The organism is Rahnella sp. BCC 1045 (genome assembly GCF_019049615.1).
Taxonomy (GTDB): domain Bacteria; phylum Pseudomonadota; class Gammaproteobacteria; order Enterobacterales; family Enterobacteriaceae; genus Rahnella; species Rahnella contaminans.
On sequence record NZ_JAFMOZ010000118.1, the window covers coordinates 1 to 55802 of the forward strand.

Sequence of the window (55802 nt, forward strand, 5' to 3'; positions counted from 1 at the left end):
CCTGCCTTTATCCACATAATCCCAATACACCTCTCTTTTAAGTCCAGTAAACATTTAAAGCCTTAAGAACAAAATTTGGACGACTTACCTCGTTTTTTACGGTATTTTGTTTAGCATACAAAACCAGTGGGTTTAATCTGTTAAACCGGCTGTGGCTCCCGGCCTTCAGGCGCATTGCCTGACAGAATGAGATGAAGAGTATGAGCGAAACCTTGGATTTGAATGCGACGGTCTATCCTTTCCCGCCTAAACCCGCAGTTCTGAATGCAGACGAAAAGACCTTCTATAAAGAGAAGATTAAGAAACTGCTGAAAGAACGCGACGCCGTTATGGTCGCGCATTATTACACTGACCCTGAAATTCAGGCGCTGGCAGAAGAAACCGGCGGTATCGTCGCGGATTCACTGGAGATGGCCCGTTTCGGCAGCCAGCATCCGGCGTCAACGCTGTTGGTGGCGGGTGTCCGGTTTATGGGGGAAACGGCCAAAATCCTCAGCCCTGAAAAAACGGTTCTGATGCCGACACTCAACGCGGAGTGCTCTCTGGACTTAGGTTGCCCGGAACAGGAATTCTCGGATTTCTGCGACAGCCACCCCGATCGCACCGTTGTGGTCTACGCTAATACCTCGGCGGCAGTAAAAGCCCGGGCGGACTGGGTCGTCACTTCAAGCATTGCGGTAGAACTGATTGAATATCTCGATAGTTTGGGTGAAAAAATCATCTGGGCTCCGGATCGTCATCTCGGAAATTACGTGCGTAAGCAGACCGGGGCGGATGTACTCTGCTGGCAGGGCGCCTGTATCGTCCATGACGAGTTTAAAACCCAGGCGCTGACCCGGATGAAAGGTTTGTACCCGGATGCGGCCATACTGGTACATCCTGAGTCCCCTCAGGCGATCGTCGACATGGCGGATGCCGTCGGTTCCACCAGCCAGCTGATTCAGGCCGCAAAAACGTTGCCGCAAAAACAGCTTATTGTGGCAACGGATCGCGGTATTTTTTACAAAATGCAGCAGGCGTGTCCGGATAAAGAATTGTTCGAAGCGCCGACAGCTGGTGAAGGCGCCAGTTGCCGTACCTGCGCACATTGCCCATGGATGGCGATGAACGGCCTGAAAGCTATTGCTGAAGGGCTGGAGCATGGTGGAGCAGCACATGCGATCGAAGTCGATGAAGCGCTGCGTGTGAAATCACTGATACCGCTGAACCGGATGCTGGATTTCGCGGCTCAGCTGAAATTACGGGCGCAAATCAAAGCGCTTTAAGCCGAAGGCATTTTCAGAACAATTAAGGGAAGGACGTGATGATGGATTTCTTCAGTACCAGCAATATTCTGGTTCATATTCCTCTTGGAAAAGGCGGATATGACCTGTCATGGATCGAAGCCGTTGGCACCATTTTTGGTCTGCTTTGCATCTGGTATGCCAGCAAAGAAAAGCTGATCAACTATGCGTTCGGTCTGATCAACGTCACTTTGTTTGCGATCATCTTCTTCCAGATCCAGCTTTACGCCAGCCTGTTGCTGCAGATCTTTTTCTTTGCTGCCAACATTTATGGCTGGTATGCGTGGAGCCGTCAGACAGCCGATCAGCAAGCCGAGTTGCAAATTCGCTGGTTGCCTCGTGGCAAAGCGCTCATCTGGGGCGCAGTGTGTGTCGCGGGAATTCTGCTGATGACGTTTAACATCGACCGCGTATTTGCCGCGCTCACACTGGTGGCGGTGAATGTGATGCAGGCGCTGGGGCTTAATGTCAGTATGCCAGAGCTTCAGCCCGATGCGTTCCCGTTCTGGGATTCATCCATGATGGTGTTGTCGATTGTCGCGATGCTGCTGATGACGCGCAAATATGTCGAAAACTGGCTGCTGTGGGTAGTGATTGATGTCATCAGCGTAGCGATTTTTGCCTATCAGGGCGTTTATGCCATGGCGCTGGAATATGTTCTGCTGACGCTGATTGCGCTGAACGGTTCGTGGCTATGGATCAAAAGCGCGAAGCAAAACGGCTCGCAGCCACTGCAAACGGCCTGAATCCGCTTCAACAAAACGCCTCCATCGCGGAGGCGTTTTGCTTGCTGCAATCTATGAACAATCAGTGATGATGGTGTGCGTGGCTGTGACCATGATGGTCGTGTCCGGCGCTGGTCGCCGGAGTTTCATTTATCCCGCAATCTGGCGTTTCACAGCGACCGTATTCCATCTGAATCGTCGCATGTCCAATACGGCATTTCTCCAGCAAATGATGCTGAATGCGATCTAACAACGCATCGTGATCGTGCGGCGGGACGACCTGCACATGCAGCGTCATCAGGCGCTGCTCACCAATCTGCCAGACGTGAACGTGATGAACATTACGAACTTCAGGAATGCTCATCGACAAGTCACGGCGCAATTTATCGATATCAATTTCTTCCGGCGTCCCTTCCAGCAGCTCATGAAAACTTTCACGTAACAGCCGCCAGGCATTGTTCAGCACCAGACATGAAACCAGCACCGACAGAATCGGGTCGATGGGTGTCCAGCCGGTATACATGATGATCAGCGCCGCCGCCACCGCACCTATTGAGCCCAGCAAATCGCCCAGCACGTGCAGCGCCGCAGCGCGTACGTTGATGTTGGCTTTTTCCTGCCCCTGATGCAGCAACCAGAATGCCAGAATATTGGCAAACAGCCCGGCAATAGCGATCACCAGCATCGTGGTGCCCATCACCGGCTGCGGATTGAAGAAACGGGCGATGGCCTCCCATACGATCAGTACCACAATCACTAACAGCGCGGCGGCATTCACGAAAGCCGCCATGGTCGTCAGGCGCAGATAGCCAAAAGTATGGCGTGAGTTCGGTTTACGTTTCGCAAAACGCACTGCCATTAATGCCACCAGTAACGCAGCAGCATCCGTCAGCATATGGCCGGCGTCTGCCAGCAAAGCCAGAGAGCCAGAAATCAGCCCGCCAATGACTTCCGCAACCATAAAAACCACGGTCACAAGGAAAGCCAGCAACAGACGTCGGCTATTTTTATCCTGCGGTAACAGGGAAGAAGACATAGTTATATTCGCAAAAAGTATGAACAGAGAGGAAACAATAGCGTAATCATGGCATGTTGCAAGACAGGGAGCAGAAAGGAAAAAGAGGAACGAATGTTCCTCCTTTATGTACTTTTAAAATTAGTTACCGGTGGCTTTAGACTGATTGGTGCCAGGAACCTGATCCGGGCAACGACCGTCCTTACACATGGCTTTTTTGTGGTCGACTGTTTTTTTGCTCATATCTTTATGTGCTTTGGTGGTCGACGTGTGTTTCTTTTTGTGAACTTCATTCACGGGCTTATCTGTTTCATTGATTTTGCTGTTATCGACCCCGTTAGGTGCGATTTTCTGCACTGAACCCGGGCTGTCAGATTGATTAGCAGAACCATTGTTTGAACCGGTATCAGCGCCTTCTGCAAAAGCTGCACCTGAAGCCAGGGCCATTGTTGCGGACAGTAAAATAATGGCGAGTTTCTTCATAACCTTTATCTCCATTTTCGGGTTGTTGTTCGCTGTGGGTAATGTGTCTCCATTGAGATAAAAGCTTAGCTAATGAATTTATGTCTTAAATCAAAATGAGACTATTCGTAAGTGTAAAAGTAGATTTACACCGACACCCAATCCGGCTAGATTGAACGCGGTCAGCGTTTCGCTTTGTCTCTTATGAACACCCAATGGAACAGTTATGAATTATCAAAACGACGATTTACGTATCAAAGAAATTAAGGAACTTTTGCCACCTGTAGCGTTGCTGGAAAAGTTTCCCGCCACTGACAAAGCGGCAAAGACGGTGTCTCATGCGCGCAATGCGATTCATAAGATACTGAAAGGAAACGACGATCGTCTTCTGGTAGTCATCGGCCCTTGCTCAATTAACGATCCTAAAGCCGCTAAAGAGTACGCAGCACGTCTGCTGAAAATGCGCGAAGAATTGCAGGGTGAACTGGAAGTGGTCATGCGCGTTTACTTCGAAAAACCGCGTACGACTGTTGGCTGGAAAGGGCTGATCAACGACCCGCATATGAACAACAGCTACCAGATAAATGATGGTTTGCGCATTGCCCGCAAATTGTTACTGGATATTAACGACACCGGTCTGCCTGCGGCGGGTGAATTCCTGGACATGATCACGCCACAATATCTGGCGGATTTGATGAGCTGGGGCGCGATTGGCGCACGTACTACAGAATCTCAGGTTCACCGTGAGCTTTCCTCCGGTTTATCCTGCCCCGTAGGTTTCAAAAACGGCACCGACGGCACCATCAAAGTGGCGATCGACGCGATTAACGCAGCCGGTGCGCCGCACTGTTTCCTGTCTGTGACCAAATGGGGCCACTCCGCAATCGTCAACACCAGCGGAAATAACGACTGCCACATCATTCTGCGCGGCGGCAAAAAACCAAACTACAGCGCGCAGGACGTGCTGGAAGTGAAAGACGGCCTGAAAAAAGGCGGCCTGCCAGCCCGCATCATGATCGACTTCAGCCACGCCAACAGCAGCAAACAATTCAAAAAACAGATGGAAGTCTGTGAAGACGTTTGCGGTCAGGTTGCCGGTGGCGAACAGGCGATTATGGGCGTGATGGTTGAAAGCCATCTGGTCGAAGGCAATCAGAGTCTCGACAGCGGCGAGCCACTGGTTTACGGCCAGAGCGTGACCGATGCGTGCATTGGCTGGGAAGATACCGAAGTGTTGCTGCGTAGCCTTGCGAACGCAGTCAAAGCGCGTCGCGGTTAATCCGTCACAGCAATTCTGAGCTGAGCCCCGTTAAGGCGGGGCTTTTTTATGGCTGTAAGAACGCTGTCATCGTGTGATGCCAAAAGAGAATATCTATGCTGATTTATAACGTTTTTGGCCGGTATCTGGGGGTTAAAAAGACGCCGGAGGGCTGGCAGGTTTTTCGTGCCGAGATGACCGAGAGAAAATTCTCGCGCCTCTACGACATCATCATTCCTGACGATATGACTGAAGCGGAAATCCCCGGCTGGCTGGGCGATATTTTTCACGAGTCAGCGACGGAATTGCATCCTGACGTCTGGCGTATCGAGTAATACTGGTTTTGCGCCGGGTCAGACCCATTAAAAAAGGCATGCTTTCGCATGCCTTTTTTGCATTTCTGATGAGCTCAGAAACCGCTAATTACTTCGCTTTACCCTGGTTTGCCACGGCCGCGGCTTTCGCTGCGATTTCATCGGCATTGCCCAGATAATAACGTTTGATTGGTTTGAAGTTTTCGTCGAATTCGTAAACCAGTGGAACACCGGTAGGGATGTTCAGTTCCAGGATTTCGTCTTCGCTCAGGTTATCCAGATATTTAACCAGCGCACGCAGGGAGTTACCGTGCGCAGCAATAATCACACGCTCGCCGCTTTCGATGCGAGGTTTGATGACATCAGTCCAGTAAGGAATAACGCGGTCGATGGTCAGCGCCAGGCTTTCTGTGGTTGGCAGCTCTTCAGGTTTCAGTTTGGCATAACGCGGGTCATGGCCAGGGAAGCGCTCATCAGCACGATCCAGTTCTGGTGGAGTCACAGCAAAACCACGACGCCATTGTTTAACTTGCTCGTCGCCGTACTTCTGTGCTGTTTCAGCTTTGTCCAGACCCTGCAACGCGCCGTAATGACGTTCGTTCAGTTTCCAGGATTTCTCAACCGGCAGCCATGGCTGGTTCAGTTCGTCCAAAACGCTCCACAGAGTATGGATGGCACGTTTCAGCACAGAGGTGTAAGCGAAGTCAAATTGGAAGCCTTCGTCTTTCAGCAGCTGACCCGCAGCTTTTGCTTCAGTACGGCCCTTGTCGGACAGTTCAACATCATGCCAACCAGTAAAACGGTTTTCTTTGTTCCACTCACTTTCACCGTGTCTTACCAGCACCAGCTTGGTTACAGCCATAGCTAAACTCCTCAGTTAACTGAATTTTCAATGATAACAGTTATCATTATAGGGTCTGGGCATCCCGATCGGCAATCTGAATGTATTCAGGAAACCTATGCGTGACGCCCGTTTGTCTTAAACATAACGAATTTGCTGTGGCGATGTAAAACAAAACGCGCAGACGGTCACCCGGACAGCGCGTTTTGTGCAAAAGGACAGCGGATTAGCTGGCTTTTTTCAGGCAGGTACTCATGAAGGTTTTGCGGGCATCGCCTTTAAGTTCTTGTTTCGCAGCTTCAGCATTACAGGTTTTCATCTTTTTCTGCTGAGGGTTCATTTTATCGTCTGTTTTGGCCTCGGCTTTCAGGCAGTTGCTCATGAATTTTTTGCGCTCATCGCCCTTAAGCGATTGTGTGGTGGCCTGCTGATTACAGTCGGTCATTTTCTGGCGCTGCTCAGTCTGAGCGGGGGAAGGCACTTTTACGGGATCCGCGGCCAGAGCAGAACCCGCCGCACACAAGGTCGCCAGCAGGGATAACACAACGGGTAAACGCATAACGAACTCCTTTTTGAACGTCCTTTTCGCAGGACACTCTCTAAGCGTAGATGCGGGAGGCGGCTTTAGCTGAAAAAGTGCTGACGCAGATGCGTCATCAGTCACAAATTTGCAGAAGGGAAAGCGTGAAGGGCAGGTTGGGATGAGCCTGCCCCGGGAAGATTACAGCGCGAAGAACTGATAAGTGGTGGCGGATTTGTACGTCTGACCCGGTTTAATCCAGCAGCTTGGCTGCGGCCAGGTCGCGTGGTTCGGGCTGTCCGGCAGGAATTCACTTTCCAGCGCAACGCCGCTGTAGCTGGCATATTCGCCGCCTCTGCGGTTTGGCGTGCCACCGAGGAAGTTGCCGCTGTACAGCTGCACTGCCGGTGCCGACGTGAACATCGTCATTTTGACTTTGCCATCGGCTGACCACAAATGCGCAGCCGGATTGCTGCCGGTATTGCACGAGCGGTTGAGCAGATACGCATGGTCATAACCTTTCACCCGTTGCTGATCGCGATCCTTGAGGAAATCTTTCGCCAGCGTTTTTGCGGCGTTGAAATCCATACCGGTATGTTCAACCGGCGTCGGATCGGCGCACGGAATACCGTCGCTGTCGACCGGCAGGAAACGGTCAGCAAACAGTTGCAGCTTTTGCTGGCGCGCGTCGGTGCCTTCGCCGTCGAGATTGAAATAAGCGTGATTGGTCAGATTGACCGGGCACAGCTTATCCACCGTCGCTTCATAGCGGATTTCCAGACGGTTATCATCGGTCAGCTGATAATGCACTTTCGCCGTCATATTGCCCGGATAACCCTGATCGCCGTCGGCTGAAAACAGCCCGAACGTCAGCTTCTGCGCGTTTTGCTCAAGAATTTTCCAGCGACGCGCATGAAAACCTTCCGGGCCGCCGTGCAGCTGATGTACGCCCTGATTGGCGACGACCAGATGTGGTTTGCCTTCAATCTCAAACTGCGAGCGGGCGATGCGGTTGGCGTAGCGCCCGACGGTCGCGCCAAGATAGGCGCTCTGATTCATATAGTCGTGCGGTGTCTGGCAGCCGAGGAGCAGTTCGCGGGTCGAGCCGTCAGCCAGCGGGAAAGTGAAGGATAACCAGGTCGCGCCCCAGTCCATGAATGTGGCGGTTGCGCCCGCCGCATTCTGTAGCGTCACCTGTTCAAACGGCTGGCCATCGGGTGCCAGCTGTGTGTTTTCAGGTTTTAACATATGCCAGCCCCCTGGGAAGCGGTGCAAACGTAGAAGGTTTCTTTCAGGCCGCTGTAGGCGTGATATTGCTGCTCAACGGCGTGACGGACTTTGTCTACCATCTCTGTCGGAACGAGTGCCACGATGCAGCCGCCGAAGCCGCCGCCGGTCATGCGCACGCCGCCTTTATCGCCAATCACTTCTTTGACGATCTCCACCAGTTTGTCAATTTGCGGAACGGTGATTTCAAAATCATCGCGCATGGAGGCGTGAGATTCCGCCATCAGTTCGCCCATGCGTTTCAGGTCGCCGCTGGCCAGTGCGTCAGCCGCTGCCAGAGTACGATCGTTTTCAGTGATCACGTGACGTGCACGGCGTGCAACCACCGGATCCAGTTCATCCTGAATGGAGAAGAACAGGGCAGGGTCTACGTCGCGCAAGGCTTTCACACCGAAGAAGCGGGCGGCTACTTCGCACTGCTCGCGACGGGCGTTGTATTCGCTGTCAACCAGACCGCGTTTCACGTTGGAGTTGATGATCACCACGGCTGCGTTTTCCGGCATAGACACGGCGCGGGTTTCCAGTGAGCGGCAGTCGATCAGCAGGGAATGGTTTTCTTTGCCGAGAGCAGAAATCAGCTGATCCATAATCCCGCAGTTGCAACCGACGAACTGGTTCTCTGCTTCCTGACCGTTCAGTGCCAGCGCCACGCCGTCCAGCGGCAAATCATAAAGAGATTTCAGCGCCTGGCCGACGGCGACTTCCAGAGATGCAGAAGAACTCAGCCCTGCGCCCTGAGGCACGTTGCCGCTGATCACCATGTCTGCGCCGGAGAAATCTTTATTACGCAGCATCAGATGTTTCACCACGCCACGCACGTAGTTGGCCCACGGATGCGCGTCGCTGTGCAGGATCGGTTCGTCGAGAGAGAAGGTATCTTCCTCGTTCTCGTAATCGGCGGCGATCACGCGGATCACACGGTCGTTGCGCTGTGCGCAGGCGATCACCGTTTCATAATCGATGGCGCAAGGCAAAACGAAACCGTCGTTGTAATCGGTATGTTCGCCAATCAGGTTAACGCGACCCGGCGCTTTGATGGTGATCGTGGCAGGGTAGCCGAATTTGTCGGCAAAGATTTCCAGGGTTTTGGTTTTCAGTTTCATTGTTTTTCTCCGGCCTCACGATAATGAACATCACTCACCGCCCGCAGACGCTCTGCGGCTTGTTCGGCTGTCAGGTCGCGTTGGGTTTCAGCCAGCATTTCGTAGCCGACCATGAATTTGCGAACCGTGGCTGAACGCAGCAACGGCGGGTAGAAATGGGCATGCAGCTGCCAGTGTTCGTTGTCGCCTTCGGTAAACGGCGCGCCGTGCCAGCCCATGGAATACGGGAAAGAGCACTGGAAAAGATTGTCATAGCGGCTGGTCAGTTTTTTCAGCGCCAGCGCTAAATCACTGCGCTGGGCATCGGTAAGCCCGGTGATGCGCTTAACGTGAACTTTTGGCAGCAGCAGTGTTTCGAACGGCCACGCCGCCCAGTAAGGCACCACGGCCAGCCAGTGTTCGGTTTCCACCACCGTGCGGCTGCCGTCTGCCAGCTCGCGCTGCACGTAATCCACCAGCATCGGCGAACCTTGCTCGTCGAGATAAGTGCGTTGCAGACGGTCTTCACGCTCGGCTTCATTAGGCAGGAAACTGTTCGCCCAAATCTGGCCATGCGGATGCGGGTTAGAGCATCCCATCGCCGCGCCTTTATTCTCAAAAACCTGCACCCACGGGTAGGTTTTCCCTAAATCCGCGCTTTGCTCCTGCCAGGTTCTGACGATTTCCGTCAGGGCTTCTACGGAAAGCTGCGGCAGCGTTTTGCTGTGATCCGGCGAGAAACAGATAACCCGGCTGGTGCCGCGTGCGCTCTGGACCCGCATCAGCGGGTCATCGTTTTCCGGCGCAAACGGCGTGTCCGGCATCAGCGCCGCGTAATCGTTGGTGAACACGAAAGTGCCGGTGTATTTCGGGTTCACATCGCCCGTTACGCGGGTATTGCCCGGGCAGAGGAAACAGTCCGGATCGTGCGAAGGCAGAACCTCCTGCGAAACGGCTTCCTGCTGGCCCTGCCACGGGCGTTTGGCCCGGTGCGGGCTCACTAAAATCCACTGATCGGTCAGCGGATTGTAGCGGCGATGTGGATGATCAATCGGGTTAAACGTCGTCATAAACTTTCCTTGGTCTGCCTTAATCCGGGTAGCCCTGCGGGTTTTTCGATTGCCACAGCCAGGTGTCATTGGCCATGTCTTCCAGCGTGCGTGTCACTTTCCAGTTGAGTTCTTTCTCGGCTTTAGTCGGGTCAGCCCAGTAGGCTGGCAGGTCGCCCTCACGGCGTGGTGCAAACTTGTAGTTCACCGGTTTGCCACAGGCTTTGCTGAAGGCCTCAATCACTTCCAGCACGCTCTGGCCGAAGCCTGCGCCGAGGTTGTAAATGTGTACGCCCGCTTTGTTGTGCAGGGTTTTCATTGCGGCGATATGGCCGTCGGCCAGATCGACTACGTGGATGTAATCGCGAACGCCGGTGCCGTCAGGCGTCGGATAATCGTTGCCGAATACCGCCACAGATTCGCGGCGACCCACGGCCACTTGGGCAATAAACGGCATCAGGTTATTGGGCACGCCCTGCGGATCTTCACCCATCAGGCCAGACGGATGCGCGCCAACCGGGTTGAAATAGCGCAGCAGGGTAATGCTCCACTCCGGTTCAGCACGTTGCACGTCTTCGAGAATTTGTTCGACCATCAGCTTGCTGCGGCCATAAGGGCTGGAAGGGTTGCCGGTCGGGAAATCTTCGACATACGGGGTTTTCGGCTGATCGCCATACACCGTCGCGGACGAGCTGAAAATCAGGTTTTTAACGCCCGCAGCGCGCATTGCTTCAACCAGCACCAGCGTGCCGGAAACGTTGTTATCGTAATACGCCAGCGGTTTGGCGACGGACTCCCCGACGGCTTTCCAGCCCGCGAAATGAATCACGGAATGAATGTGGTGTTCGCTGAAGATCTTATCGAGGAGTACGCGGTCGCGGATATCACCTTCATAGAACAGCGGCGTTTTGCCGGTGAGCGTATTGATGCGCTCCAGAACGCTGACTTTACTGTTGTGAAGATTATCCAGAATGATTGGCGTATAGCCCGCATCAATCAGTTGCACGCATGTATGGCTACCAATGTAACCGCTACCACCTGTGACTAAGACGTACATAATCGCTCCTCAATGAATATCATGATGCAACGATAACACGCTGCAAGGCTGAAAAAGGTGATCCATCCCCAATAAAATGGAATCGCTTACACAAACAGTTTATCACCTTTCAATGCCGCTATACAGGTGCTGTGCGCCGTACAGAAAGCCTGCGGGAGCGTGCCGGAAGCCAGATGTATAGCTAAGTGTAATCGCTTACATTCCGGGGTGTGATTTATCCGCGGCAGGCTTTTACTTCATTTTTCAGACTCCAGCCGGAGGGAACGCCGACATTTTATCCAGCAACCAGTTCCGCAGGATCCCGATATCGTCGCGTGCGCTTTTCTCTTTTGTGGTCACCAGATAATAGTTTGCACCCGGGAGATGGTGCGGGAAGGGGACGGTGAGGATGCCTTTTTCAATGAAATCCCGCGCCAGCAAACTGCTGACAATCGCCACGCCCTGGCCGGCAATGGCCGCCTGAATGGCGTGAGTTTCGTCGGTAAAACGCAACCCGTTGTCGATGTTGAGGTCTTTTGGACCGAAATGCGCACGCCAGTTTTCCCAGTCGGGTGAAGGGCGGGGAATGTGACGATTTTCCACATGAAACAGCGTTACGTCCTTCAGGTCTGCCGGGGTTTTCAGCGCCAGCGTCGGGCTGGAGACCAGTATAAACGTGTCGTGATACAGCAGTGTGGAATCCAGCGACTCATCGGCAGATTCGCTGTAACGGATCGCCACATCCACGGTATTACGCGTTAAATCCACCAGCTCAATGCCGGTGTGCAGCCGCAAATCCATGGCCGGTGCCACCTGTTTTAAATCCGCCAGCCGCGGAACCAGCCAGTGCGTCAGAAAATTCGAGGTGGTCGTCAGCGTCAGCGCAGGGGGTAATCCGGCGTGATGAATTTCTTCCACGGCAGCCTGTAAACCGGCAAAAGCCTGGCGCGTGGCCTGCCGCAAAATTTGCCCGGCGGCGGTCAGTTTCACCTCGCGGGCGCTGCGCTCAAAAACGGCGGTGCCCAGCGCCTCTTCCAGAACACGGATCTGGTGACTGATCGCCGTAGCCGTGACGCCGATTTCTTCGGCAGCGCGTTTAAAGCTGGCCTGCTGCGCCACCGCGTCGAACGCTTTCAGTGAACCCAGGGGCGGTAAACGGATTTTCTTCATGATGAGTTATTTTCATCCGTGGCTGAAATCTATGACTTTGAGTCTCCTAAAATAGGCGGTGTAAGCTCCTTTATCAACACGATGAGGATGAATAACGTTCATCCTGATATCGCAAGGTTTCGGTTAAGGAGTTCTGTATGTCTGCCATTAATTTCCGGGTGCCCGCGCTGGCCTGTTCGCTCGGCGCTTTGTTTATTATGTCACTGACCATGACGCTGCTGGGTGTGGCGCATCAGGGGCTGGACACGCCGCTAACGCACAGCTTTGCGGGCGCGGCGGCTATATTTTTCACGTTGTTTATGATCAGCGAGCGTTATAACCCGCAGCCGCTTTTGCCGCAGACCTTGCGGGCTTGCACCGAATTGCAGATAAGCCTCTGGACCAGCATTTTATTTGCCGGCCTTTGCGTACCGGCTTTCTTCCTGCTGGCCTGGCTGCTGAAAAACAGTTACGGGTTTGGTCTGCTGCAAATCCTCCTGAGCATTGCCCTGATCTTGCTGATGGTCCGGGCGGGCCATGTGCTGGGTGAAAAGGTTCAGGCTGAATTCACCCGCGATAAACGCCTGCTTCTGGGCTTTACGCTGGTCGCCGCCGGAACAGGGATGATTGCTGTGATGCCGGAAGGCTGCGCGTTCTGGCTGGCGCCGCTGCCCGCGATGATCCTCAGCGGTCTGGGGCTCGGGATGGTGAATCACGCCAGAAATATCAGGTTGCAGGTGATTGCGGCGCAGGGACGATGGCTCAACGGCGTGGCACTCATCGCCAGCACCGTGGTTTCACTGGCGTTGCTGACAATGATTGTGACGATTTATCCGGGCTACGCGGGACTGGAAAACGGGTTCACACTGTTGGGGATTTTTGCCCTGGCGGGCATGGTGGTGGCGCTGATGGCCGAGGCGTAAAAACCGCCCTCCATGGAGCGGAAGGCGGGTGAAAAATCAGAGCGCGTCAATCTGATAACGGTAAATTTCGCCCTCAGGAATAAAACTCAGGCGGTGAGTAATGCACGCCGGCGCATCTTCCGCGTGATGCGAAACGAACAGCAATTGGGTGTCACCTTCACCAATCAGAATATCGACGAAACGGCGCACCAGCTGGCGGTTTATCGGATCTAAACCCTGCAACGGCTCGTCGAGGATCAGCAGCGCCGGATGTTTCACCAGTGCGCGGGCAATCAGTGCCAGACGTTGTTGCCCCCAGGACAGGCTGTGGAACGGTGTATCACCGGCATTGCCGCCGAGGCCGAGCAATTCCAGCCACTGATTTGTGAGGAATCTCTGGCGATCAGAAACCGCCTGATAAATGCCAATCGAATCGAAGAATCCAGAGGTGATCACGTTGCGGACGCTGGTGTTGACGCGGTAATCCAGATGCAGGCTGCTGCTGACATAACCGATGTGGCGCTTGATGTCCCAGATGGTTTCACCGCTCCCGCGGCGGCGGCCAAACAGCGTCAGGTCATTGCTGTAACCCTGCGCGTGATCGCCTGTGATCAGGCTGAGCAGCGTCGATTTCCCTGCGCCATTCTGCCCGGTGATCTGCCAGTGCTGACCGTGATCAACCTGCCAGCTTAAGTTGTGCAGGATCGGTTTATCGTTGTATTGCACCACGCCGTCGCGCAACGCGATCAGCGGAGAATCCTGTGGCGGCGTAACGCGCACTGTCGGATCTTCTGCTTCCGGCACTGCCATGCCACTGAGGCTTTCGCTGTGCGCCAGTTGTGCGACCAGCGCATCAGCCATGACCTGTTCGCGCGGGCCGACGGAGGCCAGCGTACAATCCGCCAGCACACCGACGTTTTGCACAAACGGCGGAATATCGTCGAAGCGGTTGAGCACCAGTACCATTGTCTGGCCTTCGCCGGAAAGGGTGTCCAGCAACTGCGCCAGCTGCGCGCGGGCATTGACGTCGAGCCCGTCGAACGGTTCGTCAAGCACCAGCAGATCTGGCCGTTGCATCAGCACCTGACACAGCAGCGTCTTGCGGGTTTCACCGGTGGATAAATATTTGAACCGGCGATCGAGTAATTTTTCGATTCCAAACTGCGCGGCAAGGGCGGCGCAACGGGCAGGATCGCGCACTTCTTCCTGAATGATTTCCGCCGTCGTCCGGCCGGTATCGTCTTCCCCTTCACTCAGTAAATCGGTGTTATTGCGTTGCCATTCATCGGCGACCAGTTTCTGGAGTTGCTCAAACGACAGGCGAACGATGTGCGGAAAACGGTTTTCACGGGTTCCTTTCAGCAGGGTGATATCGCCCGCCAGCGCGCGGGCCAGCGCTGATTTACCGCTGCCATTCGAGCCGACGAATGCCCAACTGTCGGTCTGATGAATACTGAGCTCGGAAAGTGTGAGGGTTCGGGTATCGCTGAGGCGAAAAACGCCTTGCGAGATATGCAACGACATTCTGCTATCCCTTTTTCCCGTCCTGCTTCAAGTTGCATGTGAGTTGGCTACGTTCACTCACCCGAATCACTTACTCGTGTAAGCTCATCGGGATTTACTCTGTTGCCGCCTGCCTGAAACTCGAATTATTTAGGGAAATGAATTTTGATTGATAAATTAAGGGATAAGCGCTGCACTCTCTTAAGTCAATTGACAATTCTGCAAAATGTTAACGCTAATTCTGCAAGATTTTGATTTTTATTATCTTTTCAGCACAGCGTGGCGAGGATTACCTTGTCATCATCAAACTGCGCGAAGACGTTCTGGCCGGTTTTCAACGCCAGACGGTCAACGTCACTGTTAGGCACCGTGGCGCACAACGTTTCGCTGCTGGGTAATTTTACCAGCACCTCGCAGTTACTTTCACCGCGCTGAATACTGATGACGTCACCCTGCAACGCGTTATGCGGATTTTCTGCCGTATAGCCGAGAGTGATCCACGGCGCTTTAATCAGCACCAGCACTTCTTTGCCCGGCGTCAGTGCCAGACGGTCGGCGCTTTGCTCGGTGATCGCCGCACGAATTTGCGTTTTGCCGTCGGCCAGCATGATGTCGATATGCTGCTGAACAATCTCATGCGAACGGTCAATAACGTTGCCGAAAAACTGATTGCGGGCGCTGGTTTGCAGTGAGAAACGCGAAATCGCCGCAAGCAGGCTGTCGAGCGGCAGGGAGTCTTCTTTCAGTACATCAAAGGCTTTTTGCTGGATTTGCGCCAACAGTTCATACAGCTGAATCAGGCGTTCGCCGTAAGGCGTCAGCACGGCACCGCCTCCGCCTTTACCGCCGGTGCTGCGTTCAACCAGGGTCTGGTCTGCCAGCTGATTCATTTCATTGATAGCATCCCATGCGCTTTTATAGCTGATGCCCGCGAGCTTCGCGCCCTGACTGATTGAGCCGGTATGCCGTACCTGTCGCAGCAATTCGATGCGGCGCGGATCGGCGAACAATCGCTGCTGGAGTTTAAGGGTTAAGAGAATTTCGGCTTGCATTGCAGCGTCCTTATTAGAATCATTATTCATTGTCGCCGTTAAACCCACAGGCAGGCAAGTTGGCTAAATGCTAAAGTAATCACAGTCCCGTACTGTTATTATCCGCAACAGATTGATTTTTCGTTTTGACTTCAAGCACGAAGTCCTACAACGCCTTCGGGCCGTTCAGCCAGTTAAGTGAGGCTATCATGTTAGAATTATTAGAAAGTTTGCTTTTCGCTGCCATCATGGTACCGATTTTCATCGCGGTTATCCTGGGTCTGATCTGGGGACTGGGCGAAATTTTCAACGTTATTTCCAACGTCGGCCACTCTAAAGAGTCCCGAAATACCCCGATTGTAAAATGAGTTAAGGGGTTTAACCCGCTTTCCGAAGAGCCCGGCCATTGTGCCGGGCTTTCTATTTTCAGGGTGAGATCAAGAAACCGCAGGTTCTTAATGTCCGCGGGGATAAAACGGATGACATCATTTTTTTCGACGTTATATTGGTGCTTACATAACGTAACATCTACTTATAAGGAAGAAGAAAACTGATGAAAACCTCATGGGGCAAATTGTTAACTGCTACCGTCATGGTCGCCGGTCTGGGCGTTCAGGCTCAGGCTGCTGAAAAAATTACGGTCTTTGCCGCCGCGTCGCTGACCAATGCGTTGCAGGATATCGCCACGCAATATCAGAAAGAAAAGGGCGTGCAGGTTGTCTCCTCTTTCGCTTCCTCTTCAACGCTGGCGCGTCAGATTGAACAGGGTGCACCGGCGGATATGTTCATCTCTGCCGACCAGCAGTGGATGGACTACGCCATCAGCAAGCAGGAAATCGTTGATAACACCCGTTACACCTTGCTGGGCAACGAACTGGTGCTGATTTCTGCGAAAAGCAGCAAAATCGATAAAGTCGATATTACTGAAAAAACCGAATGGACCAAACTGCTGGGCGACAGCCGGCTGGCAGTGGGCGATCCGGACCACGTTCCGGCCGGTATTTATGCTAAAGAAGCCCTGCAAAAACTGGGTGCCTGGACCACGCTGGAACCTAAACTGGCGCGCGCCAGCGACGTTCGTGCGGCAATGGCGCTCGTAGAACGTGAAGAAGCGCCACTGGGTATCGTGTATGGCTCTGATGCGGTTGCCAGCAAAAAAGTTAAAGTGGTTGGCATCTTCCCGGCAACCAGCCACAAGCCGGTTGAATATCCGATGGCGATTGTGAAAGGCCACGAAAATGCGACCGTCAGCGGTTTCTATGATTATTTGAAAACGCCAGCGGCCGCTGAAATCTTCAGGAAATACGGTTTCACACCGCGCGGATGATCCGTTTATCGCCGAAACCCTGAAGTCATCCCTCCGGGGATGACTTCATATTTGTTCCACGTTGTTATGTAATACTAAAGCGTTGATTCTTTCCTGATGTCGCGAATACAAAATGCCCCTCGCACCCAATCTTGCGTCCCCCTGTGGCGGCTGATTAAAGGCTTTACCTTTTTTGCCGATATTTTATGTTTGCGGCTTCACATTTTATTCAGGACAAATGAACCGACATGATGTTGAGTGAATATGAGTGGCAGGCGGTACTTCTCAGTTTGAAAGTCTCGAGCCTGGCCGTTGTTTGCAGTCTGCCGCTTGGTATTCTGATGGCGTGGATTTTGGTCCGCTGCCGCTTCCCCGGCAAATCCCTGCTCGACAGTATTATCCATCTGCCGCTGGTATTACCGCCGGTGGTCATTGGTTATTTGCTGCTGGTGGTGATGGGGCGACGCGGCGTGGTGGGGCAGTGGCTGTATAACTGGTTCGGCTTCAGTTTCAGTTTTAGCTGGCACGGTGCCGTGCTGGCGTCCGCTGTTGTTGCGTTTCCGCTGATGGTGCGGGCTATCCGCCAGTCGCTCGAGGCCGTCGATCCCAAACTTGAACTTGCTGCCCGGACGCTCGGTGCGTCGCCGTGGCGGGTGTTTTTCACCATCACGCTGCCGCTTTCGGTGCCCGGCGTTATCGTCGGCATCGTGCTGGCCTTCGCCCGTTCACTGGGTGAATTTGGCGCGACCATCACCTTCGTTTCCAATATACCGGGGGAAACGCGCACCATTCCGCTGGCGATGTATACCCTGATTGAAACCCCCGGCGCAGAAAGTGCCGCCGCACGGCTTTGCGTGCTGGCGATCCTGCTGTCTCTGGCGGCGTTACTGATTTCTGACTGGCTGGCAAAACGCAGCCGCATAAGGCTGGGAGGCTGAAATGCTTGAACTCAATTTCAGCCAGAAGCTGGGTGACCTGGATTTACAGATTTCACAGGAACTGCCAGCGCAGGGCATCACCGCGATTTTCGGTTTGTCCGGCGCGGGCAAAACGTCCCTGATCAACGCTATATGCGGGCTGACCAGGCCGGACTCAGGGCGTATCGCGCTCAACGGGCGAATTTTATCTGACACGCAGAACAACATTTTTCTGCCGCCGGAAAAACGCCGTGTGGGGTATGTTTTTCAGGATGCGCGCCTCTTTCCGCATTATCGCGTGCAGGGAAATCTGCAATATGGCATGGCGCCATCGATGCGCGGCCAGTTCGACAGCATCGTCCGTCTGCTGGGCATCGGCGCTTTGCTCGACCGTTTCCCGCTGACGTTATCCGGCGGCGAAAAACAGCGCGTGGCGATTGGCCGTGCACTGCTGACCGCACCGGAAATTCTGCTGATGGACGAACCGCTGGCGGCGCTGGATCTTCCACGTAAACGCGAGCTGATGCCCTATCTGGAGCGTCTGGCGCAGGAAGTCAGCATTCCTATTTTGTATGTGACGCACAGCCTGGATGAAATTCTGCGTCTGGCGGAAAAAGTGATGGTGCTGGATGCCGGTAAAGTGCTGGCGATGGGTGCGCTGGAGGAAGTGTGGGCGAGCAACGTCATGCGTCCGTGGCTGCCGAAAGAAGAGCAGAGCAGCGTGCTGAACGTCAGCGTGCTGGAACATCATCCGCGTTACGAAATGACGGCGCTGGCGATTGGCGACCAGCGTTTATGGATCAGTAAAGTGGAAGAAGCGCCCGGCACGCCGCTGCGCGTGCGCGTGAATTCCACCGACGTTTCGCTGGTGCTGCAACCGACCGCCAACAACAGCAGCATCCGCAATATTTTGCCCGCGAAAGTACTGGAATGTCTGGACGTGGGCAATCAGGTGGAAGTGAAACTGGCGATGGCCGATCACATTCTCTGGGCACGCATTACGCCTTGGGCGCGCGATGAACTGATGGTTCGTTCAGGCCAGTGGCTGTATGCGCAGATTAAAAGCGTGTCGGTGAACCGTTAAGCTTTTGACGCGTGATACAGCGCCAGAACTTTTTCGGCGAATTTGTCATCGATAATATAGAAATAACACTCCGGCACATTCAGCACGCGGGCGAAATGACACATGGTGTCAAAGTTCGGACTGTAGGTGCCGTTTTCATATTGTGAAACCCGCGAACGTGCGGTGCTTTCATCAATTCCCGCCATAACGCCCAGTTTTTCCTGCGTCAGCTTCGCCTTTGTTCGGGCAGATTTCAGTCTGTATGAGATCATCGTCAATAACCACAAAAAGAGTATTGACGTTATGTTTAGCATTACTTAACATCATTGTTGTTTAGAGTTACTAGACATCGTAAAGTGAAAGTGTAGTTCACTTTTCTGAATGCCGTACAGACAACAAAGGATGAACGATGAGAATGGAAGATGACTGGCACCCGGCAGATATCATCGCCGGGTTACGTAAGAAAAGAACCACGCTGGCGGCGGTATCACGGGAAGCCGGTTTAGGTTCCTCGACGCTGGCAAATGCGCTGGCGCGTCCGTGGGCAAAGGGCGAAATGATTATCGCTAAAGCACTGGGAGTTCCGCCGTCGGCTATCTGGCCGAGCCGGTATTTTGATGCACAGATGCGATCGATTCCGCGCTTCATACGGCCCGTAAAAATCAAACCCGAATTAAAGACCGACTGATGATTTTGTGGCAGAAAAAACGCCTTCCTCTGTAGCAGGGGAAGGCGCGAAAAAAACGCAGGGATTAGTTGAGGACTTTCGTGCGGATAACGTCTGCAATGCCCGGGGTTTCGTGGTCGCCAATGACCAGTGCCGCGCGTTCTTTTATCGCATCCGCCGCATTGCCCATCGCCACGCCCAGACCGACATTTTCCAGCATACTCAGGTCATTGTAGTTATCGCCGAACGCGACCACATCCTGCATGCTCATGCCCTGAGATTCGACCCATTCCTGTAAGCGACGGCCCTTGCTGTTGCCGCCTTTCGCCACGTCTACCTGATCGTGCCACGACCATTCGCAGGCCAGACCCAGATCGTTTTCCACCTGTGCGGCAAACGTATGCAGCGCATCCAGATCCTGATGCGACGTGGCAAATTTCCAGATGGACTGCGCCTCGTCTGCGGCTTCACGCAGGCTGTTAATCTGAACGATGTTCGGACGCTGATGTTCCGGCAGGCTCTGACCCCAGGCAATCGAACGGGTCACATGGCCGCTTGGTTGCTGATACAGCATCGCATCATCGACATACAGCAGGCCGTGAATGCCGTGATGATCCAGCAGGTCGATGACTTTTTTAGCTTTCACGCTGTCGAGCGGATCGGAAGTTAATACTTTACGTGCCTGATAATCATACAAATAAGTTCCGTTACAGCAGATAGCAGGTGTATCGAGCTCCAATGCCTGATAAAACGGGTGGATTGCCACATGATGGCGACCGGTGACGACAACCACTTTAATGCCTTGTGCGCGGGCATCGGCCAGCGCAGCAAGAGATTCAGGAAGAATACGTTTTTGACGGTCCAGCAGCGTACCGTCGAGATCGAGCGCAATAATGCGATAAGTCATGAGCAGTCCATCGTAAGTGTGGGTGGATCGAAGAAATTATCATCATGTTACCGTGTTAAGCCTGCTAATTAAACCTTGGATCCGGCACCTTTAGTGCCGCCAGTGCGTTGAGTTATCGTGTTAACCTGAGCTACGCTTTTAAAAAGTCTACCCACTCATTCGGTTTTTAATAAGGAGATGTGATGAAGCAAGTCGTCTACGTTGCCAGCCCTGATAGCCAGCAAATCCACGCTTTTCATCTGGCGGATAATGGTGAACTGAGCCTGCTGCAAACGGTGGAAGTGCCGGGACAGGTTCAGCCGATGGTGCTCCATCCTGACGGTCATCGTTTGTATGTCGGCGTGCGCCCGGAGTTTGGCGTACTGACGTACCATATTGACCACGAAGGGAAACTGGAAGAAGCCGCGATGGCTCCGCTGCCGGGCAGCCCGACGCATCTGGGGATCGACCTTCAGGGGCGTTTTGTGTTCTCGGCTTCTTACAGCTTCAACAACGTCAGCATTCATCCGCTGGATGAAAAAGGTCACGCGCTGGCACCGGTTCAGGTTCTGGAAAACATCCAGGCGCCGCACTCTGCCAATATCGACCCGACCAATCAGTTGCTGATGATCCCGGCGCTGAAAGAGGACCGCATTCGTCAGTATGATTTCAGTCAGAAGGGCGAAGCGACACCACATCAGACCTCCAGCGAGCTGCGGACAGCTGAAGGTGCCGGTCCGCGCCACATGGCATTCCACCCGAATCATCACTTTGCCTACTGTGTAAATGAGCTCAACAGCAGTGTTGATGTGTACCAGAAAGACGTCGGCACCGGCGAATATCGTCAGGTTCAGACACTCGGCGTGATGCCGGCTGATTTTACCGGCACCTGCTGGGCGGCCGATTTGCACATCACGCCGGACGGAAAATTCCTCTACGCCTCAGACCGTACGGCCAGCCTGATTTCTGTTCTGTCGGTTTCCGAAGATGGCAGCGAGCTTACGCTCACAGGGCACCATGCGACGCAAACTCAGCCGCGGGGTTTCAATATCGACTTCACCGGCCAGTACGTGATCACGGCGGGCCAGAAATCCGATGCCATTGAAGTGGCGAAAATCAATCCGCAAAACGGCCAGCTGACCACGCTGAAAACCTACCCGGTGGGCAAAGCGCCGATGTGGGTAAGCATTCTGGAAATTGATTAATCACTCTGGTGTATTAGTGAGATTGTCTAATGTTTATGTTTTAACATCTCAATAATACCGCCACGGAATAATGATCAAGCCCCTGTAATAAGGGGCTTTTTTATTGCCTGAACCTTTCGGGTGATTGATAAGAAATATTTTAACTTCTCTCTAAATGTTAATCATTGCCGGTCGATAACTCTCCCGTTATTCACTCATTCTTCGGTGGCATTGCCACTTCAGAGTCAGTCCATTTGGAAATCAGGGAGAAGAAAATGAATGTACTTTCAGGGATCGCTGGCAAAGTTCGTCATGCCACCATCGCTGGCAAACTCGGTGCCGGTTTTGCACTGGTGCTGTTGCTGGGATCCTTCATCGCTGTGTCGGGTATTTATCATCTGACCAGCATCAACCAACGCGCCGAAAAGGCCACGCTGCTTAAAACCGTTAACGATTTGCTCAGCGGTGCAAAATTTTCCCGGCTTTCATACATGGCCAGCAAAGACCCAAAATATGTTGAGGAAAACCGCCAGGCGCTGGATAAGCTCGAAGCCCGGCAGGCGCAGGTCGCGGCCTATTCCTGGGATGCCGAAGATCAGCCTCTGGTGGACGCCATGCCTGAAAACATCCGCCGTTACCGCGAAAGCTGGCAGCAAACGCTTAATCCTCCGGCTGGCAGCGATCTGCAACAAATCACCGCACAGCTGGCGCAGGCCGGGCTGGCGCTGACGTCCGCATCCAATACGCTGCTCGATCATGAAATGGGCAACCTGCACGAAGAAGTCACCCGAACCATTCAGGAAATGCTGGCGATTATCGCCGCGACGGTGATCGTGGGCGTGCTGATTTCCTGGCGCACGACGCGCGGGCTGACACTTCCGCTGCGCCGCACACTTGCCACCGCTGAACGGATTGCCGCAGGCGACCTCTCAACGCACGCCACCAGCCACAGTCATGACGAAGTGGGGCAACTGACCCGTGCGATTGAAGGCATGAATAAAAACCTGCACGGCATCATCGGTGATATCCGGGAAGGGGTGACTCAGGTCACGCGTGCCTCGAGTGAGATTGCAGCGGGTAACATTGATTTGTCGGCGCGTACTGAAGAACAGGCGGCAGCGCTGGGGCAAACGGCGGCCAGCATGGAGCAGCTCACCTCGACGGTGAAACAGAATGCCGATAACGCCACGCAGGCCAGCCAGCTGGCGTCCGATGCGGCCGTGACGGCAGCACGCGGCGGCAAACTGGTCACCGACGTGGTGGGCGTGATGAAAGAGATTGCCGTCAGTTCGAAGCAAATTTCTGAAATCACCACCGTCATCAACAGCATTGCCTTTCAGACCAACATTCTGGCGCTGAATGCCGCCGTTGAAGCGGCGCGTGCCGGTGAACAGGGCCGCGGCTTCGCGGTGGTTGCCAGCGAAGTGCGCAGCCTCGCGCAGCGCAGCGGGCAGGCCGCTAAAGAGATCGAAGGGTTAATCGAAAAATCGGTGACCAACGTGAATAACGGCTCAACGCTGGTGGAGAAAGCAGGCGATACGATGGAAGAGATTGTCGGTTCCGTCCGTCACGTTACGCAGATCATTCATGAGATTGCGTCGGCGTCGGATGAACAAAGCCGGGGGATCAGCCAGATTGCGCTGGCCGTGGCCGAAATGGACACCGTGACACAGCAGAACTCCGCGCTGGTTCAGCAGTCCGCCAGTGCTGCGGCGTCGCTCGATGAACAGGCGCTGAATCTGGAACGCACGGTTTCGGTATTCCGTCTCGGCAACGAAAGGGCATAACCGGTAAGATTTTCAGGTAAAAAAATGCCGCCGGAGTTTCCTCCTGCGGCATTTTTATTGCGTCAGACTGAATTACTTCGCAGGCTGAGTCAGCACATTGTTGTACTGCCACAGGCGGTTGAAGTTGGTGTCATTCAGGTTACGCTGCTGTTTTTCATCTTTCGGCACGTTGCCCACAAACGGATGACCGGAGAAGACGGCGTCGCCCCATGGGTTCATCTGGTCGTAGCTGTTGTCGAAGCTGCTGTCGCGAATGACCAGCTGGCTGCTGGCATCGTTAGCATCCCACGCGCGGCCCATTTTCGCTTTTGCTGCCTGCTCGAAACCCCGGTCGCCGGTCAGATTGCTGTCGATCACCAGGAAACCGTAAGGTGCTGTGGCTGGCGTATTCGGTGCGAAGATGGACGCCTGTTTCACGCCGCGGCTGCTGACGGTGTGGAATTCAACGTGGTCGAATACGGTATTAGCACGACCAAACACGTAATCCACATCACCCACGATCAGGCTGTTATGCACGTAAGCACGGCTGTAACGGCTGTTGTCGGTCTGGTTGTGGATGTTGGCGGTGTTCACCATAAAGGTGTTCTGGCGGCCAATCAGACGGACGTTGTCGAGAATCACGTTGTCGCCGTCGGTACGCAAAGCAACGGCTGAATGATCGCCGCCGTCAACGGTATCAAGCAGGGCGTTACCAATGGTCAGGTTCTGCACTTGCAGGCCGTTGCTTTGTGACCAGACGGTCGCCGTACAACCTGTGCCGATGGTTTCGGTCGTCAGATTCGCACAGTTCTGGAACATATAGAATGCGCGGTCACCCGGCAGGAACTGGCCGTTAGGGCTGACGGTTGCGCGGTACGCCGCTGGTGCCGCAGAGGCTTCCAGCGTTTGCGTCAGCGTGACATCCGCAGAGCTGTTACCGGCCCCGAATAAGGTCACTGGCGGCGCGCCAGCCGGAATGTAAACCGCGCCGTTATAAGTGCCCGGCAGGATTTTAATGAAAATACGCTCACCGTGGTTACGCACGGCCAGTGCGGCATTTACCGCCTGTTGTACGGTGGAATACGATGCGCCATCGGTGCCTAACTGCGGGCCAACCACAAAGTTGGTTTTAGCCGCGTCAGTGCTTGCCAGTTTAGGGAACCAGCCCTGTTGCTGAACCTGCAAAGAAGGGCCGCCAAAGGCCAGATAATTTTTCGCTGTAAAGTTGGCCGCTTCGTCCGCTGATAACACGGGCAGTGACGCGGTGCCCGGCGCAACCTGGCTGGATAAGCCTTGATGGCTGCTGCTACATGCCGCCAAAATCAGGCTGGCGGACAACATAGCGCACGCGCGTGACAGGGTGGAAATTTTCACTGTGACTGACTCCTTGATGAAGAAAGTTATTCTTTTTTTCAATGTCGCGGCCATTGCCGCAATAAAAAAACGGCGGCCAGTAAAACTGACCACCTTTTCTGCGTCTTTTATACCACAGGAATCAGCTGTATATCACTGTCAGTGATGCTTTGCCGCAAGCCGCGTCAGATCATTTGCTGATCTCTGCGCCGCCCAGCAATTTCAGCAAGGCTTGTGCGACGGCTTTGGACGAGGCCGGATTCTGCCCGGTGATCAGCTTACCGTCGGTGACCACGTACGGACGCCAGTCAGCGGCTTTGCTGTAATCGCCGCCGTGCTTTTTCAGCTCGTCCTCCACCAGGAAAGGCACGATGTCCGTCAGCCCGACGGCGTCCTCTTCGCTGTTGCTAAACCCGGTCACGCGTTTGTCTTTGACCAGCGGCGTGCCATCGTCAAGCAGCACATTGCGCAAAACGCCGGGCGCGTGGCAAACGGCGGAAACCGGTTTGCCTGCCGTCCAGAACGCCTTAATCAGCTCCACCGAATGCGCGTCTTCCGCCAGATCCCACAACGGGCCGTGGCCGCCGGGATAAAAAATAGCGTCGAAATCAGCAGCATTCACCTCCGCCAGTTTCACCGTTGTGGCGAGCGCGTGTTGAGCGCTTTTATCCTGACGAAAACGCGCCGTGGTTTCAGTCTGGGCATCCGGCTCATCGCTTTTCGGATCCAGCGGCGGTTGCCCGCCTTTCGGCGATGCCAGCGTCAGTGTCGCGCCGGCATCCAGAAATTCGTAATACGGCGCGGTAAATTCTTCCAGCCAGAAACCGGTTTTCTTGCCGGTTTCGCCGAGTTTATCGTGCGATGTCAATACAATCAGTAATTTCATGTTACCTCCTGTGGACGCAGTCAGGGATCAATCCTGCCCGACACGAACGACCAGTTTGCCAAAGTTTTTACCCTCAAGCAGACCGAAGAACGCCTGCGGTGCGTTTTCCAGCCCTTCAACAACATCTTCGCGGAACTTCACTTTCCCTGCTTCAAACCATTCGCCCATCTGCTTTGCAAATTCCGGATAACGATGGCCGTAATCATCAAAAATAATGAATCCCTGCATGCGCAGTCGCTTTCTCAAAATCGTGCTGGCAAGCAGTGACAGGCGGTCGTGACCTTCTTTCAGGCCGGTGGCGTTGTATTGCGAAACCAGACCGCATACCGGAATACGGGCTTTGGTATTGAGCAACGGAAGAACCGCGTCAAACACCGCGCCGCCGACATTTTCGAAATAAACGTCGATGCCGTCAGGGCAGGCGGCTTTGAGACGTTGATCTAAATCCGGCGCGCGGTGATCTAAGCATTCGTCGAAGCCGAAATGCTCCACGGCGTAGCGGCATTTCTCTTCACCCCCGGCGATACCCACCACGCGGCAGCCTTTGATTTTACCGATTTGTCCGACCAGGGATCCGACCGGCCCGGTGGCTGCGGCGACCACCAGCGTCTCGCCCGGTTTCGGTTCGCCGATATCCAGCAGCCCCATAAACGCGGTGAAGCCCGGCATCCCCAGCACGCCCAATGCCAGAGACGGTTGCTTAAGCGCAGCGCCTTCCAGCTTTTTCACTTCATCCGCGTTCACGACGGCGTAATCCTGCCAGCCGGTTCTGCCCACGACGAGATCGCCGGTCTTAAAATCCGGGCTGTGGGATTCCACCACGCGGGACACCCCGCCGCCGGTCATCACTTCACCGATTTGCACCGGCGCGGCATACGAAGGCGCGTCGGACATCCGCCCGCGCATGTAAGGGTCAAGAGAAAGCCAGACGGTGCGCAACAAAAGCTGGCCTTCTTTGGCCACGGGCAGCGGGGCTTTTTCCAGACGGAAATTGTCATCAACAGGTTTACCATGAGGGCGGGACGCCAGAACGATGCGGCGGTTTTCAGACTGAGATTGAGACATACCAATACCTTCCCGTTTCATATAAGAGAGTTAAAAGTCAACGTAATTGGGAATAAGTATAGGACGCGAAGTTGTTTTCGCATGAAGCGGTTTATGCCATGTTCTTATGAGTCATGCGTTTTATCCCCAAACTGTGACCCTCATCTTTTCCTATGACTTTGCCCGAGAAATCCCTTTAAGTCTGTTAAGGGCGCAGGTATGTTCGGTAAGGTTTTTGACCACTTGCTCCGTTTTATCTTTCAGATTAATAAGCATAAAAAAGGGATCCCGATGCATAAAACACCTCTGGCACTCAGTGCCGTTTTCCTGCTGCTCAGCCTTGGCCAAACGGCGACGGCAAAAGACGCTGCGCCCGCACCGCTGTATCCGGGCGTTAACGTTGCACAACTCGCCCAACAGTCGCCGGTTCACTGGGTTTCTGTCGCGCAAATTGAAAACAGTCTGCAAGGCCGTCCGCCGCTGGCGGTGGGTTTCGATATCGATGACACGGTGTTGTTTTCTTCGCCGGGCTTTTACCGCGGCCAACTGGAGTTTTCTCCGGGCAAACAGGACTATCTGAAAAACCCGAAATTCTGGGAAAAAATGAATAACGGCTGGGACGAGTTCAGCATGCCGAAAGACGTGGCGAAAAGCCTGATTGCCATGCACCTCAAACGCGGCGACAGTATTTATTTCGTTACCGGGCGCAGTGAAACCAAAACCGAATCCGTCACCAAAACCTTGCAGAATGATTTCCAGATCCCGCAAGACAAAGTAAATCCGGTGATTTTTGCCGGTGACAAAGCCGGGCAGAACACCAAAACGCAGTGGCTGAAAGATAAGCAGATGAAGATTTTCTACGGGGATTCGGACAACGACATCACCGCCGCACAGGCCGCCGGTGCGCGCGGCATCCGCGTATTACGTGCGTCAAACTCCAGCTATAAACCGTTACCCCAGGCCGGCATTTTTGGCGAAGAAGTGATTGTGAATTCTGAGTACTGAGAAGAAAAGAAAGGCTGTGGCAGGATTTGCGCCTCACCAGAATACAGGTGAGGCGCAGAAAATAATTACTTTACACTCACATCAATATCGCCGAAATATTTCTTCGAAAGCGTCTTAACTACGCCGTCGTTCTGCACTTTGGCGATAGCGGTGTCGAGTTTTTCTTTCAGCGCGGCATCACCTTTGCGCAGGCCGAAGGCAATGCCGCTGCCGAGGATTTTATCGTCGCGCACGGCGTCGCCGACAAAGCCGTAATCTTTACCATCAGGACGTGACAGGAATCCGCTCTGGCCCGCCGGAGCCAGCACTAACGTGCCGTCCAGACGCCCTGAGGATAAGTCCAGATATACCTGGTTCTGATCCTGATAAGAAACAATATCCACGCCTTTCGGTGCCCAGTGCGCCTGCGCGTAACTTTCCTGAATCGAGCCCTGCAACACGCCGATATGTTTGCCTTTCAGCGCATCAACGGTCGGCAACAGGCCGGAATCTTTTTTGGCAATCAGCTTCGTCGGTACGCGGTAAATCACGTTGGTGAAATCGATCGCCTGACGACGCTTTTCGGTTACGTTCATGGCGGAGTTGATTGCATCGAATTTACGCGCCTGAAGGGCGGCAATCAGGCCATCGAAAGAGGTGTCGTACCATTCGCATTTCACGCTGGCCGCGGCGCAAACGGCATTACCCAAATCAATATCAAAGCCCTGCAATTCGCCGGTGGCGCTTTTGGATTCAAACGGCGGATACTGCGCTTCCAGACCGAATTTCAGCGTGGAACCGTCTGCCAGCGCTGAAAAAGAAGCCACGGCACAACCTAACAGCAATGCGATTTTCAATTTTTTCATTATTCACAATTCCCCTGCGGTATCAGAAAGTAGGCTCAGACGCGACACAGACGGCGTGCGCCTTCATACAACGTGTCGTTATCTTTGGCAAAGCTCAGGCGGATAAGCCCGGTGGGTTTGTTATTACTGTAAAAGGCCGACAGCGGGATGGTAGCAATCTGGTGATCCCGGATCAGGCTCAGCACAAATTCATCGTCGGTCAGCGGGCTGAAATGACTAAAACGCGCCAGCATAAAGAAACTGCCACGGCTTGGGAGTAATTCAAAGCGGGATTCGCTCAGCGCTTCCGCCAGCAAATCGCGTTTTTTCTGATAAAAATCCGCCAGACCGAGATAGCTTTGCGGATCGGCCAGCGCTTCGGCAAACGCAACCTGCATCGGCGTGTCGGCGGAGAACACCATAAACTGATGCACTTTGCGGATTTCGTCCATCAGTTCCGCCGGTGCCAGGCAGTAGCCCACGCGCCAGCCGGTGACGTGATAGGTCTTGCCGAACGACGACACAATGACGCTGCGCCCGGCCAGCTGCGGATGGCAGGCCATGCTTTCGTGGCGCTCGCCGTCGAAAACTACGTGCTCGTAAACTTCGTCCGATAAAATCACGATGTCAGTGTCTGTGGTCAGCGCCGTCAGACGTTCGATGTCGAAATCAGTGAAAATCGCGCCGGTTGGGTTGTGCGGGCTGTTGATGATGATCATGCGCGTGCGGCTGTTGATGGCGCTCGCGACCTGATCCCAGTCGATGCTGAAATCCTCCATCGACAGGCCGATCGCCACCGGTTTTGCGCCCTGTAAGCGGACAATTGGCGCGTAGCTGTCAAACGACGGCTCGAAATAAATGACTTCATCGCCCGGATGCACCAGCGCGCTGATGGCGGAATACAAGCCTTCGCTGGCGCTGGCAATCACGGTGACTTCGCTGTCGGCGTCATAATGGCAACCGTAAAGCGCTTCAACTTTGGCGGAAAGCGCATGGCGCAGCGCGGCCACGCCGCTCATCGGCGCATACTGGTTATGACCGTCGCGCATGGCTTTGGCAACGCTGTCGATAAGCGCAGGCTGGCAGGAGAAATTCGGTGCGCCCTGCGATAAGTTCAGGGCATTGTGCTCGGCGCTCAGCTGGCCAATCACGGTGAAAATAGTGGTGCCGACATCCGGTAATTTAGACTGCGGCGACATCGCGCTTTTCATAGCATTTTCCCCAAAGGAAACAGGCCGGGCGGCCATGAGAAGGTTAAAACGGGTGTTTAACGATTAAGCAGCAGTTCGCCTGTGCCGACAATGGAAAATTTGTCATACTCGCCATGATCAGCCGTCATGGCTAAATGCTGAATTTACCGGGGGCTCCGTGACACTTTCGCCTGAACTGTCGTATCTGAATGCACTGAATTTACCGTCGCTCAACGTGCTAAAAACCTTTGCCGTCGTCGCGCAAACCCTGAATCTGACGCATGCCGCCACGTTGCTGCACATTACGCAGGGCGCCGTCAGCCGTCAGATAACCGGGCTGGAAACATCGCTGGGGTATCCATTGTTTTTACGTCAGGCCCGCGGGCTGACGCTGACCCCGCGCGGGGCGCAACTATTACCGCCCGTACAGCAGGCGCTGTCGCTGATGGGTGATGCGCTCAAACGCGTCGGTTCACACCCGGATACGCTGCGGATCAAATGCCCGACATGTTCGATGCGCTGGTTATTGCCACGCGTGATCCAGCTGCAAAACGACCGGCCTGATATGCGCATCGAACTGACGGCCTCGATTGCGCACGGCGTGGATTTCAGCAATGAGCATTTTGATGCCGCCGTGATTTTCGGGCGGCCACCGGAATCGCAGCGCCGCGCGCATCATCTGTTTGACGAAGTGCTGACGCCGGTCTGTACGCCGGATTTTTTGCCCCGCTATAAAGGGAAAACTGCGGTTGCCGATCTGGCGGATAAAACGCTGCTGCACCCGACCCGCGACCGCCGCGACTGGCTTTTGTGGCTGCGGGAAGAGGGCGTGCAGGGGTTGCCTTCGGAGAAATCACAGCATTTCGACACGCTGGATCTGGCGATTAATTCGGCACTTCAGGGTTATGGCGTGGCGATCGGCGATCTGACGTTAATTGAAGATGATTTGCAGGCGGGCAGGGTGATTGCGCCTTTTCCGCTTTGCGTGGCGAGCGGCGCGTCTTATACGTTGTTGTATCCGGAAAACCCGACGCCCGCGCTGAAAGTGGCGATTGATTTTCTCAATGAACAGGCGCGTCTCAGCCGGGAAAAGCTGAGCGCGCTGTTATCAACGTCGCACCGGCTGGTCAGCGCCGTGTGATCAATAGAGGGCGCTGGCAATGGCACCGGTCAGTTTACGGAGTTCTTCCGGCGTGATGATGTACGGCGGCATCAGGTAAATCAGCTTGCCGAACGGACGGATCCACACGCCCTGTTCCACGAAATGTTTTTGCAGTTGCGCCATGTTGACCGGCTGGCGCATTTCCACCACGCCTATCGCGCCGAGCACGCGCACGTCGGCCACTGCCGGATGTCCGGCCAGCGGCAGTAATTCATTTTTCAGCTGTTTCTCTATATTAAGCACCTGCGCCTGCCAGCGGTTTTCCGACAATAAACGCAGGCTGGCATTAGCGACCGCGCAGGCCAGCGGATTGCCCATAAACGTCGGGCCGTGCATGAAACAACCCGCTTCGCCGTTGCTGATCACTTCAGCGGCATGCCGCGTGGTCAGCGTGGCGGAAAGTGTCATATAGCCGCCGGTCAGCGCTTTGCCGAGGCAGAGAATATCCGGCGAAATCTTCGCATGGTCACAGGCAAACAGCTTGCCGGTGCGGCCAAAACCGGTGGCAATCTCATCGGCAATCAGCAGCACGCCGTACTGATCGCACAGGTTACGCACCCGTTTAAGATACAGCGGATGGTAAATCCGCATCCCGCCCGCGCCCTGAACCACCGGCTCTAAAATCACTGCGGCAATTTTGCTGGGGTTTTCATCGAGCATTTTGGCGAAAGGCGCAATGTCCGCTTCGTCCCATTCGCCGTCAAAACGGCTCTGCGGCGCGTCGGCAAACAGATGCTGCGGCAGATATCCCTGATACAAACTGTGCATCGAATTTTGCGGATCGCAGACCGACATCGCGCCGAAGGTATCGCCGTGATAGCCGTTGCGCAGCGTCAGCAGCGTCTGACGTTTCTCGCCACGCGCCTGCCAGTATTGCATCGCCATTTTCAGCGCCACTTCCACCGCGACCGAACCTGAATCCGCCAGAAACACGCATTCCAGCCCGGCAGGCGTCATTTCCACCAGACGGCGCGACAGCGCGATAGCCGATGGATGCGTGATGCCGCCGAACATGACGTGCGACATTTTGCCAATTTGCTCAACCGCTGCCTGATTCAGTTGCGGGTGGTTGTAGCCGTGGATCGCCGCCCACCAGGACGACATGCCGTCCACCAGTTCACGCCCGTCGGCCAGATGTAAAAGCACGCCGGACGCCGATTCCACCGGATATGCGGGCAGCGGTTTGGTCATGGATGTGTACGGATGCCAGATGTGGCGCTGGTCGAATTCGATATCGGCGGGGCTCATAAAGGATTCCTGCGGGCGGTAAATTGTAAACTAAAAAATGTAATTCTCGTTGACCGTAAACTAAAACGAATCGAGAATGGTTGACAGTATACCGACCATAAAAACGTTCACGAAACATTTATTTTGGAGTTGTCGCATGACTACCCGCACCCAATGGACGCTTGAAAAAACTCAGGCACTGTTTTCCAAACCTTTTCTTGAGCTGATGTTTGAAGCGCAGCAGGTTCACCGCCAGCACTTCGATCCGCGTCAGGTTCAGGTCAGTACGCTGTTGTCGATCAAAACCGGTGCCTGTCCGGAAGACTGTAAATACTGCCCGCAGAGTTCCCGTTACAAAACCGGGCTGGAATCTGAACGTCTGATGGAAGTCGAGCAGGTGCTTGAATCCGCCCGTCAGGCGAAAGCCGCCGGTTCAACCCGTTTCTGCATGGGCGCGGCGTGGAAAAACCCGCACGACCGTGACATGCCGTACCTCGAGCAAATGGTGCAGGGCGTGAAAGAACTGGGGATGGAAACCTGTATGACGCTCGGCACGCTGAACACCTCGCAGGCGCAGCGTCTGGCGCATGCCGGTCTGGATTTCTACAACCACAATCTGGATACCTCGCCGGAATTTTACGGCAGCATTATCACCACCCGCAGCTATCAGGAACGTCTGGATACGCTGTCGGAAGTGCGCGGCGCGGGCATTAAAGTCTGCTCCGGCGGGATTGTTGGTTTAGGTGAAACCGTCAAAGACCGTGCCGGTCTGCTGATGCAGCTGGCGAACCTGCCGGTGCCGCCGGAAAGCGTGCCGATCAACATGCTGGTGAAAGTGAAAGGCACGCCGCTGGCCGATAACGACGACGTCGATCCGTTTGATTTTATCCGCACTATCGCCGTGGCGCGCATCATGATGCCGCAGTCGTATGTCCGTCTTTCCGCCGGTCGCGAACAGATGAGCGAACAGACGCAGGCGATGTGCTTTATGGCCGGTGCCAACTCCATTTTCTACGGCTGCAAGCTGCTGACCACGCCTAACCCGGCGGAAGATAAAGATCTCATTCTGTTTGGCAAACTGGGGCTGAACCCGCAGGTGTTCGAAACAGAAATGGGCGATAACCAGCAACAGGCCGCGCTGGCAGAACAGCTGGTTCATGCCGATACCGCACAGTTCTACAACGCCGCCGTCTGACCATGAGCTGGCAAACGCGGATTAACGATGCCGTTGCCGCCCGCAAAGAAGCGGCGGCTTTTCGTGTGCGTCAGCCTAACAACGGTGGCAGCGCGCGGTTTCTGACACAGGGTGACAAACGGTATCTGAATTTTTCCGGTAACGATTATCTCGGCCTGAGTCAGGACGCGGACGTCATTGCCGCGTGGCAGAAGGGCGCTGAAAAATACGGCGTGGGCAGCGGCGGTTCCGGGCACGTCACCGGCTACAGCGTGGTGCACGCCGAATTCGAACAGCAGCTGGCGCAGTGGCAGGGCTATCCGCGCGCGCTGCTGTTTATCTCCGGCTTTGCGGCAAATCAGGCCATTCTTGCCGCGCTGATGCAGGGCGACGATCGCGTGCTGGCGGATAAACTCAGTCACGCTTCTTTGCTGGAAGCCGCCGCCCATGCGCCTTCGCAGCTGCGGCGCTTTCATCACAATCAGCCGGATTCCCTGCAACGCTTGCTGAAAAAACCGGTGGACGGTGAAACGCTGGTGGTGACCGAAGGGGTATTCAGCATGGACGGCGACGGTGCACCTCTGGCGGAACTGCATCGTCTGGCGCAATCGCACGATAGCTGGCTGATGGTGGATGACGCGCACGGCGTGGGTGTCCTGGGTGAAGAAGGGCGCGGCAGTTGCTGGCAGCAGGGTGTGCGGCCTGAGCTTCTGGTGGTCACATTCGGTAAAGCTTTCGGGTGCAGTGGCGCGGCGGTGTTGTGTGATGATGCCACCGCGGATTATCTGGTGCAGTTCGCGCGTCATCTTATTTACAGCACGGCGATGCCTGCGGCGCAGGTTTGCGCGTTACAGGCCGCGCTGGCACGAGTCCGGCAGGACGACGGCCTGCGTGATAAACTGGCGGCCAATATTGCCCGTTTCCGCGCCGGGGCTTCCGGATTGCCTTACCGGCTGACCGCTTCACAAACGGCAATCCAGCCGGTGATCGTAGGCGAAAATCAGCCTGCTTTAGATCTGGCGGCGACATTGCGCGAACGCGGGTTGTGGGTCAGTGCTATCCGTCCGCCGACGGTGCCTCCGGGCAGCGCGCGGCTGCGTCTTACGCTGACGGCAGCACACAGGCCGGAAGATATCGATTTTTTGCTGGAGTCCCTTCATGGGTGCAGTCACTGAATTAGTGAATAAACAAGCGGTGGCCGACGCGTTCAGTCGCGCCGCCGTCAGTTATGAAAACGCCGCACAATTGCAGCGTGATGTGGGTGAAACGTTGCTTTCGCTGGCAGAACCTTATCTGAAAAATGCTGGAAAAACGGTTGTCGACGCCGGTTGCGGGACGGGCTATTTCAGCCGTTACTGGCGCGCTCAGGGGAAAAACGTGATTGCGCTGGATCTCTCTGAAGGCATGCTGAGCCGTGCCCGCGAGCTGGATTCCGCCGATGAATACGTGCCGGGGGATATCGAGCGTTTACCGTTTGCAGATAACTCGGTTGATATCTGTTTCAGCAATCTGGCAGTGCAGTGGTGTAACGCGCTGCCGCGTGCGCTGGAAGAAATGCATCGCGTCACCCGCAACGGCGGATTGGTGATTTTCTCCACGTTGGCCGAAGGTTCGCTCAATGAGCTGGCCGCGGCGTGGATGAAAGTCGATGGCCGCCGTCACGTGAATCAGTTCCTGACGCCCGACAAAATCGCCGAAGCCTGCGCACCGTATCGCCATGAAGTGACCTTCAGCGATCACGTCGCCGAATTCCCGGACGTGATGTCGCTGATGCGTTCGCTCAAAGGCATTGGCGCGACGCACATCAAAAATGGCCGCCTCGGCGGACTGGGCGGGCGCGAGCGTCTGCAATTGCTGGAAAAACATTACGTTCGCCGCGACGGCATTTTGCCGCTCAACTACCGGCTGGTCTACGGCATTTTGCAGGTGGAAGAACTTATCCCACGTTAACAAAGCTCCTCCCGGGTTTGAAACAGGCGCGGTCTGCTCCCTCCCCTGCGAAGGGGGGGGGAGCAAAATCCGATGTCATTGCGGGAAGGGAGCCAGAACCAACACCAGGCTTTTATTAAAATAAATCATGAAACAAAAATACTTTATTACCGGCACCGACACCGAAGTCGGAAAAACCGTTGCCACAACCGCATTTTTGCAGGCGGCAGCGCGCGCCGGACACCAAACCGCCGGATACAAACCGGTGGCATCAGGCAGTGAAATGACGGCAGAAGGGCCGCGCAACAGCGACGCGCTGGCGCTTCAGGCTTACAGCACCGTCGGACTGCGTTATGACGAAGTGAATCCGTGTACGTTTATCGAGCCGACGTCGCCGCATATCGTCAGCGAGCTGGAAAAGCGCCCGATTGATCCGCAGGTGTTATCCGCCGGATTGCGCCATCTCGAACCGCTGGCTGACTGGGTGGTGGTGGAAGGGGCGGGTGGCTGGTACACGCCGCTGACCGCAGATTACACGTTTGCGGACTGGGTGATTGCCGAGCAACTGCCGGTGGTGTTGGTGGTGGGAATGCGGCTGGGCTGCATCAATCACGCCGTGCTGACGGCGCAGGCCATCGCGCAAAGTGGGTTGCATCTTGCGGGCTGGATTGCCAATGATGTGCAGGAAACGGGGAAGCATCATCCGGCATACATGGAGACGCTCACGCGTATGTTGCCTGCGCCACTGCTGGGCGAGATCCCGTTCCTGATCGCCGGTCTGGACGTAAATCTGGGGCAATATCTGGATCTCGAACGTCTGCTTTCTTGTGGTGAATGAAGCGCGACGTCAGACCGTCAGATAATTTTTGATTAACGTCTCGTCAAGCTGTGCCAGCGTGCCTTGCGCTACGTTGCGCCCGCCGTCCACCAGACAAAACCGGTCAGCAACGCTGCGGATGAACGGCAATTTATGCCCGACCAGAAGCAGCGTCAGACCAAGGTCACGGTTCAGGCGGTGAATGATGTTACCCATATTCGCCGCCATTGATGCGCTGGTGTGTTCGGTCGGTTCGTCGAGGATCAGAAGTTCAGGCTCCTGAACCAGCGCGCGGCTGATCGCCAGTTGCTGCTGCTGGCTCTCATCGAGCTCTCCCGCTTTACGCATTCCCATTTCCTTAAGCGTCGGAAACAGGTCGTAGACCTCTTCAGGCACGCGACGCGTCTTATTCCGGCTGGCCATCATGGCAATTTGCAGGTTTTCATCGACACTCATCTGCGAAAAAATCTGCCGGCCCTGTGGCACATAACCGATACCGATTTGCGCACGGCTTTCCACTGGCAGATTTAACAAACTCTGAGGCTCTTCGTCGCGCGACTGCCAGGAGATCGCCCCGCTTTTCACCGGAAGATGGCCCATAATGCAGTTCACCAGCGTGGTTTTCCCCACGCCATTTCGGCCGATCAGACACGTACATTGACCGCGGTACAGTTCGAGATTGATATCCCACAGAATATGTTTTTGCCCATAATACTGATTAACTGATTTTACACTTAACATCAGACCTCCCTCCCGCACGGAGCATTCCGCTGAACTTCGCTTTGACCGCCACTGTCACATTTCTGACATTTATGTTCCGCTGTTAACGCCGTAACACAGAATTAAATCCCGTTGATTACCGGCCAACCTCTCAGCATCAATTACAGATAAACAGCCATTAACCAGTGATAAATGGGGTTAACCGCTTTTTCCTTGCACTAAAAATGACTTTGCTTAGCAAAAAACAGGGTAATCATCAGATTTCACTTTCAGGTGAAAAAAGCGGTTCCGGCTACAGGAAACGCTTCCTACAGTGACACTGCAACTCTCAGGCCAAGTTTGTAAAAGTGCCGGGGAAAAGAGAAGTTACAGGGGTGTTAACAGCGGGGCGCACGGCGATTTAGGATTATTCATTAGTGTTGCTCAGGTTTTAACAGAACCGGTCAGACGCGGGAAAAGGGCAACTGCACTTTGCCAGTGCCGCTCTCTCTGATTTTGGTGCAAACGTAAGGGGAGTAAGAAGCAAAAAAATCCTGATGAGATGCACTTTTGGATTTTGCAAGAAACATCCGACCAGAAATCTAGGCAAAATAGGCATAAATAAAGTCTGAAAAAAGGGAAAAAATAACTAAAAAAGATGCTGATCCCCCCTCCGGCGTCCGAAGTGCACTTTTTGCCAACTCCCGCAGCACGGGGCGTGCTGAGAGTTATCCACTATTCCTGTGGATAACCATGTGCATGAGAGTAAGAAAAGATGCTACAGACGAGTCGGGGCGCGGGTTGTGCTCACTTTGCCCGTATTCGCAGCTTTTTGATGATGTTGTTTATAATCAGTGAGTTAGTTAAAAGCAATATGCCCGTAATTCGTTCGTCATAGTTGTGTCAGAATTCGTCAACCTGTGGTCAGAAAGTTAACGGATGAAAAATTTTGGGGATAATTGTCACCTGATGGTGAGAATTCTTTTTCGTAATAACCTAAAAAAGTGCAGATGAAGCAACCTGTTAAATCACCGGTGATTTTTATCGATTGGAGGCTGGTTTTATATACAGTACTATAGGGCGGTAAAATCAAGGCTGGCAAAATTCGCGGAGTCTTTCATACTGTTTTTCCGTGAGCGCCTTTCGTACGGCCTTATGCGTTTTCATTTCAGCCAGGTAGCCCGTCATGAGTAAAGAGTTCAAACTGCATTCCGAATTTAAGCCATCAGGCGATCAGCCTGAGGCAATACGCCGTCTGGAAGAAGGGCTGGAGAACGGTCTGGCGCACCAGACGTTACTCGGCGTTACCGGTTCCGGTAAAACCTTCACCGTCGCGAACGTGATTGCTGACCTGAACCGGCCGACGATGGTTCTCGCGCCCAATAAAACCCTCGCGGCCCAGCTATATGGCGAAATGAAAGAGTTCTTCCCGGAGAACGCCGTCGAATATTTTGTTTCTTACTACGATTATTATCAGCCAGAAGCGTATGTCCCGAGTTCAGACACGTTTATCGAAAAAGATTCCTCGGTGAACGAACACATCGAGCAGATGCGACTTTCCGCGACCAAAGCGCTGCTTGAGCGCCGCGACGTCATCGTGGTGGCATCCGTTTCGGCGATCTACGGTCTGGGCGACCCGGATCTGTATCTGAAAATGATGCTCCATCTGACCAAAGGGATGATTATCGATCAGCGCGCGATCGTGCGCCGTCTGGCCGAGCTGCAATATGCCCGCAATGATCAGGTTTTCCAGCGCAGTACTTTCCGCGTCCGTGGCGAAGTGATCGACGTCTTCCCGGCGGAATCGGACGATCTGGCGCTGCGCATCGAGCTTTTCGATCAGGAAGTCGAGCGCCTTTCCCTTTTCGATCCGCTGACCGGTCAGGTGCAGCACGAAGTTCCGCGTTTCACAATTTACCCGAAAACGCACTACGTCACCCCGCGTGAACGTATTTTGCAGGCGATGGAAGAGATCAAAGTCGATCTGGCCGATCGCCGCAAGGTGTTGCTGGATAACAACAAACTGCTCGAAGAACAGCGTCTCAGCCAGCGTACGCAGTTTGATCTCGAAATGATGAATGAGCTGGGTTATTGCTCGGGTATCGAAAACTATTCGCGCTACCTTTCAGGGCGCGGGCCGGGCGAGCCGCCGCCGACACTGTTTGACTATCTGCCTGCCGACGGTTTGCTGATAGTCGATGAATCCCACGTCACCATTCCGCAAATCGGCGGGATGTACAAAGGTGACCGCTCGCGTAAAGAAACGCTGGTGGAATACGGTTTCCGCCTGCCATCGGCGCTGGATAACCGCCCGATGCGTTTTGAAGAATTTGAAGCACTGGCGCCGCAGACGATTTATGTTTCCGCCACGCCAGGCGCTTACGAGCTGGATAAATCCGGCGGCGATGTGGTGGATCAGGTGGTGCGTCCGACCGGCTTGCTGGATCCGATTATTGAAGTGCGCCCGGTGACCACGCAGGTTGACGATCTGCTGTCTGAAATCCGCAAACGCGTTGCCATCAATGAGCGTGTGCTGGTCACCACGCTGACCAAACGCATGGCCGAGGATTTGACCGAGTATCTGGAAGAACACGGCGAGAAGGTGCGTTACCTGCACTCTGATATCGATACTGTCGAGCGCGTGGAGATCATTCGCGATTTGCGTCTCGGTGAATTCGATGTGCTGGTGGGCATCAACTTGCTGAGGGAAGGGCTGGATATGCCGGAAGTTTCTCTGGTGGCAATCCTTGATGCCGACAAAGAGGGTTTCCTGCGTTCTGAACGTTCGCTTATCCAGACCATTGGTCGTGCGGCGCGTAACCTCAACGGTAAAGCCATTCTTTACGGCGACAGAATCACGAATTCAATGGCCAAAGCTATCGGTGAAACGGAGCGTCGTCGTGCGAAACAGGAAGCTTACAACCTGGAAAACGGCATTACGCCGATGGGCCTGAACAAGAAGATTTCCGATATCCTGCAACTGGGCCAGCCGAAGAACAAAAAGAACAAAGACAAGCGCGATGCCGAAGCGGCGCAAACCTACAAATCGCTTACGCCTAAAGCGCTGGAACAACGCATTAAAGAGCTGGAAAGCAAGATGTATGCGCACGCCCAGAATCTGGAATTCGAAGAAGCGGCCAATACACGTGACGAACTCCACGCCCTGCGTGAACAGTTTATTGCTCTTTCGTAAGGGAAAAATGATAAAGTGCGCGGCCTGAAAATTGATAAGGAAAAGCGAGCCAATGACTGATACACCACAAAATCCCGGTGCGGCGAAAGATCCGTTGCACGGTGTCACGCTGGAAAAACTGCTGACAACGCTGGTGGATAATTTTGGCTGGCCCGCACTGGCCTCGCAGGTCAATATCAACTGCTTCAAAAGCGATCCGAGCATCAAGTCCAGTCTGAAATTTCTGCGCCGCACGCCCTGGGCGCGTAAGGAAGTGGAAACGCTGTATCTGGATTTTATCGAAGGCCATTTGCGCCCTGATATGACGCGCAGCAAACGTCGCACGCCGCTCTCCGCTGAAAAGCCGCAAAAGCCTAAAGTCAGTACCGTGAAACCTGCCGCCGACAGCCCGTGGAATAATCATCCGCTGGTGAAAAAGTAAATCATTTGCATTTCATTGTGTTCATTTGAGGGAAAGAGTCGTGTCAGAGCAACATGTTCTTATTGTGGTGGATATGCAAAACGGCGTTTTCGCTTCCCCGCGTTATGACCGCAGCGGACGGGCTGAGCGTATTAATCAGCTGATTGACCGGGCAGGGCGCGTCATCTTCATTCAGCACGCTGAAGGTGAAATGACCGAAGGCAGCGAATTCTGGCAGGTTTTGCCTGAGCTACATCAGCCCGAAGGAGCGATTTCTGTCACCAAAACCGCCTGTGATTCTTTCTATCGCACCACGCTGGACGCGGTACTACAGGAACTGAACACGACCCGTTTTACGGTTTGTGGTTGTGCGACAGATTATTGTGTGGATACGACCATCAAAGTCGCCGCCAGCAAAGGTTATGCCGTGACCGTTGCGTCGGATGCGCATACAACCGGCGACCGTACGCATGTTACCGCGCAGCAACTGATTGGTCAGCATAACGAAGTGTGGCGTGAATTATCCGTGCCCGGCAATCCGGTCACAGTAAAAACCACCGCAGAAATTCTGGCTGACTGGCAGTAAATTCGGTTTCCCAAACGTCAAAAAGGCCGCTTTACGCGGCCTTTCGTATTTCTGCTAATGATAAATCAGAGCATCTTTTGCAGCGCTTCTTCTACTGCCATCCGCAACATATCGCGGTCATGGCGATACGGAATATCACTGGCTTCCAGCGGGCTTTGAATAATCAGATGCGCTTTGGCACTTTCGCCCAGCGTCACTTTCGGCCCGACAATCGCGGCATCAGCGCGACGGCCAATGCGCTTTTCGATCATATCCAGTTTGTCATCCAGGGTCAGCGACGCCGCAGCAACGCTCAGCTCTTTCCCCAGATTCCCGATATATACGATGTGCGCACGGCTGCGGCGCAGGGCGGTGGTGAGATCTTCCATCAGCAACAGCGGCATCAGGCTGGTAAAGAAACTTCCGGGGCCAATCAGGATGAGGTTCGCTTCGGCGATGGCGTGCAACGCTTCGCGTGTGGCCGGAACCTGTGGCTCCAGCAGTAATTCCCGCGGGATTTGCGTCAGTTTATCGACGTTTACTTCGCCGTGAACCCGCTGACCGGTTGCGTCGATCGCGGCTAAATCTACCGGTTGTTCGGACATCGGAATCAGCTCAGCGTCCACTTTCAGCAGGCTGCGCACCAGATTGATCGCTTCCAGCGGACGGACGGTCAGGTGATCCAGTGCGCGCAGCATCAGGTTGCCGAGATTGTGTCCGTCCAGTTCGCCCTGGCCGCTGAAGCGGTATTCGAACATCGCAGAGGCTAAGCTCGGTTCGGTGATCAGCTGGTTGAGGCAGTTGCGCATATCGCCCCAGGCGATGCCGCCCACCGAACGACGGATACGGCCGGTTGAACCGCCGTTGTCGGTCGTGGTCACAATGCCGGTGAGACGCGGGCCCAGCGAAGAAAGAGAAGACATTACGCGGCCCAGGCCGTGCCCTCCGCCTAATGCCACCACCCGGTCGAGGTCAGCTAATGTTCGATTGCGCATAAAGATCCTTGTGAAGCGGCCAGAGGTGAGAATAGTGCGTGCTCAGGGCACAATAATGATGCTGCAGAGACTTGTGTCGCCGGGAGATTTTACCTAATTTTGCAACAGGATGTTATCCCTTCGCAGCACTCTCAGCGCTTTCAAAATCAAGCGGTTTTATCGTTGAAAATGCTCTCTTTTGTTGTGAAAAATCGTTATATATCAAAATGCATAACGAAAAACCACCTTGGCGATCCGGTCTTCAGAGCGTTAAACTGTAGTCCGTTACCCGAATTCTTCATCGTTCTGCAATGAACGTGTTGAATCAACTCCTAGCCCTGGTTCCTAAGTTGCCTTTCTGACGTTGTTCCCACAGAAACAATATGGAGCCCTGGCCGTGACAATCAGTCACCAGGGTGCATGGCAGAAATGCCCGCATCTCCCGTATTTGGAAAGGTGTTTAGGTGCTTCAACTTACTGATGCTTTTGCCCGCAAGTTTTATTACTTGCGGCTGTCGATCACTGACGTGTGCAATTTTCGTTGCACCTATTGTCTGCCGGACGGTTATAAGCCGCACGGGCACAGCAATAAAAGCTTTCTTTCGCTCGATGAAATCCGTCGGGTCAGTCGCGCGTTCGCCAATCTTGGAACGGAAAAAGTGCGCCTGACCGGTGGAGAACCGTCGCTGCGCCGTGACTTCTGCGACATCATTGCCGCCGTTCGCGAAAACCCCTCAATTAAAACGCTGGCCGTGACCACCAACGGTTACCGCATGGCGCGTGATATCAGCAAATGGCGTGATGCGGGGCTGACAAACATTAACGTCAGCGTCGACAGCCTTGATGCCCGCCAGTTTCACGCCATCACCGGCCAGGATAAATTCCGCGATGTGATGGCCGGCATTGACGCCGCGTTTGACGCTGGTTTCAGCAAGGTCAAAGTCAATACCGTGCTGATGCGCGATGTGAATCACGCCAGTCTGAACACCTTCCTCGACTGGATTAAAACCCGTCCGATTCAGCTGCGTTTCATCGAACTGATGGAAACCGGCGACGGCGGCGACCTGTTCCGCAAACACCATGTATCCGGCGAAGTCCTGCGCGAACAGCTGGTGCGTCAGGGCTGGCAGTTACAGGTTCGTTCCCGCAGTGACGGCCCGGCGCAGGTGTTCAGCCATCCGGATTATCTCGGTGAAATCGGTCTGATCATGCCGTACGAAAAAGACTTCTGCGCCAGCTGTAACCGGCTGCGCGTCTCAGCCATCGGCAATCTGCATTTGTGTCTTTTCGGCGAGCAGGGCATTCCGCTGCGCGATTTATTAGCCGACGACATGCAGCAGGACGATTTGATGGACAGGATCCAGGGCGGCCTCAGCCGTAAAAAACAAACGCACTTCCTGCATGAAGGCAATACCGGAATAACCCAGAACCTGTCGTTTATCGGCGGCTGAGTCCGGCATTAATCGTTTAAGGAGCAAACTGATGAGCAAAGCCAGCAAAGAATTTTTGCCGTTATCTGTGGCGATCATGACGGTTTCTGACCGCCGCACCGACGCGGAAGATACCTCCGGCCATTACCTGAAAGAAGCCGTGACCGAAGGCGGCCACCACGTTGTGGCGCAGCAAATTGTTAAAGAGAGCATTTACAGCATTCGCGCCGTGGTTTCTGCGTGGATTGCAGATGAAAAGATCCAGGCCATTCTGATCAACGGCGGTACCGGATTTAACGCGGGCAACAATACGCCGGAAGCCCTGAAGCCGTTATTTGACCGTGAAATTGAAGGTTTCGGCGAGCTGTTCCGTATGGTGTCTTTCGAAGATATCGGCACCTCGACCATTCAGTCACGCGCCATCGGCGGTATTGCCAATCAGACGGTGATTTTTGCCATGCCGGGATCAACCCGCGCCTGCCAGACCGCCTGGGAAAATATCATTGAAGCACAGCTCGACGCCCGTCAGGGACCGTGCAATTTCACCCCACATTTGAAGAAATAAGAATGTCTGAATTAACCCACATTAATGCTTCCGGTGATGCCCACATGGTGGACGTTTCCGGTAAAGCCGAAACGGTTCGCGAAGCGCGTGCAGAAGCGTTTGTAGAAATGGCCGCTGACACGCTGGCGATGATTATTAATGGCAATCACCACAAAGGTGATGTCTTTGCCACGGCGCGTATCGCCGGGATTCAGGCAGCCAAAAAGACCTGGGATTTAATCCCGCTGTGTCATCCGTTACTGCTGACCAAAGTGGAAGTGAATCTGGAAGCTCAGCCGGAACATCACCGCGTGCGCATCGAATCCAGCTGTCGTCTGAGCGGCAAAACCGGTGTGGAAATGGAAGCGCTGACGGCGGCTTCTGTAGCGGCGCTGACCATTTACGACATGTGCAAAGCGGTACAGAAAGATATGGTGATCGGCCCGATCCGCCTGCTGGAAAAAAGCGGCGGTAAATCAGGCGACTTTAAGGCGGAAAGCAAGGCTGAAGGTAAGGTGGAAATATGATCGACATTTTATTCTTCGCCCAGGTTCGTGAGTTAACCGGGACGTCCGGCCTGCAATTGCCGGCTGATTTTTCCACCGTGGAAGATTTGCGCAATTCCCTGACCAGACGCGGTGACCGCTGGGCACTGGCGCTGGAATCCGGCAAACTGCTGGTGGCTGTTAACCAGACGCTGACCACGATGGCGCATCCGCTGGTAGCGGGCGACGAAGTGGCGTTCTTCCCGCCAGTGACCGGGGGCTGAGATGGACAGGACAAAAATTATTGTGGATGCCGCCCCGTTTAACGTTGGCGAAGAGTACAACTGGCTGGCGCAGTCAGACGCCGACGGCGCGGTAGTGACGTTCACCGGCAAAGTGCGCAATCACAATCTGGGCAGCCATGTGACGGCACTGACGCTGGAGCACTATCCGGGCATGACCGAAAAAGCGCTGGCGGAGATTGTTGAGCAGGCGCGTGCGCGCTGGCCTTTGCAAAGTGTTTCTGTTTATCACCGCGTCGGGCCGATGTATCCGGGCGATGAAATTGTGTTTGTCGGCGTCACCAGTGCGCATCGTGGAATGGCGTTCGAAGCCAATGAATTTATTATGGATCAGCTGAAAACGCGCGCACCTTTCTGGAAGCGCGAGGCGACGGAAGAGGGTGACCGCTGGGTTGATGCCCGTGATAGCGATAAAGTCGCGGCGGCGCGCTGGTAAATAGCGGCTCAACCGCACGCAGACCTCCCATGCTTTTCGCATTATCTGTGATACGCTTAGAAGATCGGGAGGCTTTTTTGGCCTCATTTTTCGTCCTCCATGCAAAAGGGTAATCATCATGGATCGATATCCACGCAGTAACGGTTCAATTGTTGAACGCGCGAATACCGGCATTCAGGCGTACATGGCGCAAGTGTATGGCTGGATGTTCTGTGGCTTGCTGCTGACCGCATTTGTAGCCTGGTATGCTTCCGGCTCTGAAAAAATCATGAGCTTCGTTTTCTCCAGCCAGATTACGTTCTTCGGTTTGATCATCGCCCAGCTGGCGCTGGTCTTTGTGATTTCCGGCATGGTGAACCGCCTGAGCGGCACCGTCGCTACCGGTCTCTTCATGCTCTATTCGGCGCTGACCGGGCTGACGCTTTCCAGTATTTTCCTGGTCTACACCGGTGACTCGATTTTCGGCACCTTCATTGTCGCCGCCGGGATGTTTGGTGCGATGAGTGTTTACGGCTACGTGACCAAACGTGACCTGACCGGTATCGGCAGCATGTTGTTCATGGCGCTGATTGGCCTGGTTCTGGCATCGCTGGTCAACATGTGGTTGAAAAGCTCTGGCCTCGCGAACATCATTTCTTACGCCGGTGTGCTGATCTTCGTCGGCCTGACTGCGTATGACACGCAGAAGCTGAAAAACATGGGTGCGCAATTGTCTGCTGATGATCGCGATAACTTCCGCAAATACTCCATCGTTGGCGCACTGACGTTGTATCTGGATTTCATCAACCTGTTCCTGATGTTGTTGCGGATTTTCGGCAACCGCCGGTAATTGTTTTTGATTTCAAATGTGAGAGAGGGGCACTGAGAAGTGTCCCTTTTTTTATGCCGGATGGTGAGGTCTTTTACTCCCTCTCCTGCGAAGAGGAGGAGCAAATCAAACCCTCACTCTTCCCGTCGGCACCTGCCGGAAACTCCACCACACCTGCACCGTATTGAACAACACCAGGATCGCGGTGACGATAAACACCCAGCGGAACCCCAGCAGGGCTGAGGCACTCGAGCCAATCAGCGGCCCGACCACGTTCCCGAGGTACATAAACGACTGGTTGTATCCGAATATCCGCCCTGTGACCTGGTCGCTGCTGTATTTCACCAGCAATGCCTGAACCGCAGGCATCAATGCACCATCGCCGAAACCGAGCATGAAACGCAGAATACCCAGCTGCGTCGGGGTATTAATCAGCGCCATCAGGCAGAAAAGGACAAAGCAAAATACCAGCGCGGCGATAAGTATCCGGTGCGCGCCGATGCGGTCACCGAGTTTGCCGAGTTTCGGGGCGGCCATCAGCGCGGAAACGCCCGGGACGGCGGCAATCACCCCGCTGATAAAGGCGATATTACTGGTATCGGAAGAAAGCTCGCGGATAAACAGCGTCAGGATCGGGCTGATAGAACCGTTCGCCAGCTGAATCATCATGGTGGTGACGAACAGGCTGACGATAAGCCACGGATAAGGCAACGTGGTGAAGACCGCTTTCCCGCTCAGACGGTTAGCTTTGGAGACCGGAACAACGCGTTCTTTGATCAGGAATAACGTGATCAGGAAGCTGATAAACAACATGCCGCTGGTGACGAAAAATACCGTGCGCAGGCCGAGATGGTCGGCCATAAATCCACCCAGCAGCGGGCCGATAATCACGCCCGATACCTGACCGGTGGATAACGTGCCCAGTGCCCAGCCGCTTTTATCACGCGGCACCTGTGAGGCGACCAGCGCCATCGCATTGGGAATATACCCGGACGTCAGCCCCATCAGCGTACGCAAAATGAAGAGCTGCCAGACGTTGGTGGCAAAGCCCTGCAGCATCATGACAATCGCCATGCCCAGCGCGGCGCGTAACAACATCAGCTTGCGGCCTTTGCGGTCAGCAAGGCTGCCCCACAGCGGCGCAACCACAGCGGAAACCAGAAACGTCCCGCTAAAAACCAGACCCGACCACAAACTGAGTGATGCGTGATCGGTCACGCCCAGTTGTTCGATGTAAAGCGGTAAAAAAGGCAGGATCTGACTCATCGCCATGCCGGTAAAAAAACAGCCGAGCCAGACGGAGATTAAATTTACTTTCCAGGTTTCCATGTTGCAGCGGTATGGCCTTATGGACAGAGGAGTGTGAGAAACGAAGCATAGCAATCAAATCTGTGAAGTGGGACGCAAAAAGTGGGAACCCATTCATCAGCTTTATAATTGATTATCCTGTATCAAAGTTTCGGATTATCGCGGCAGATTATGCGGCCTGAAACTGTGACCCGATCCTGCCGTTGTAACCGTCAGTTACAGGCAAAAAGGAGATAACTTCACGCATGGCGGCGTTTTGTGCTAGTATCCACCCAACTGGCGCACTGCAGTTTGTGCCGAATCCTCGTGGTAATGCCTCATTTGCCTCGTCTGATCATCCACTCTTGAAACTGCACCGAACCCCGTTCGGGTTAGAGTGGACTGGAGCTTTTCCTTATATGTCATTTGATTCCCTCGGCTTAAGTGCCGAAATTTTGCGTGCTGTTGAAGAACAGGGCTATCGCGAACCTACGCCTATTCAGCGTCAGGCTATTCCTGTCGTGCTTGAAGGTCGTGACCTGATGGCGAGTGCGCAGACCGGTACCGGTAAAACCGCTGGTTTTACACTGCCGCTGCTCAACATGCTCAGCCATACCAACGCGCAATTCAAAGGACGTCGCCCGGTTCGTGCGCTGATCCTGACCCCAACCCGTGAGCTGGCGGCGCAGATTGGTGAAAACGTCCAGGCTTACAGCAAATACCTGACCCTGCGTTCGCTGGTGGTATTTGGTGGTGTAAGCATCAACCCGCAGATGATGAAACTGCGCGGTGGTGTGGATGTGCTGATCGCAACGCCGGGTCGTTTGCTGGATCTGGAACATCAGCGTGCTGTGGATTTATCTCAGGTTGAAATCCTGGTGCTTGATGAAGCTGACCGCATGCTGGATATGGGCTTCATCCATGATATCCGTCGCGTGCTGGCGAAGCTGCCTGCCAAGCGTCAGAACCTGCTGTTCTCCGCGACGTTCTCTGATGAGATCAAAGGTCTGGCGAGCAAGTTGCTGACCAACCCTGCTTCTGTTGAAGTGGCCCGTCGCAACACCGCTTCTGCGCAAATTGAACAAAGCGTCCACTTTGTTGATAAGAAACGTAAAAGAGAATTGCTGTCTCAGATGATCGGTGAAGGCGACTGGAAACAGGTGCTGGTGTTCAACCGTACCAAACACGGCGCGAACCATCTTGCTGAACAGCTGAATAAAGACGGCATCACTGCCGCAGCAATTCACGGCAACAAAAGTCAGGGCGCGCGTACCCGTGCGCTGGCCGATTTCAAAGCCGGTTCAATCCGTGTTCTGGTCGCCACCGACATCGCCGCGCGCGGTCTGGATATCGATCAGCTGCCACACGTTGTGAACTATGAACTGCCAAACGTACCGGAAGATTACGTTCACCGTATTGGCCGTACCGGTCGTGCTGAAGCCACTGGTGAAGCGATTTCTCTGGTGTGCGTGGATGAACACAAACTGCTGCGTGACATCGAGCGTCTGCTGAAACGTGAAATCCCGCGTATCGCGCTGGAAGGTTACGAGCCAGACCCGAGCATCAAAGCTGAGCCGATCATCAATGGTCGTCAGGGTAATGGCGGCGGCGGTCGTGGCGCGCCTCGTCAGGGCCAGCGTCCGGGTGCACCGCGCTCTGGTGCTCCACGTTCCGGTGCTCCGCGTCAGGGCGGAAACGGTCAGCGCAGCGGTACCTCTGAAAACCGTGGTTCAGATAACCGTGGTTCAGCTGAAAACCGTCCGGCACGTTCGCGTCCTGCGCATGCAGGCCAGCGCCGTACCGGAAATGCAGGCAGCGGCAATAAGTAATTGTCATCACTGCTCTGCAATCAAACCGCCTTAACCGGCGGTTTTTTTTCGCCTGAAATCCGGCTAACGGATCACATACGCGCAGCGGCGCGCGCCCTGTAAAATATGCTCGGTGCGTTCAACGTTCGCCTCCAGCACATCACGGAAGACATCCCGCTCGGCGCGGCAAAAACCCTGACAGGTCGTTGCGGCGGCGCAAATCGGGCAGTGGTTTTCGACAAACAGATAACTGCCGTCTTTCTGCAATGTCCAGTCCGCCATATACCCTTCGCGGGTGCGGATTGCCGTCAGCCGTTGCAGCCTTTCTTCCAGCGAATTCGCGCCTTTCATCGCTTGCCGGTAATTATCCAGCGTCTGGCTTTCACGCGATGTAATCAGCTGATCCAGCGCGGATTCGCCCAGCGACGTGCGGATAAGCTGAAGAAGTTGTACGGTCAGATCAGCGTGCGCGTCGGGGAAGTGCGCATGCCCTTTGGCGGTGAGTTGCCAGTATTGTGCCGGCCGCCCGACACCCTGTGACACGGCTTTCGCTTCAACCAGACCGTCTTTAGCCAGCTTTACAAATTGCTGCCGCGCCGCTTCGCCGGTTGTGCCCAGCAGATGACCCGCATCGCTGGCCTGCATTTCCCCGCGGGTTTTCAGCAGCGTCATTAAGCGCTCAGCGACGCTTTGCCGGACGTCATTTTTATTTTCCAAGTCGTTGCTTGACATATCGCCTCGCCGGGTTCTAGATTAGGTAAAACATATTCCAAGTAAATTCTTGTTTTAATCATACCATAATCACAACGCGCTTCAATGTGCGGAAAACATAAACCAAAGGGACGAAGAGAAATGTCGGAAAGTCAGAGCGGCTGGAAGGATTTATTCAGTGCGGAAAACCGGGGAAGTGCCATCACCCTGAGCGCCGGCGTCGCGCTATACGCCACCAACAGCTACATCGTGATTACGATTTTGCCATCCGTAGTGCAGGATATCGGCGGGCTGGCGTGGTACGCATGGAACACCACGCTTTACGTCGTCTGCTCGATTCTCGGCTCGGCGCTTTCTGCCCGGCTGATGCGAACCGCCGGACCGCGCGGCAGTTATCTTATGGCGACCGGTATTTTCATCGCCGGTGCTGCGCTTTGTACCGTTGCGCCGAGTATGCCGGTGTTGCTTGTCGGGCGCGCCTTGCAGGGGCTGGGTGGCGGTTTCCTGTTCGCGCTTTCTTACGCGATGATTAATCTTCTGTTTAAAGAATCTCTCTGGCCCCGCGCGATGGCGCTGATCTCCGCGATGTGGGGGATTGCGACGCTGGTCGGCCCGGCGGTCGGCGGCATTTTTGCAGAGCTGCACGCGTGGCGCTGGGCATTTGGTCTGCTTCTGCCGGTCACGTCATTATTTGGCTTGTGGGTCTGGCGGATCCTGCCTAAATCTCAGCGGGAGAAACAACCGGAAGAACCGTTGCCGCTGATGCAACTGGCGCTGCTGACCGGCGCGGTGCTGGTGGTTTCGGCGGGCAGCCTGTCTTCGCACGGGCTGATTAATCTGCTCGGTTTTGTGATTGCGGTGGTGATGATCCTTATCCTGCGCCACCGGGAGTTTACCGCCAATGTCAGGCTGTTGCCGCGTAACGCGCTGCGCCGTTCATCGCCGCTTTATGGCCTGTATCTGGTGATGTCGTTGCTGATTATCGGCCTGGGCTGCGAGCTGTTTGTGCCTTATCTGCTGCAACATTTGCACGGCCAGACACCGCTGGCTGCCGGATATATTACTGCCGCCGCCGCCGCGGGCTGGACGTTAAGTGAAGTCGCCAGCTCGGGCTGGACGGGGCGTCGTGCCGACAACGCCATTGTTTCCGGCCCGCTGATTCTGGCTGCCGGCTTGCTGCTATTGCTGTTCACCGTGCCGGTGGCTTTCGGAATGCCGTGGCTGAATATCAGCGGGGTAGTGCTCGGGCTGACGCTGGCCGGTTTTGGCATCGGGCTGGGCTGGCCACACCTGCTGACCCGCGTCCTGCAACAGGCACCGGAGGAAGATCGCGAAAAAGCCGGTGCGTCGATCACCGTCGTGCAGTCTTTCGCCTCCGCGCTGGGTGCCGCGCTGGCCGGAACGGTGGCTAACTTCTCCGGCGTGAATCAGGGCGATGCGGGCGCTGCCAATGCCGCGTTCTGGATGTTCCTGCTGTTTGCTGTTCCGGCGTTTCTGGCGGTGTGGATTGCCTGGCGTTCGGTGAAAGCCCGGCAGGCCAGTGGCAGTGCGCCGGAACACCTGAGCCGCGATTTGTCACAGGGGTAATTGCCCGGCGGCGGGCCATGCGGTAATCTTGCGCGTCATTTTTAAAGGTTGAACTGCGATGCGCGTATTACTGGCTCCGATGGAAGGTGTGCTTGATCCCCTGGTTCGTGAACTTCTCACCGAAGTGAACGACTACGATTTGTGCATCACTGAGTTTGTGCGTGTGGTGGATCAGCTGCTTCCCGTCAAAGTCTTCCATCGCCTGTGTCCGGAATTAGAACACGACAGCCGCACGCCTTCCGGCACACGGGTTCGTGTACAGCTTCTCGGTCAGTATCCCGAATGGCTGGCTGAAAACGCCGCCCGTGCCACTGAACTGGGCTCTTACGGCGTGGATCTCAACTGCGGCTGCCCGTCGAAAATGGTTAACGGCAGCGGCGGGGGCGCCACGTTACTCAAAGACCCGGAGCTGATTTATCAGGGCGCTAAAGCCATGCGCGCCGCGGTGCCAGCGCATTTGCCGGTGACGGTAAAAGTACGTCTGGGCTGGGATTCTCTGGAGCACAGTTTTGAAATCGCTGACGCCGTACAACAGGCGGGCGCGACAGAACTCACCGTGCACGGGCGCACCAAAGAAGACGGTTACAAACCTGAGCGGATTAACTGGCAGGCGATTGGCGAAATCCGTCAGCGGCTGAGTATTCCTGTGATTGCCAACGGTGAAATCTGGGATTACGCCAGCGCTCAGGCTTGTATGCAAACCACCGGCTGTGACGCCGTCATGATCGGGCGCGGCGCGCTGAATATTCCCAATCTCAGCCGCGTGGTGAAGTACAACGAACCGCGTATGCCGTGGGCGGACGTGATGACGCTGTTGCAGAAATATACCCGTCTGGAAAAGCAGGGTGATACCGGTTTGTATCACGTAGCGCGTATCAAACAGTGGCTGAGTTATTTGCGTAAAGAGTACGAAGAGGCGACAGAGTTATTTACTGAAGTGCGCGTGCTGAAGACGTCGAAGGAAATTGCCGGACGCATTAACCGGTGACTGAATTCCATGACTTCTCCACGCGGCAACGCTTAAAAATGGAGGAGTATCATGGACAATAAAGACATCGGCCTGAGTCACATAGCTTTTGCCGTTAAAGATCTCGACGCCAGTATCGCTTTCTATCAGCAATTTGCCGGAATGAAAGTCATCCACCGGCGCGGCGAAAAAGGCACCCCCGTCCGGCCTGTTGCCTGGCTCAGCGACATGACCCGCCACTTTGCCCTGGTCCTGGCAGAAGACCCGCATTCTACCGACACTCAACTCGGCCCGTTCGGGCATCTCGGTATTGCCTGTGCCTCGAAAGAAGCGATGGACAACAAACTTGCCGAAGCGCGTGATGCGGGCGTTTTGCGTCAGGAACCGACAGATTCCGGCGCGCCTGTCGGCTATTGGGCTTTTCTCGATGATCCGGATGGAAATACGCTCGAACTTTCCTACGGGCAGGAAATCGGTTATTTAATCGACCATCAGTAATTGCCGGATAATCAATAATAAAAACGGGCAGGGAGCTAAAACCCTACCCGTTGTCGTCTGAACTCCCTTCAATCTTACGCAAGTGTTCACTAACTCGCCATTGCACGGTCTGCGGGTGGTTGTGACAGACTTTGTGACAAATAGATTTGAAAATTGCGAGTGCTAAGACTATTCCTGTCACTTATAATTCCCGCCGCTGTTCCGACATAACTTCATGACAACTTTCTTAAATACAGAGCAATGCATGTGAAAATTCGTCTTCTGGTTCTGAGCTTATTAGCCTTAAATACAGGCATGTTGTCTGCACCTGCCGCCTTCGCTGCAAAACATGAGCAGGCCGTCGCTCCCATTGTTCAAATTGCTTCAGGCAGCGCCATGGTGGTGGATCTTAAAAGCCACGAAGTGATTTATTCCCGAAATCCGGATGAAGTGAGGCCGATTGCCTCCCTGACCAAACTGATGACCGCGATGGTGACGCTGGATGCGAATCTGCCGCTGGATGAAGTGATCAACGTTGATATCAGCAATACGCCTGAAATGCGTGGTGTGTTTTCCCGCGTAAAACTCAACAGTGAAATTACCCGCCGCCAGATGATTCAGCTGGCGCTGATGTCTTCCGAAAACCGTGCGGCGGCCAGCCTGGCGGCGCATTATCCGGGGGGGTATTCGGCGTTTATCAATGCGATGAATGCCAAAGCGAAATCCCTCGGCATGACCCATACCCATTATGTGGAGCCGACCGGGCTTTCGCCGCGAAACGTTTCCACGGCGCGCGATTTAACGCGATTGCTGCTGGCTTCGCAGCGCTATCCGCTGATCGGCCAGCTCAGTACCACGGCTGAGAAAACTGCGGTGTTCAGCCATCCGGCCTACGCACTGCCGTTCCGCAATACCAACCATCTGATCATGAATCCGTCGTGGAACATTCAGTTGACCAAAACCGGTTATACCGACGTTGCCGGTCATTGTCTGGCGATGCGCACCACCATCAACGGCAAACCGGTCACGCTGGTGGTGATGGACGCGTTCGGGAAATTTACCGCCTTTGCGGATGCGAACCGTCTGCGCACCTGGATGGAAACCGGAAAAACCGTGCCTGTTCCGCAGATTGCCAAGAACTACCGTAAGCAGAAAGAGCAGCAGAAATCTCAGCCATCGATAGAAGAAGCTGACGATTAAATACCCGTTAACCCTCATGCCGCAGGTGTATTGGCCGTGATCCGGGTAACCTTTACTTGCCGCCTTCCTGCGACACGAATTATTTAGGGTATTAAGATTGTTCAAACTAAAAAGTCCGGCGCAGGTGCCGGACTTTTGTTTTATATACAGACTGACGATTTTTAGAAAATCAGTTTAAACACCCCTGTCAGGGTCAGTAAGCCAACGATAAAGATGATGGCGATGATCCACAGAATAATTTTCATGTTTTCTCCTTATCACACCCTTTTGTCGTCATCAGCTAAGTTGGCTAAGCCAATGATTATTCCACTTTCAGTATAGCCAATCCTGCCATTTGCGCTTTTCCGCCAGTCTTAAACCGCGACGACCGCTCTCAGGCCGCATTCCGGGCTGGTGAGCGGTTTGCCCCTTTGCGTTAACTGCGCTGCGCCGGTCATCGATGCCTGAGCCAGCACCACTGCGGCTGCGCCAGCTATATAGGCTGCGTCGGCCGCTGCGGCGACAGTCTGCAAATATCCCGCCAGATCTCCCTGCTTAAACTTGTCCCAGGCTCCGGCTACCAGACGCATTTCCAGCGCGGCGCCGGGGTGTTTTTCTGTCTGCTCAAACAGCTTCCTGGTCGGGCCGAGCGTGGTTTCCACCGCACATAACACCACCACTTTTCCGGCGGTTTTCATCGCGGCTTCGGCCAGCGCCTGATCAACGCGCAAAACCGGCACCTGCGTACTTTCAGCGGCGGCCGCAGCGGCTGCGCCCAGCGTTGAGCAGGTGAGTAAAACGCGATCGCTGTCCTGACTCAGCGCGAGCAATATCTGTGCGGTTTCTTCAAGAATTTCCGGCGTCAGCCCGCCAGCGTGTTCTGCGGCCGCCAGTAAATCCGGGCGGGAAATATGGCGGAATGTATGGTTATTCAGTCCCAGCTCCTGAGCTGCATTTTCAAAAACCGCGATGTTGCTGTCTGCCGTGTGTAAACAAGTGATGCGCATGGACGTCTCCGGAAAGTGTGATGACGCTACGTTAACGAGTTTCTATCTTCCCGTGGAGGCTTTTTTGCCTGTAAAAATTTGTTAATTAGTGTACTAACTCAATGCAGAATAATTAACTCATTGATTTTAAATATATAAAATATGTACCTTTTGGTTCGAAATATCTTACTTTCATCTAACATCTTCGTATAATCTCCGTCACAAATATAAACCCATATCTGATGTGGGTAAGTCCCCTTTCAATGTGCGTAAACAGGAGAATTATCGTGAAACGCAGACACTTTCTGACCTCGATGGCGGTGCTGTTATTCAGTACCGCCTTAAAGGTTAAAGCCAAAATTTTCTCCGGCGGCATGCCGTGGATTATCCATTCGGTTCGTCCGCCAAAACCGGTGGTTGCCGGGGAATGGACGTTCTTCACCGCTGAAGAAGTCAGCCTGATTGAAACGCTGGCTGACCGGATTATTCCGGCTGATGAGCTGAGCATCGGTGGGAAAGAGGCGGGCTGTGCGGTATTTCTTGACCGTCAGCTGAGCGGCGATTATGGCAACGCGGTCACGACTTACCGCCTCGGGCCGGTGATTCAGGACGGTTTACCGCAGGCCGGGCCGCAATACAAAGATACCCCTGCCGAACGCTACAGGCTGGGGCTGGCCGCGCTGAACAGCGTGGCGAAAGCGCGTAATGCGGGTAAAAACTTTACCGAACTGACCGGCGAGCAGCAGGACGATTTACTGCGCCGCGTGGAATCCGGCGAGATCCCGCTGACCGGCGTCAACGGCCAGCTGTTCTTCAATATGCTGGTGCAGAACATGCGCGAAGGCTTCTTCTCCGACCCGCTTTATGGCGGCAATAAAGACATGGCCGGCTGGAAAATGATTGGCTTCCCGGGCGCGCGGTATGACTTCCGCGATGTCATCGACCGCCGTGGTGAAGATCTGCATATCGAGCCCGTCAGCATGCTGACCCAATACGAAAAATCATAAAAACCGGCAACGCACGGGCTTTGATTATTGAGATATTTTCAGGAGTACATGTCGTATGAGCAATAAAAGAGAGAAGGTCGACGCAGTGATTGTCGGCCTC

The 55802-nt window shown here is 54.4% G+C and carries 58 protein-coding genes and 1 riboswitch (1 of these 59 running past the window's edge); of the genes, 34 read left to right on the plus strand and 24 right to left on the minus strand.

Annotation, left to right across the window (positions count from 1 at the left end; genetic code table 11):
* Window positions 1-200 precede the first annotated feature (200 nt).
* Both nadA and pnuC read left to right on the plus strand, forming a co-directional pair.
* Window positions 201-1265 (plus strand): quinolinate synthase NadA, encoded by a 1065-nt coding sequence (gene nadA, locus J1782_RS08890; protein ID WP_217152973.1) that lies wholly within the window; start codon window positions 201-203, stop codon window positions 1263-1265.
* Between the two features lie 41 nt (window positions 1266-1306).
* On the plus strand, window positions 1307-2029 hold the full coding sequence (gene pnuC, locus J1782_RS08895; protein ID WP_165059732.1) for a nicotinamide riboside transporter PnuC: 723 nt from the start codon (window positions 1307-1309) through the stop codon (window positions 2027-2029).
* A 61-nt stretch (window positions 2030-2090) separates the two neighbouring features.
* Here pnuC and zitB read toward each other — a convergent pair whose 3' ends face one another.
* A complete protein-coding gene (zitB, locus tag J1782_RS08900; protein ID WP_165059483.1) occupies window positions 2091-3044 on the minus strand; it encodes a CDF family zinc transporter ZitB in 954 nt (317 codons plus the stop codon).
* Between the two features lie 120 nt (window positions 3045-3164).
* The gene (locus J1782_RS08905) at window positions 3165-3506 is read right to left on the minus strand and encodes a protein YbgS (protein WP_165059485.1); all 342 of its coding nucleotides are present in this window, start codon (window positions 3504-3506) and stop codon (window positions 3165-3167) included.
* A gap of 205 nt (window positions 3507-3711) precedes the next feature.
* On the opposite strand from J1782_RS08905, the gene aroG reads away from it, so the two are divergent.
* Window positions 3712-4764, plus strand: coding sequence for a 3-deoxy-7-phosphoheptulonate synthase AroG (gene aroG, locus J1782_RS08910; RefSeq protein WP_152325451.1), 1053 nt, complete (start codon window positions 3712-3714; stop codon window positions 4762-4764).
* A 95-nt stretch (window positions 4765-4859) separates the two neighbouring features.
* Window positions 4860-5078 (plus strand): hypothetical protein, encoded by a 219-nt coding sequence (locus J1782_RS08915; protein ID WP_152325452.1) that lies wholly within the window; start codon window positions 4860-4862, stop codon window positions 5076-5078.
* Between the two features lie 88 nt (window positions 5079-5166).
* On the opposite strand, the gene gpmA is transcribed toward J1782_RS08915, so the two are convergent.
* The 7 genes from gpmA to J1782_RS08950 all read right to left on the minus strand — a co-directional run bounded on the left by gpmA (window position 5167) and on the right by J1782_RS08950 (window position 12042).
* Window positions 5167-5919 carry a 2,3-diphosphoglycerate-dependent phosphoglycerate mutase gene (gene gpmA, locus J1782_RS08920; protein WP_152325453.1) on the minus strand — a complete coding sequence of 251 codons (753 nt, stop codon included), beginning with the start codon at window positions 5917-5919 and terminating at the stop codon, window positions 5167-5169.
* A gap of 205 nt (window positions 5920-6124) precedes the next feature.
* The gene (locus tag J1782_RS08925; protein WP_217152974.1) at window positions 6125-6457 is read right to left on the minus strand and encodes a PsiF family protein; all 333 of its coding nucleotides are present in this window, start codon (window positions 6455-6457) and stop codon (window positions 6125-6127) included.
* 162 nt (window positions 6458-6619) lie between these two features.
* Complete coding sequence (gene galM / locus J1782_RS08930) at window positions 6620-7666, minus strand: galactose-1-epimerase (protein ID WP_217152975.1); 1047 nt, start codon at window positions 7664-7666, stop codon at window positions 6620-6622.
* Complete coding sequence (galK, locus tag J1782_RS08935; protein WP_217152976.1) at window positions 7660-8808, minus strand: galactokinase; 1149 nt, start codon at window positions 8806-8808, stop codon at window positions 7660-7662. Before galK ends, galM begins: the two co-directional genes overlap by 7 nt.
* On the minus strand, window positions 8805-9857 hold the full coding sequence (gene galT / locus J1782_RS08940) for a galactose-1-phosphate uridylyltransferase (RefSeq protein ID WP_152325457.1): 1053 nt from the start codon (window positions 9855-9857) through the stop codon (window positions 8805-8807). Before galT ends, galK begins: the two co-directional genes overlap by 4 nt.
* 19 nt (window positions 9858-9876) lie before the next feature.
* Window positions 9877-10893: a UDP-glucose 4-epimerase GalE gene (gene galE, locus J1782_RS08945; protein WP_152325458.1), complete on the minus strand. Its 1017-nt coding sequence runs from the start codon at window positions 10891-10893 to the stop codon at window positions 9877-9879.
* Between the two features lie 243 nt (window positions 10894-11136).
* Window positions 11137-12042 carry a LysR substrate-binding domain-containing protein gene (locus tag J1782_RS08950; protein WP_217152977.1) on the minus strand — a complete coding sequence of 302 codons (906 nt, stop codon included), beginning with the start codon at window positions 12040-12042 and terminating at the stop codon, window positions 11137-11139.
* 137 nt (window positions 12043-12179) lie between these two features.
* Here J1782_RS08950 and J1782_RS08955 point away from each other — a divergent pair, with 137 nt between their 5' ends.
* Window positions 12180-12944, plus strand: a complete 765-nt coding sequence (locus tag J1782_RS08955; RefSeq protein WP_217152978.1) for a hypothetical protein — start codon at window positions 12180-12182, stop codon at window positions 12942-12944.
* 36 nt (window positions 12945-12980) lie between these two features.
* Here J1782_RS08955 and modF read toward each other — a convergent pair whose 3' ends face one another.
* Both modF and modE read right to left on the minus strand, forming a co-directional pair.
* Entirely contained in the window at window positions 12981-14447 is a 1467-nt protein-coding gene (gene modF, locus J1782_RS08960) for a molybdate ABC transporter ATP-binding protein ModF (RefSeq protein ID WP_217152979.1), read from the minus strand.
* A 248-nt stretch (window positions 14448-14695) separates the two neighbouring features.
* A complete protein-coding gene (modE, locus tag J1782_RS08965) occupies window positions 14696-15478 on the minus strand; it encodes a molybdenum-dependent transcriptional regulator (RefSeq protein ID WP_217152980.1) in 783 nt (260 codons plus the stop codon).
* Between the two features lie 188 nt (window positions 15479-15666).
* Between modE and J1782_RS08970 the strand changes: the two genes are divergently transcribed.
* The 4 genes from J1782_RS08970 to modC all read left to right on the plus strand — a co-directional run bounded on the left by J1782_RS08970 (window position 15667) and on the right by modC (window position 18764).
* Window positions 15667-15825, plus strand: a complete 159-nt coding sequence (locus tag J1782_RS08970) for an AcrZ family multidrug efflux pump-associated protein (RefSeq protein WP_152325463.1) — start codon at window positions 15667-15669, stop codon at window positions 15823-15825.
* Between the two features lie 185 nt (window positions 15826-16010).
* On the plus strand, window positions 16011-16784 hold the full coding sequence (gene modA, locus J1782_RS08975) for a molybdate ABC transporter substrate-binding protein (protein WP_165059500.1): 774 nt from the start codon (window positions 16011-16013) through the stop codon (window positions 16782-16784).
* 227 nt (window positions 16785-17011) lie between these two features.
* Window positions 17012-17701, plus strand: coding sequence for a molybdate ABC transporter permease subunit (gene modB, locus J1782_RS08980; protein ID WP_104922867.1), 690 nt, complete (start codon window positions 17012-17014; stop codon window positions 17699-17701).
* 1 nt (window position 17702) lies between these two features.
* Entirely contained in the window at window positions 17703-18764 is a 1062-nt protein-coding gene (modC, locus tag J1782_RS08985) for a molybdenum ABC transporter ATP-binding protein ModC (RefSeq protein WP_165059502.1), read from the plus strand.
* Here modC and J1782_RS08990 read toward each other — a convergent pair.
* On the minus strand, window positions 18761-19015 hold the full coding sequence (locus J1782_RS08990) for a helix-turn-helix domain-containing protein (RefSeq protein ID WP_152325466.1): 255 nt from the start codon (window positions 19013-19015) through the stop codon (window positions 18761-18763). The genes modC and J1782_RS08990 overlap by 4 nt on opposite strands.
* A gap of 143 nt (window positions 19016-19158) precedes the next feature.
* On the opposite strand from J1782_RS08990, the gene J1782_RS08995 reads away from it, so the two are divergent.
* Window positions 19159-19431 (plus strand): helix-turn-helix transcriptional regulator, encoded by a 273-nt coding sequence (locus J1782_RS08995; RefSeq protein WP_217152996.1) that lies wholly within the window; start codon window positions 19159-19161, stop codon window positions 19429-19431.
* A 64-nt stretch (window positions 19432-19495) separates the two neighbouring features.
* Here J1782_RS08995 and J1782_RS09000 read toward each other — a convergent pair whose 3' ends face one another.
* Entirely contained in the window at window positions 19496-20317 is an 822-nt protein-coding gene (locus J1782_RS09000) for a pyridoxal phosphatase (RefSeq protein ID WP_217152981.1), read from the minus strand.
* A gap of 182 nt (window positions 20318-20499) precedes the next feature.
* Here J1782_RS09000 and pgl point away from each other — a divergent pair, with 182 nt between their 5' ends.
* Window positions 20500-21501, plus strand: a complete 1002-nt coding sequence (pgl, locus tag J1782_RS09005; RefSeq protein WP_152325468.1) for a 6-phosphogluconolactonase — start codon at window positions 20500-20502, stop codon at window positions 21499-21501.
* A gap of 254 nt (window positions 21502-21755) precedes the next feature.
* Window positions 21756-23267, plus strand: a complete 1512-nt coding sequence (locus tag J1782_RS09010; RefSeq protein ID WP_195814145.1) for a methyl-accepting chemotaxis protein — start codon at window positions 21756-21758, stop codon at window positions 23265-23267.
* A 72-nt stretch (window positions 23268-23339) separates the two neighbouring features.
* Here the strand turns inward: J1782_RS09010 and J1782_RS09015 are convergent, their stop codons facing one another.
* The 3 genes from J1782_RS09015 to J1782_RS09025 form a co-directional block, all read right to left on the minus strand.
* Window positions 23340-24620 carry a putative acyl-CoA thioester hydrolase gene (locus tag J1782_RS09015; RefSeq protein ID WP_217152982.1) on the minus strand — a complete coding sequence of 427 codons (1281 nt, stop codon included), beginning with the start codon at window positions 24618-24620 and terminating at the stop codon, window positions 23340-23342.
* Window positions 24621-24789: 169 nt separating this feature from the next.
* Window positions 24790-25485 carry a type 1 glutamine amidotransferase domain-containing protein gene (locus J1782_RS09020; RefSeq protein ID WP_152325471.1) on the minus strand — a complete coding sequence of 232 codons (696 nt, stop codon included), beginning with the start codon at window positions 25483-25485 and terminating at the stop codon, window positions 24790-24792.
* Between the two features lie 27 nt (window positions 25486-25512).
* A complete protein-coding gene (locus J1782_RS09025) occupies window positions 25513-26550 on the minus strand; it encodes an NADP-dependent oxidoreductase (protein WP_152325472.1) in 1038 nt (345 codons plus the stop codon).
* Window positions 26551-26820: 270 nt separating this feature from the next.
* On the opposite strand from J1782_RS09025, the gene aphA reads away from it, so the two are divergent.
* Window positions 26821-27534, plus strand: coding sequence for an acid phosphatase AphA (gene aphA, locus J1782_RS09030; protein WP_208951616.1), 714 nt, complete (start codon window positions 26821-26823; stop codon window positions 27532-27534).
* 65 nt (window positions 27535-27599) lie between these two features.
* Here the strand turns inward: aphA and J1782_RS09035 are convergent, their stop codons facing one another.
* Window positions 27600-28379 (minus strand): ABC transporter substrate-binding protein, encoded by a 780-nt coding sequence (locus J1782_RS09035; RefSeq protein WP_208951617.1) that lies wholly within the window; start codon window positions 28377-28379, stop codon window positions 27600-27602.
* Between the two features lie 35 nt (window positions 28380-28414).
* Window positions 28415-29569 (minus strand): methionine aminotransferase, encoded by a 1155-nt coding sequence (locus J1782_RS09040; protein ID WP_152325475.1) that lies wholly within the window; start codon window positions 29567-29569, stop codon window positions 28415-28417.
* A 157-nt stretch (window positions 29570-29726) separates the two neighbouring features.
* Between J1782_RS09040 and J1782_RS09045 the strand changes: the two genes are divergently transcribed.
* Window positions 29727-30689 (plus strand): LysR substrate-binding domain-containing protein, encoded by a 963-nt coding sequence (locus J1782_RS09045; RefSeq protein WP_217152983.1) that lies wholly within the window; start codon window positions 29727-29729, stop codon window positions 30687-30689.
* Here the strand turns inward: J1782_RS09045 and bioA are convergent, their stop codons facing one another.
* Window positions 30690-31958 carry an adenosylmethionine--8-amino-7-oxononanoate transaminase gene (gene bioA, locus J1782_RS09050; protein ID WP_217152984.1) on the minus strand — a complete coding sequence of 423 codons (1269 nt, stop codon included), beginning with the start codon at window positions 31956-31958 and terminating at the stop codon, window positions 30690-30692.
* A gap of 136 nt (window positions 31959-32094) precedes the next feature.
* Between bioA and bioB the strand changes: the two genes are divergently transcribed.
* The 4 genes from bioB (at window position 32095) to bioD (ending at window position 35878) form a co-directional block, all read left to right on the plus strand.
* Window positions 32095-33132 carry a biotin synthase BioB gene (gene bioB / locus J1782_RS09055; RefSeq protein WP_152325478.1) on the plus strand — a complete coding sequence of 346 codons (1038 nt, stop codon included), beginning with the start codon at window positions 32095-32097 and terminating at the stop codon, window positions 33130-33132.
* A gap of 2 nt (window positions 33133-33134) precedes the next feature.
* The gene (gene bioF, locus J1782_RS09060) at window positions 33135-34286 is read left to right on the plus strand and encodes an 8-amino-7-oxononanoate synthase (protein ID WP_152325479.1); all 1152 of its coding nucleotides are present in this window, start codon (window positions 33135-33137) and stop codon (window positions 34284-34286) included.
* A complete protein-coding gene (bioC, locus tag J1782_RS09065; RefSeq protein ID WP_152325480.1) occupies window positions 34270-35061 on the plus strand; it encodes a malonyl-ACP O-methyltransferase BioC in 792 nt (263 codons plus the stop codon). Before bioF ends, bioC begins: the two co-directional genes overlap by 17 nt.
* A 127-nt stretch (window positions 35062-35188) precedes the next feature.
* Window positions 35189-35878 carry a dethiobiotin synthase gene (bioD, locus tag J1782_RS09070; RefSeq protein WP_208951618.1) on the plus strand — a complete coding sequence of 230 codons (690 nt, stop codon included), beginning with the start codon at window positions 35189-35191 and terminating at the stop codon, window positions 35876-35878.
* A 9-nt stretch (window positions 35879-35887) separates the two neighbouring features.
* Here the strand turns inward: bioD and J1782_RS09075 are convergent, their stop codons facing one another.
* Window positions 35888-36598, minus strand: a complete 711-nt coding sequence (locus J1782_RS09075; RefSeq protein WP_152325482.1) for an ABC transporter ATP-binding protein — start codon at window positions 36596-36598, stop codon at window positions 35888-35890.
* Window positions 36599-37742: 1144 nt separating this feature from the next.
* On the opposite strand from J1782_RS09075, the gene uvrB reads away from it, so the two are divergent.
* The 3 genes from uvrB to J1782_RS09090 are packed head-to-tail and all read left to right on the plus strand — an operon-like array spanning window position 37743 to window position 40735.
* On the plus strand, window positions 37743-39749 hold the full coding sequence (uvrB, locus tag J1782_RS09080; protein WP_217152985.1) for an excinuclease ABC subunit UvrB: 2007 nt from the start codon (window positions 37743-37745) through the stop codon (window positions 39747-39749).
* Window positions 39750-39801: 52 nt separating this feature from the next.
* The gene (locus J1782_RS09085) at window positions 39802-40170 is read left to right on the plus strand and encodes a VF530 family DNA-binding protein (protein ID WP_152325484.1); all 369 of its coding nucleotides are present in this window, start codon (window positions 39802-39804) and stop codon (window positions 40168-40170) included.
* Window positions 40171-40210: 40 nt separating this feature from the next.
* Window positions 40211-40735: an isochorismatase family protein gene (locus J1782_RS09090; RefSeq protein WP_152325485.1), complete on the plus strand. Its 525-nt coding sequence runs from the start codon at window positions 40211-40213 to the stop codon at window positions 40733-40735.
* A 65-nt stretch (window positions 40736-40800) separates the two neighbouring features.
* On the opposite strand, the gene yvcK is transcribed toward J1782_RS09090, so the two are convergent.
* Window positions 40801-41709 carry a uridine diphosphate-N-acetylglucosamine-binding protein YvcK gene (gene yvcK, locus J1782_RS09095; RefSeq protein ID WP_152325486.1) on the minus strand — a complete coding sequence of 303 codons (909 nt, stop codon included), beginning with the start codon at window positions 41707-41709 and terminating at the stop codon, window positions 40801-40803.
* A 296-nt stretch (window positions 41710-42005) separates the two neighbouring features.
* A riboswitch (molybdenum cofactor riboswitch) is annotated at window positions 42006-42163 on the plus strand.
* Here yvcK and moaA point away from each other — a divergent pair.
* From moaA to J1782_RS09125, 6 genes are all read left to right on the plus strand, one after another.
* Window positions 42153-43139 (plus strand): GTP 3',8-cyclase MoaA, encoded by a 987-nt coding sequence (moaA, locus tag J1782_RS09100; RefSeq protein WP_152325487.1) that lies wholly within the window; start codon window positions 42153-42155, stop codon window positions 43137-43139. It overlaps the preceding riboswitch by 11 nt.
* A gap of 31 nt (window positions 43140-43170) precedes the next feature.
* Window positions 43171-43683, plus strand: coding sequence for a molybdenum cofactor biosynthesis protein B (gene moaB / locus J1782_RS09105; protein ID WP_101077326.1), 513 nt, complete (start codon window positions 43171-43173; stop codon window positions 43681-43683).
* 2 nt (window positions 43684-43685) lie between these two features.
* Entirely contained in the window at window positions 43686-44189 is a 504-nt protein-coding gene (gene moaC / locus J1782_RS09110) for a cyclic pyranopterin monophosphate synthase MoaC (RefSeq protein ID WP_217152986.1), read from the plus strand.
* On the plus strand, window positions 44186-44431 hold the full coding sequence (gene moaD / locus J1782_RS09115; protein WP_165059518.1) for a molybdopterin synthase sulfur carrier subunit: 246 nt from the start codon (window positions 44186-44188) through the stop codon (window positions 44429-44431). Before moaC ends, moaD begins: the two co-directional genes overlap by 4 nt.
* Window position 44432: 1 nt before the next feature.
* Window positions 44433-44885, plus strand: a complete 453-nt coding sequence (moaE, locus tag J1782_RS09120) for a molybdopterin synthase catalytic subunit MoaE (protein ID WP_152325490.1) — start codon at window positions 44433-44435, stop codon at window positions 44883-44885.
* 118 nt (window positions 44886-45003) lie between these two features.
* Window positions 45004-45714, plus strand: a complete 711-nt coding sequence (locus tag J1782_RS09125; RefSeq protein WP_013576373.1) for a Bax inhibitor-1/YccA family protein — start codon at window positions 45004-45006, stop codon at window positions 45712-45714.
* Between the two features lie 105 nt (window positions 45715-45819).
* On the opposite strand, the gene J1782_RS09130 is transcribed toward J1782_RS09125, so the two are convergent.
* Complete coding sequence (locus J1782_RS09130; RefSeq protein WP_152325492.1) at window positions 45820-47022, minus strand: multidrug efflux MFS transporter; 1203 nt, start codon at window positions 47020-47022, stop codon at window positions 45820-45822.
* A gap of 377 nt (window positions 47023-47399) precedes the next feature.
* Here J1782_RS09130 and rhlE point away from each other — a divergent pair, with 377 nt between their 5' ends.
* On the plus strand, window positions 47400-48809 hold the full coding sequence (gene rhlE, locus J1782_RS09135) for an ATP-dependent RNA helicase RhlE (RefSeq protein ID WP_152325493.1): 1410 nt from the start codon (window positions 47400-47402) through the stop codon (window positions 48807-48809).
* Between the two features lie 63 nt (window positions 48810-48872).
* Here rhlE and J1782_RS09140 read toward each other — a convergent pair whose 3' ends face one another.
* Entirely contained in the window at window positions 48873-49520 is a 648-nt protein-coding gene (locus J1782_RS09140) for a metalloregulator ArsR/SmtB family transcription factor (RefSeq protein ID WP_217152987.1), read from the minus strand.
* Between the two features lie 120 nt (window positions 49521-49640).
* Here J1782_RS09140 and J1782_RS09145 point away from each other — a divergent pair, with 120 nt between their 5' ends.
* From J1782_RS09145 to pbpG, 4 genes are all read left to right on the plus strand, one after another.
* Window positions 49641-51086: an MFS transporter gene (locus tag J1782_RS09145; RefSeq protein ID WP_152325495.1), complete on the plus strand. Its 1446-nt coding sequence runs from the start codon at window positions 49641-49643 to the stop codon at window positions 51084-51086.
* Window positions 51087-51144: 58 nt separating this feature from the next.
* Entirely contained in the window at window positions 51145-52074 is a 930-nt protein-coding gene (gene dusC / locus J1782_RS09150; RefSeq protein ID WP_152325496.1) for a tRNA dihydrouridine(16) synthase DusC, read from the plus strand.
* 51 nt (window positions 52075-52125) lie between these two features.
* Entirely contained in the window at window positions 52126-52551 is a 426-nt protein-coding gene (locus J1782_RS09155) for a VOC family protein (RefSeq protein ID WP_152325497.1), read from the plus strand.
* 240 nt (window positions 52552-52791) lie between these two features.
* On the plus strand, window positions 52792-53730 hold the full coding sequence (gene pbpG / locus J1782_RS09160; protein WP_217152988.1) for a D-alanyl-D-alanine endopeptidase: 939 nt from the start codon (window positions 52792-52794) through the stop codon (window positions 53728-53730).
* Between the two features lie 353 nt (window positions 53731-54083).
* Here the strand turns inward: pbpG and J1782_RS09165 are convergent, their stop codons facing one another.
* Complete coding sequence (locus J1782_RS09165) at window positions 54084-54716, minus strand: aspartate/glutamate racemase family protein (protein ID WP_217152989.1); 633 nt, start codon at window positions 54714-54716, stop codon at window positions 54084-54086.
* 266 nt (window positions 54717-54982) lie between these two features.
* Between J1782_RS09165 and J1782_RS09170 the strand changes: the two genes are divergently transcribed.
* Complete coding sequence (locus J1782_RS09170; RefSeq protein ID WP_217152990.1) at window positions 54983-55702, plus strand: gluconate 2-dehydrogenase subunit 3 family protein; 720 nt, start codon at window positions 54983-54985, stop codon at window positions 55700-55702.
* A 55-nt stretch (window positions 55703-55757) separates the two neighbouring features.
* A protein-coding gene (locus J1782_RS09175; RefSeq protein ID WP_152325501.1) for a GMC family oxidoreductase crosses the window boundary here: on the plus strand, window positions 55758-55802 show its start. 1728 nt of this gene lie beyond the right edge of the window; only the first 45 of its 1773 coding nucleotides appear in the window; its start codon is at window positions 55758-55760; its stop codon lies beyond the right edge, outside the window.

Bases quoted from the DNA above. Each gene is read 5' to 3' on its own strand.
- nadA (WP_217152973.1), top strand. From the start codon at position 201: ATGAGCGAAACCTTGGATTTGAATGCGACGGTCTATCCTTTCCCGCCT.
- pnuC (WP_165059732.1), top strand. From the start codon at position 1,307: ATGGATTTCTTCAGTACCAGCAATATTCTGGTTCATATTCCTCTTGGA.
- zitB (WP_165059483.1), bottom strand. From the start codon at position 3,044: ATGTCTTCTTCCCTGTTACCGCAGGATAAAAATAGCCGACGTCTGTTG.
- J1782_RS08905 (WP_165059485.1), bottom strand. From the start codon at position 3,506: ATGAAGAAACTCGCCATTATTTTACTGTCCGCAACAATGGCCCTGGCT.
- aroG (WP_152325451.1), top strand. From the start codon at position 3,712: ATGAATTATCAAAACGACGATTTACGTATCAAAGAAATTAAGGAACTT.
- J1782_RS08915 (WP_152325452.1), top strand. From the start codon at position 4,860: ATGCTGATTTATAACGTTTTTGGCCGGTATCTGGGGGTTAAAAAGACG.
- gpmA (WP_152325453.1), bottom strand. From the start codon at position 5,919: ATGGCTGTAACCAAGCTGGTGCTGGTAAGACACGGTGAAAGTGAGTGG.
- J1782_RS08925 (WP_217152974.1), bottom strand. From the start codon at position 6,457: ATGCGTTTACCCGTTGTGTTATCCCTGCTGGCGACCTTGTGTGCGGCG.
- galM (WP_217152975.1), bottom strand. From the start codon at position 7,666: ATGTTAAAACCTGAAAACACACAGCTGGCACCCGATGGCCAGCCGTTT.
- galK (WP_217152976.1), bottom strand. From the start codon at position 8,808: ATGAAACTGAAAACCAAAACCCTGGAAATCTTTGCCGACAAATTCGGC.
- galT (WP_152325457.1), bottom strand. From the start codon at position 9,857: ATGACGACGTTTAACCCGATTGATCATCCACATCGCCGCTACAATCCG.
- galE (WP_152325458.1), bottom strand. From the start codon at position 10,893: ATGTACGTCTTAGTCACAGGTGGTAGCGGTTACATTGGTAGCCATACA.
- J1782_RS08950 (WP_217152977.1), bottom strand. From the start codon at position 12,042: ATGAAGAAAATCCGTTTACCGCCCCTGGGTTCACTGAAAGCGTTCGAC.
- J1782_RS08955 (WP_217152978.1), top strand. From the start codon at position 12,180: ATGTCTGCCATTAATTTCCGGGTGCCCGCGCTGGCCTGTTCGCTCGGC.
- modF (WP_217152979.1), bottom strand. From the start codon at position 14,447: ATGTCGTTGCATATCTCGCAAGGCGTTTTTCGCCTCAGCGATACCCGA.
- modE (WP_217152980.1), bottom strand. From the start codon at position 15,478: ATGCAAGCCGAAATTCTCTTAACCCTTAAACTCCAGCAGCGATTGTTC.
- J1782_RS08970 (WP_152325463.1), top strand. From the start codon at position 15,667: ATGTTAGAATTATTAGAAAGTTTGCTTTTCGCTGCCATCATGGTACCG.
- modA (WP_165059500.1), top strand. From the start codon at position 16,011: ATGAAAACCTCATGGGGCAAATTGTTAACTGCTACCGTCATGGTCGCC.
- modB (WP_104922867.1), top strand. From the start codon at position 17,012: ATGATGTTGAGTGAATATGAGTGGCAGGCGGTACTTCTCAGTTTGAAA.
- modC (WP_165059502.1), top strand. From the start codon at position 17,703: ATGCTTGAACTCAATTTCAGCCAGAAGCTGGGTGACCTGGATTTACAG.
- J1782_RS08990 (WP_152325466.1), bottom strand. From the start codon at position 19,015: ATGATCTCATACAGACTGAAATCTGCCCGAACAAAGGCGAAGCTGACG.
- J1782_RS08995 (WP_217152996.1), top strand. From the start codon at position 19,159: ATGGAAGATGACTGGCACCCGGCAGATATCATCGCCGGGTTACGTAAG.
- J1782_RS09000 (WP_217152981.1), bottom strand. From the start codon at position 20,317: ATGACTTATCGCATTATTGCGCTCGATCTCGACGGTACGCTGCTGGAC.
- pgl (WP_152325468.1), top strand. From the start codon at position 20,500: ATGAAGCAAGTCGTCTACGTTGCCAGCCCTGATAGCCAGCAAATCCAC.
- J1782_RS09010 (WP_195814145.1), top strand. From the start codon at position 21,756: ATGAATGTACTTTCAGGGATCGCTGGCAAAGTTCGTCATGCCACCATC.
- J1782_RS09020 (WP_152325471.1), bottom strand. From the start codon at position 25,485: ATGAAATTACTGATTGTATTGACATCGCACGATAAACTCGGCGAAACC.
- J1782_RS09025 (WP_152325472.1), bottom strand. From the start codon at position 26,550: ATGTCTCAATCTCAGTCTGAAAACCGCCGCATCGTTCTGGCGTCCCGC.
- aphA (WP_208951616.1), top strand. From the start codon at position 26,821: ATGCATAAAACACCTCTGGCACTCAGTGCCGTTTTCCTGCTGCTCAGC.
- J1782_RS09035 (WP_208951617.1), bottom strand. From the start codon at position 28,379: ATGAAAAAATTGAAAATCGCATTGCTGTTAGGTTGTGCCGTGGCTTCT.
- J1782_RS09040 (WP_152325475.1), bottom strand. From the start codon at position 29,569: ATGAAAAGCGCGATGTCGCCGCAGTCTAAATTACCGGATGTCGGCACC.
- bioA (WP_217152984.1), bottom strand. From the start codon at position 31,958: ATGAGCCCCGCCGATATCGAATTCGACCAGCGCCACATCTGGCATCCG.
- bioB (WP_152325478.1), top strand. From the start codon at position 32,095: ATGACTACCCGCACCCAATGGACGCTTGAAAAAACTCAGGCACTGTTT.
- bioF (WP_152325479.1), top strand. From the start codon at position 33,135: ATGAGCTGGCAAACGCGGATTAACGATGCCGTTGCCGCCCGCAAAGAA.
- bioC (WP_152325480.1), top strand. From the start codon at position 34,270: ATGGGTGCAGTCACTGAATTAGTGAATAAACAAGCGGTGGCCGACGCG.
- bioD (WP_208951618.1), top strand. From the start codon at position 35,189: ATGAAACAAAAATACTTTATTACCGGCACCGACACCGAAGTCGGAAAA.
- J1782_RS09075 (WP_152325482.1), bottom strand. From the start codon at position 36,598: ATGTTAAGTGTAAAATCAGTTAATCAGTATTATGGGCAAAAACATATT.
- uvrB (WP_217152985.1), top strand. From the start codon at position 37,743: ATGAGTAAAGAGTTCAAACTGCATTCCGAATTTAAGCCATCAGGCGAT.
- J1782_RS09085 (WP_152325484.1), top strand. From the start codon at position 39,802: ATGACTGATACACCACAAAATCCCGGTGCGGCGAAAGATCCGTTGCAC.
- yvcK (WP_152325486.1), bottom strand. From the start codon at position 41,709: ATGCGCAATCGAACATTAGCTGACCTCGACCGGGTGGTGGCATTAGGC.
- moaB (WP_101077326.1), top strand. From the start codon at position 43,171: ATGAGCAAAGCCAGCAAAGAATTTTTGCCGTTATCTGTGGCGATCATG.
- moaC (WP_217152986.1), top strand. From the start codon at position 43,686: ATGTCTGAATTAACCCACATTAATGCTTCCGGTGATGCCCACATGGTG.
- moaD (WP_165059518.1), top strand. From the start codon at position 44,186: ATGATCGACATTTTATTCTTCGCCCAGGTTCGTGAGTTAACCGGGACG.
- moaE (WP_152325490.1), top strand. From the start codon at position 44,433: ATGGACAGGACAAAAATTATTGTGGATGCCGCCCCGTTTAACGTTGGC.
- J1782_RS09125 (WP_013576373.1), top strand. From the start codon at position 45,004: ATGGATCGATATCCACGCAGTAACGGTTCAATTGTTGAACGCGCGAAT.
- J1782_RS09130 (WP_152325492.1), bottom strand. From the start codon at position 47,022: ATGGAAACCTGGAAAGTAAATTTAATCTCCGTCTGGCTCGGCTGTTTT.
- rhlE (WP_152325493.1), top strand. From the start codon at position 47,400: ATGTCATTTGATTCCCTCGGCTTAAGTGCCGAAATTTTGCGTGCTGTT.
- J1782_RS09140 (WP_217152987.1), bottom strand. From the start codon at position 49,520: ATGTCAAGCAACGACTTGGAAAATAAAAATGACGTCCGGCAAAGCGTC.
- J1782_RS09145 (WP_152325495.1), top strand. From the start codon at position 49,641: ATGTCGGAAAGTCAGAGCGGCTGGAAGGATTTATTCAGTGCGGAAAAC.
- dusC (WP_152325496.1), top strand. From the start codon at position 51,145: ATGCGCGTATTACTGGCTCCGATGGAAGGTGTGCTTGATCCCCTGGTT.
- J1782_RS09155 (WP_152325497.1), top strand. From the start codon at position 52,126: ATGGACAATAAAGACATCGGCCTGAGTCACATAGCTTTTGCCGTTAAA.
- pbpG (WP_217152988.1), top strand. From the start codon at position 52,792: ATGCATGTGAAAATTCGTCTTCTGGTTCTGAGCTTATTAGCCTTAAAT.
- J1782_RS09165 (WP_217152989.1), bottom strand. From the start codon at position 54,716: ATGCGCATCACTTGTTTACACACGGCAGACAGCAACATCGCGGTTTTT.